Origin of the sequence: Pseudoduganella dura (genome assembly GCF_009727155.1) — a bacterium.
In the GTDB taxonomy this organism is placed as follows: domain Bacteria; phylum Pseudomonadota; class Gammaproteobacteria; order Burkholderiales; family Burkholderiaceae_D; genus Rugamonas; species Rugamonas dura.
In genome coordinates, this window is record NZ_WNWM01000002.1 from 6,374,585 (window position 1) to 6,432,255 (window position 57,671).

A 57,671-nucleotide genomic window follows, 5' to 3' on the forward strand; every position below is an offset into this window, starting at 1 on the left:
CGAGCAGCTTGCGGTAGATGGTGACGTGATTCTTGTCGGGTACGCCGTTGCCCAGCTCTTCCAGGTAGATGCGGATCAGCGGCTGGTAGTCCGGGTCCTGCCAGCGACCAAGCACGCCATACAGCCAGGCGCCATCGACCAGCTTGGTGGGAGCGACCGCCTTCAGGAAGAACAACGCCTGCGAACGGGTGCGGAAATAGCGCCGCGGCGCGCCGTTCTTGCGGGCTGCCAGGTAGGCGCGGTATTCGCTGCCGACATCGTCCGTATGGCGTGCAATCCACGCCGCCATCTCGTCGACGGTGGCTGGCAGGTCGCATGGCAGTGCGGCTGCTTCGTCCAGGCAGGCTTCCAGGTAGGTGGCGGCGAGGGCGGGGTCGGCACCGTTGTACAGTGCCTGGTAGACGGCCTTGGCATCGCTGCTGTCGACGGCGGTTTCAGGGCGTTGGGCGAGGGCGGTATTGGGCATTCGTGTCTCGTGATGTTTGGCGGGACGGCATCCGTCGGGCGTTGACTTTGGCTAATACCGTTGTCATCTGTATAACGAGTATGCTGTGCCGTCGGCGTGCTGAGTAGCAGCAGGCATCCCGTGCCCTTGTAAGAGAGGGATTACAGAGGTGGGAATCTTGCTCAGGCCGCTTCCGTCAGGAATGGAAAAGTTGGTTACCGGCCTTATGGACCGTTGCCTGCTTGCAACGCTGCGCCCTGGCCGGCTCGGGCGGGCGACTCTACTTCGGTCGCGGCTTGCGCAGCCGGGCATCCGGCGGCACCAGCTTGCCGGCACGGATCTGCCGCACGGCCTCGGCCACCGCCCGCGCGCTGTTCCGCACTTCTTCCTGCACGGGCTGGTCCTTGTCGAGCGTGGCATGGCTGCCGGCATACGATTCGTAGTAGCCGATATACCGGTCCAGCACGGCCTGCTGGCCCGCGGCGATCAGGCCCATCCATTCGAGCCAGTCGGACAGGTTGCGCCGCTGGCTTTCGATGCCCGCCACGTCGCCGTGCACGAACACGCCGTACGCCCGCCCGGCCAGGTGCTTCGGGTAATCCCAGCCTTCCAGTTCGATTTCCTTGGCTTTATCCGCATCCTTGCCGTGCGTGCTGGACGGGTCGGGATTGCCGCCATCGGCGCAGACCAGCCGGTCGATCATCTGCTTCAGCGGGGAAGGCGACTGGTACCAGTAGGTGGGGGCGATGATCAGCACGCCGTGGGCGAGCACCCAGCGTTCGTAGATCTCGTTCATCCAGTCGTTGACCTGGTGCAGGCTGTGATTCGGGTAGCAGCTACACGGCCAGTGGCACAGCGGCATCGCGGTGGACGCGCAACCCTTGCACGGATGGATATGGTGATCGTAGGTCGACGTGATCAGCGACAGGTCGAGGAGGTCGACTTCGATCTCCTCGGTGTCGAGGGCGGTCCGGGCCCACTGCGCCATGCGGAACGACTTGGACATCTCGCCGGGACAGGTGCCGTCGTTGCGCGACGAGGCGCAGATCACCAGCACGCGCGAACGCGTGGCCGGATCCTTCTGGCGCCGCTCGGCGGCCAGCAGCTTGTCATGCGCTTCCTTCCATTCGACGGCGAGGTCGTAGTCCGGGTCGGCAAAGCCGGGGCCCGCCTTCACGGTGACCGGCGCCTTGCGGCTGTCAAGGTAGTTGCGCCAGGCGATTTCCTCGAGCTGCGCGATTTCGCCGCGCATCGGGTCGAACCGCGGATCGACGAACGACTGGATGAACTTGCGATGGAACTGTTCGCGGTCCAGTTTGCCCGGCGCCTGGCCTTTCCTTGCCAGCGTGATCACTTGCGTCATGGTTGCCTCCGTGTAGTGCGGCCACTGTGGCACCGACGAGCTCGCGCATCTGTTCGGTGCCGAACGTCCAGGACAGCCGCGCAGGGGCGCCACCGGTTGCGTAAGCATTTGCAAACAGGTCTTGTCGCAATGGCATGCGGGCCCCCGTGGCAGGGGCAGAGGTTCGTTGCAGGGTATTCCTCATCCATGTACACTCGGCATTAATGTTGCAACAAAAAGCCCACTCGTGTACTCACCAACACACATCGATCCCGTCGTCAGTTTCTACAATACCCAGGGCGAGGCAGTGCGCGCCACGATCGTCAACCTGCAGCGCCGCTCGCTCGTCATGGAGGTATACAATCCATGGTCGATCGTGCAGGTCAGCGAGGTGCTGAGCGAGCTCACCGTGCGGATGGGCACACGCAATGCGTATGTCGGCAAGGCCGTCGTGATCAGCCTGGTCAACACGGGCCTGACCGCGATGGTGTCCGTGAGCCTGACCGACGAATGGCGCGAGCTGACCGAGGTGGCGCTGGCCCCCGGCGTCATGAGGCACAAGGCGCAGGCGTTCGTGCAGGACTGGAGCGAACGCTTCCGCATCCGGCGCGATTACCAGATCGTCGTCAACGAAACCCGGGCGTTCCTGGCCGACGCGTCGCGCTGGCTGGAACAGGTGGACCTGGCCGACGGAACGCCGGGTTCCCAGCCAGCCGCGAAGCTGCCGGCCGAGTACTTCGCCGAACTGGCGCTGCCGCTGATGGGCAAGATGAAGACCTGCTTCGACCAGCTCAACCACGAAGCCTCGCTGGTCGACGAGGAACTGGCGCCGGCGCACCGCGCCTTTGCCCAGGCCGCGCTGCACCCGCTGATCCTGCGGGCACCGTTCGTGTTCCGCACCTATACCAAGCCGCTGGGCTACGCCGGCGACTATCAGATGGTCAACCAGATCCTCGGCGACCCGCGCGAGGGCCCCAGCACCTACTTCCAGGTGGTCAACGCCGCATTCCTGCAGACGGCGGTGGCCACCGCGCACCGGCACCGGATCGAGATCCTGGTGCAGTACCTGAACGGGCTCGCGCAACAGGCGCGCGCGGCGGGGCGGGCATTCCGCGTGCTGAACGTGGGCTGCGGGCCGGCCGAGGAAATCGCCCGCTTCCTGCAGCAGAGCGAGCAGCCGGAGCTGCTGTCGTTCCAGCTGGTGGACTTCTCGGCCGAGACGCTTGACTGGACGCGCGAGCGGCTCGAAGCGGTGCAGCGCGCCACCGGCCGCCGCACCAGTATCGAGTTCGTCCACGACTCGGTGCACCAGCTGCTCAAGCGGCGCGATACCGAGGGCGCCGGCCGGGGCGAGTTCGATGCCGTGTATTGCGCCGGCCTGTTCGACTACCTGTCCGACAAGGTCTGCGCGCGGCTGAACGGTTATTTCGCATCGCGCACGCGGCCGGGCGGGCGCCTGCTGGTCACCAATGTGCACAGCGCGAACCCGGAGCGCTTCAGCATGGAGCACATCCTGGAGTGGTACCTGATCTACCGCGACGAAGCCAAGATGGGGGCGATCCTGCCGGCACGGCGCGGCGACGCGCATGTGTACACCGACCCCACCGGGGTCAACGTGTTCGCCGAAACCACGGTCGCGCCGTGATGGACGCCGCCGCCACGCCGGTGCGCGGCAGCTACGCGAGGGAGCTGTCCGGTTTCCACCTGATGCAGAGCCGGGCGTGCGCGGTCACCGTGATCGTGCTGGTGCTGCTGGGCTTCGTGCTCGATTTCGCCGTGTATCCGGACCAGATGGCGCGCTTCGCGGTGTTCCGTTTCATCACCAGCATCGGCATCCTGGCCGGGCTGGGCGTGCTCTATACGGCGTTCGGCCGGCGTCACGTGCATGCCGTCACGTTCGTGTGGCTGACATTCCCGCAACTGATGATCGCGTGGATGATCCACGTGACGCAGGGCGAGGCGTCGCTGTTCTACGCCGGCCTCATCCTGACGATCTTCGCGGTCGGCACGCTGTTCCCGGTCGGCTACATGTACACGCTGGCGTTCGGCGTGCTGACGCTGCTCGTGTACTGGGGCGCGTGCGTCACGCGCGAAGGCGGCGTGGTCGACCATGGCCAGTTCCTGTTTCATTCGACGATCATCCTGTTCGCCGTGGCCGCCAGTTCCGTGTACACGTTCTACAACGAGCGCGGCCGGCGGCAGATGTTCGAACTGAAGGATGAGCTGGCGCAGAAGAACGAGGAACTGGAACGCACGAACCGCAGCCTGGCCGACATCAAGGGGCAGATGCTGCAGCAGGAAAAAATGGCCGCGCTGGGCACGCTGTCGGCCGGCCTGCTGCACGAGGTGAACAACCCGGTCAACTTCTGCATGATGGCGATCGACGTGGCGCTGGAAGACCCGGCCGCGCAGGCCAGCCCGATGCTGCGCGAATGCCTGGACGATGCCAAGCAGGGCATGCAGCGGGTGCAGTACATCGTTTCGGACCTGAAGACGTTCGCGTACCGTAACGAAAACGTGGACGGCGGGGCGTTCCTGCTCGAGCGGGCGCTCGATGCGGCGGTGCGGCTCGTCGGCCATGAAACCAAGGGTATCCCGATCCGGCGGGTGATCACCGGCGAGACGCTGGTGCGGGGCGACGAGGCGGCGATCATCGGCGTGCTGATCAATCTGTTGAGCAATGCCGCGCTGGCGCTGCGCAAGGGCGCCATGGAGTCGCCGGAAATCGTCATCGGTACCAGCGAGGATGGCGAGCGGGTGCGCATCACCGTGTGCGACAACGGGCCCGGCATCGCCGCCGAGAACCTGCGCCGCGTGTTCGAGCCGTTCTTCACCACCCGCGAAGTCGGCCAGGGCCTGGGGCTCGGGCTGTCGATCTGCTACAGCGTCATCGAACGGCACGGCGGCCACCTGGCCGTCGAGAGCAAGCCGGGGGAATGGACGACATTCACTTTCGACCTGCCCAGGGCAGGCGGGGAGCGTTGATGGAACAAATTGCCGGAGACAGGATGGCGGACAGGATGACGGACAACACGGCGGACAGCATGGGGGACGACATGCCGACCGTGCTGTACGTGGATGACGAAGACATGGCGCGCAAGTATTTCGGGCGCGCCTTCGGCAACGAATACCGGGTGCTGACGGCACCCGGCGTGGATGCGGCGCTGGCCCTGCTCGTCGATCACGACGTGGATGTGCTGGTCACCGACTACCGGATGCCCGGCAAGGTCGGCGGCGAGCTGCTGCGCGAAGTCGAACGGAGCTGGCCGGGGCTGGTGCGCATCCTCGTCACCGCCTATGCCGACAAGGACGTGCTGCTCGATACGGTGAACGGCGGGGACGTGTTCCGCGTGCTCGAAAAGCCGGTGCGGCAGGATGCGCTGCGCGCAGTGCTGCGCCAGGCCAGCACCGAGGCGGTAAGGCGCGCCCGCGACCGGGCGGCGCGCGACCACGGCTTGCTGGCGGTCGAGGAAACGGTGGCGTTCCTGGCGCACGAGCTGGGTGCGCCGCTCGCGTCGATCGCCGATTTCGCGCGCATGCTGTCGCGTCGGGTGCACGAGGACGGCGACGAGCGGGGCATCGAGCCTGGATATTTGCTGTTGCGCGCCCGGATCGGCAATGCGGTGGCGCACATGAGCGACAATGCGCGTTATTGCCAGGCAGTGCTCGATTCGTTCGTCGACTCCGTGAAGCGCGCCTCGCCGGCGCCGGCGGCGCGGGTGGCCGGCGGCGGCGCGCGGCAGATGGTGGCGGCGCTGCTGGCGTCCTACCCGATGAGCGCCGACGAGCGCGCGGCCGTCGTGGTCGATGTCCAGCACGATTTCGCGATTCGCGCGTCGCCCAACTGCGTGGCGCTGGTACTGTCGTCGCTGATCGGCAATGCGCTGCGCGCGCTGCGCGGGCAGCCCGCGCCGTGCCTGCGCATCGCGGTGGGGACGGGCGCGCGGCCCGTGATCGCCGTGGAGGACAACGGCCCCGGCGTCCCGCCGGAGATCCTGCACCGCCTGTTGCTCGACCCCGTGTCGATGCACGGCGGCGCGGGCGGCGGCTGGGACCTGATCTTCTGCAACCGCGTGATGCAGTCGTTCGGCGGCCACCTGCGCGTGCAATCGAAGCAGACCCCGGCGGACGGGCACGGCACGACCGCCACGATGAACTTTCCAGAATCACATAAGGAATCAGCATGATCGACGCTGCCAAACCATTGCCAGCCATCCTCTACGTCGACGATGAGCCGACGGCCCTGAAATATTTCCAGCGCGCGCTGGGCGCGCAAGCCACCGTGCTGACGGCGGAATCGGTCGAGGAAGGCAAGCGCATGCTGGACCAGCACGCCGATTCGATCGCCGTGCTGGTGTCCGACCAGCGCATGCCGGGCGCATACGGCAACGAACTGCTGTTCTATGCGTGGGACCGCTATCCGCACATCGTGCGGATCCTCACCACCGCCTATTCCGAAATCGCCCACACGGTCGAGGCGGTCAACCAGGGCCAGATCCACCGCTACATCCAGAAACCGTGGGATATCGCCAGCCTGCGGATGGAAATGAAACAGGCGGTCGAACTGGCGCGGCTGCGCCGCGAGCATGCGCAGCTGCTGCGCGAAAAGCTGCTGATCCGCCAGAAGCAGGCCGTGGCCAACCGTATTGGCACGCTGTATGCGCTATGTGCCGGCGTGACCGGCAGCGCGGGCACCGTGCCGATCGATGCCTACCTGTCGGCGGCGCTGTGCGCCGGGCTCACGCCGCCGGAGCCGGACTGGCTGATGATGGACTACTCGGACCTGATCAGTTCCGAGGCATTCCGCAGCGCCGCGTTCGGCCGCCTGGTGCGCATCCGGCTCGACGGACTGGCGGCGCGCGGCGCCGCACCGGCCGATGTGTTCGGCTGGCTCGCCGAAGCGTTCGGCGACGGCTTCGACCGCACGGCGGAGGGAGGCACGATCGTGCACACGGCGCGCCTGACCGAGTTCCTCGAAACGCCGACCGCCAGCGCGGTGTCGGACCTTCATGCGTTCTGGCTGGCCGCGCTGCTGTGGCTGGGTCAGAACGGGCACACGCTGCAGATGTCCGGCGGGCCGGACGGCGTGCGCGCGCGGCTGGTGCCGGCGGAGGCCGCGCCCACGCCGGCGCAGCTGGCAGGCTGGATCGAGCAGTTCTGATCGTGCGCCGCGGCGGTCGCGGTTTCGCTACCATCGGCTGAAACATCGACCATGGAGGACCATCATGCCACGAGGTGCCAGCCCGAAACGGGAACATGAATACGAGAAGCTCGAGAAGCAGTTCGAGAAGGAAGGCCGCTACAAGGGCCGCGAAGAGGAAGTAGCGGCGCGCATCGTCAACAAGCAGCGCAAGCAGTTCGGCGAAACGGCCTCCGCGAAAGCGAAGGACCGCGCCGGCGCATCGCCCGACCGCAGCGTGCCGATCGCGAACTACGAACACCTGACGGTGCCGCAGGTGCGCGGCGCGCTGGCCGAGCTGACGGCGGCGCAGCGCCGGAAGGTGCGCACGTATGAGCTCAGGCACAAGAACCGCAAGGGTGTGCTGGAGGCGCTGGACCGGCTCCATTGACGGCGGGCGGCGCGGACAGCGGGTGCCTGGCCGCTGTCCGCGCTGCCGGCTGTCCATTCCCCTTCAACTAAAACGGGCGGTCCGTTAGAATGCGCGTCTCGCATTTTTCCTGATCGCCGCCGCCCAGATGTTCACCCGTTCGCTTTACACCGCCGCACTCGCGGCAGCCCTGCTGGCTCCCGCCGCCGCGCTTTGCACCCCATTCTTCGCCGGCGCCGCCGCGGCCGCCTCCGCGTCCGCCGAAGCCTGCCCGCAGCATTACGTGGCCGGCCAGGCGCCCCGCATCCTCAACGAAAAGATGGCCCGCGCCACGCGCGAGCTGTGCTACAACGTGTTCGGCATCATGCATTCCGGCGTTACCCGCACGCCGCTGTGGTCGGCCGAGCACCTCACCGAGCGCAATATCGAATCCGCCGAAGACCTGTCGCGCGAGAACTCGTTCCACCCCGAGACGCGCCTGCCGAAGGGCCAGCGCGCCGAACTGGCGGACTACGCGCGCAGCGGCTTCGATCGCGGCCACATGGCCCCGAACGGCAACATGCCGGATCGCACCAGCCAGTACCAGAGCTTCACCCTGGCGAACATGGTGCCGCAGGATGCCGACAACAACCGCCATGTGTGGGCCGGCATCGAAGGCGCGGTGCGCAAGATGGTCAAGAAGGAGGGCGACCTGTTCGTGATCACGGGCCCGGCCTTCATCGGAAGCGACCTGCGCAAGGTGGGCAACGTGCTGGTGCCGAGCCATCTCTACAAGGTGGTGTACAGCCCGCGCCAGCGCGCCGGCGGGGCCTGGTTCGTGGCCAACGAGGCCGACGCGAAGCCGCAGACGATGACGATCGCCCAACTGGAAAGCAGGATCGGCATCGACCTGATACCGTCGCTGTCGAAACAGCAGAAGCAGGTGATGCTGCGGCTGCCGAAAACCACCAAACGAAAAGACTGAGAAAGGCTGATCACAGATGAGCAAGAAATTCATCCCGTATGCGAACGAAGCCGATGTGCTGCAGATCGGCGCCCTGACGATCGAGAACCGGCTTGACCGGATCACGATCGACGGCGATATCGACCTGACGCTGGACCAGAAGGGCCTGGCCGATGCGCGCGCGCTGCACGAATTGCTGGGCGCGGTCGTGGGCAAGCTCGAAGGCGAGAAGGACTTGCCGGCAAAGCTGCCGGCGCCCGACGTCAAGAAGGTCGCGAACCCGTTCGACTGATCAGTCCAGCCAGTGTCCTGAATCAGAAGTTCGTTGACCAATAAATTTGACGAAATCGTCTCGAGGCAAGGCGGAAATACCCGGTAAGGCCGGGGCCTTTCCGGGTATTTTCAACGCAGCATCGGGGCGATTCTCGTCGGATTTATTCAACGAATCTCTGATTCGGGATACTACCCACCACGCCATCGGCGACGGTGACGAGGCCGGCAACCCGGCCGTGCCCCAGCGCGCGGCCGATTCGCTCTTCCGCCTCGGCGCTCGCGCGCGCCATGCCCAGCAGCCGGCACACCGCGCGCGCCAGGCCGGCCTGGGTGGTGCCGCCTTGCTGCTCCAGCACGTACAGCGCGATATTGCCCAGCTCTTCCAGCGCCACCTCGTCGATGGCGCGCTTGCCGTCCGGGTCCGCGCCCGGCAGCCGGTACTGGCTCCACGTCGCCGGGTCGAGATGCTCCGGCCAGTAGAACACCCGGCCTTCGGCGCCGTCTTCCGCGCCGTTTTCCCTGCTCGTGCGCACCGGCGACGGCAGCAGGGCCGCAAGGTGCTTTTCGATGCGCGACCCGGTGCGGGCCAGGCCCCACGCCCGGATCACGCGACGGAACAGCGCCGACTGCGCGACCGGGCCTTCCTCGTGGATGATGCGGTTCAGCTGGTGGCGCAGTTCGGGCACCGCGGCCGGTTCGTAGAACCGCTCCGGGTCGCCCTTGGGCAGCACCACCGGCAGGTAGAGCGTGGACACGCCGGGCTGGGCCGGCACCGGATTCTGCTCGGGCACCGCTTCCGGATCCACCTGCGCATCCGCTTCCGGGGTCATTGCCGGCGCGCGGTCCTCCCGCGGCGGCCCGGGCGGCGAGAGGGCTTCCTGCGCCGCCGGTTCCGGTTCGGCCGACTCTTGCTGCTCCTGCTCCGACTGCAGGGCGTCGAGCCGCGCGAGCAGCCGCGTCATCGGTTCTTCCGCATCGAGCCACCAGTCGGTCGACCAGAGCCGGAACAGGTTCCAGCCCAGCCCTTCCAGCACGTGCTGGCGCAGCCGGTCGCGGTCGCGCGCGGTGGCGCCGGAGTGGTAAGACGGGCCGTCGCATTCGATGCCCAGCAGGTAGCGGCCCGGCGCGCGCGGATCCACCACGCCGAGGTCGACGCGGTAGCCCGACACGCCCACGCGCGAATGCACGGTCCAGCCCCGTTCGCGCAGCGCGACGGCGACCTGCCGTTCGAACGCGCTGGCCACGTCGACCCCGGCGGCGGTCGCTCGCCCGGCCAGCGCGCGGGGACCGCGGATCGCGAACTCCAGGTAGTTTTTCAGGTCGCGCACGCCGCTGGCGCGAACGCGCGACAGGTCGATCTGTTCCGGCAGCAGCGTGCTGAAGATGACGACGGCCTGGCGCGCCCGCGAAATCGCCACGTTCAGCCGGCGGTGGCCGCCTTCCAGGTTCAGGGGGCCGAAGTTGAGGCTGGTCCTGCCTTGCGCGTCGGGGCCGTAGGTGATCGAGAACAGGATGATGTCGCGTTCGTCGCCCTGCACGTTTTCCAGGTTCTTGATGAACAGCGCTTCCCGGGCCGGCAGCGCGATGGCCGCGTCGAGCGCCGGACTGGCGCGGCGCCGGTCTTCCAGCAGCCGCTCGATCAGGTTTTGCTGCGCCCCGTTGAACGTGACCACGCCCAGCGTATGGCGGCGCCGCGCCGGATCGAGGTAGTGCTGCTCGATGGCGGCCACGATCGCATCGGCCTCGGCCCGGTTGGTCTTCGAGCCGCCCCGGTCGTAGGCGCCCGGCACGTGCTGGAAGCGCACGGCCGTGTCTTCGGTCACGGGCGAAGGGAACGTGACCAGCGCGTTGCCGTAGTACGTGGTGTTGCTGAACGCGATCAGGCTTTCGTGGCGGCTGCGGTAATGCCAGTTCAGCGTGAGTTGCGGCAGGCCGATGCCGAGGCACTCGTCCAGGATGCTTTCCAGGTCCTCCACCTCGGCGTCGGTATCGCTGTCCTCGCCATCGTCGGCGCGGCTGAAGAAACTTGTCGGCGGCAGCTGCTTCGGATCGCCGACGCACACGAGCTGGCGGCCCCGGGCGATCGCGCCCACGGCGTCCCACACCGGGATCTGCGACGCCTCGTCGAAGATGACGACGTCGAACTGGGCATGGGCCGCATCGAGATACTGGGCCACCGACAGCGGCGACATCAGCAGGCATGGCTTCAGGCGTGGCAGCAGGGTGGGCATGCCGGCGATCAGCTGGCGGATCGGCATGTGCCGGCGCTGCTTCTGCAATTCGCGGCGCAGCCGGCCCAGCTCGGAATCGGAGCCGGTCGCCTGCGCCGCCGCCGCGGGTATGCGTGCGGCCAGCGAGGCGGCCACGTATTGTTGCGTAAGCAGCTGGAAGCGCTCGTCGGCCTGGCGGAACTCGCGGATCCTGCGTTCGTGGTCCGCGCTGGAAAACGCGCACAGCACCGGCTCGCGGTCGATCGCCTTGCGCACCCACCAGTTGCGGTAGCTGTACTCGAAGAAGTCCGGCACCCGGGCCAGCGGCACCGCGCCGGCTTCCAGCGCGGCGACGACGCCTTGCAGGCCGCCGGCGACGGCGCGGGCGCGCACGCCCTGCCACAGGCACCATGGGCGCAGCTGGCGCGCATGCTGCTGCCAGCCCCGCAGGATTTCCGCGATGCGCGCCAGCGCGCCTTCGGCCGCGGGGTCGAGCCCCAGCATGTCGCCGCAGCCGCCCAGGTTCGACGTGGTGCGCAGCTGCGCGCCGAATTCGCGCCACGCATCGCGCCAGGCGACGAGCGCGGCGCCGGCCGGCGCATCGGGCGCCAGCAGCGCGCGGTTGTCGGTGACATACGGCAGCAGGTTGGCGCGCAGCGATGCCGCCAGCGCCGCGTCGCCGCCGGCCAGCCGCATCACGGCGTCCGAATAGTCCCGGGCCCAGCGCTCGGCGCGCGCGACCGCTTCCCAGTCCGTGCGGTGCGCGGCGAATTCGTGCTGCAGCAGCGCGCCGGCCTCGGCGGACATTTCCGCAAGGGAGCGGTCCTCTTCGTTGACTTTGACGAGTGCCTCGAGCAGCACCGGCACGTCGCCCTCGGCCGGCCGCTGCCGGTCCGTGCGATAAGCGGCCAGGCGATTTTGCAGTTCCCGTTTGGCGAACCAGCTCTTCGGCCACCATGCCGTGTGCGCCGCCACCCATTCGCGCCGCAGCGTTGCCGCCGACAGTTGCGCGGCGTCGTCCGCATACACGCCGCCCAGCGCGTTCCATGCCGCATTGCGCGCCGCGCCATGTTCGCGCAGCGTGGCCAGGCGGGCGCGGGTGGCTTCCTCATGCGCGACCCGCGCCACGCCCGCAGGCACCCGTGGCGCCGCAAGCAGCGCTTCGGCAAGCCGGTCGAAGGCCGCCAGATCCCCCAGCGACAGGCCCTCGGGCACCGCGCCGAGCAGTTGCATGGGCGCGGTGCCGGCCTTGCCGAGCGTTTCGGTGCGGGCGGCCAGCGCGCCGGCACTGTCGAGCAGGTCCTGTTCCCATGACGGCGACCAGGCGGCCGTGCCGATGCGGGCCAGCGCATGCCCGGCCAGCGTGGTCAGCTGGCTGGCCAGCGCGCCGACCTGCCGGCTCGTCTCGCGCCAGGCTTCCAGCTCGGTACGCCCGTGCGCATCGGGATCGGGCCATGCGAACGGGGCGGGGCGTTCGCCCGCATGCTCGATGCAGGTACCGATCGCTTCGTAGATGGTCAGGTCGTTCGGGTGCAGCCGGTGCAGCGCCACGGCCACGTCGTTCAGCCCGGCGCGCAGCGTGGCCAGCCGGGTCGCCTCCAGTTCCCATTCCCTGACGGTGCGGGTGCCGGCGGCGTCGAGCGCGATGCCCAGCTGCCGGATCACGTCCGCCTTCCTGCCCTTGGACGAATGCAGTTCCAGGCAGAATGCGCCCAGTCCGATGGATTCCAGGCGGCGGTGCACCACTTCCAGTGCCGCCATCTTCTCGGAAACGAACAGCACCGTCTTGCCGGTGGCCAGCAGGTGGGCGATCAGGTTCGTGATGGTCTGGCTCTTGCCGGTGCCGGGCGGGCCTTCGATGACGAGGTTGGTGCCGCTCTCGGCCACGCAGATGGCGCGCAGCTGCGACGAATCCGACAGCAGCGGCGCGAACAGTTCGTCGGGCCGGTGGCTGCGGTCGAGCGTGCGCGGGTCGAAGCCCAGATCGCCGCGCGCGAACGCTTCGCCGGGATGCTCGACCAGCTGGGCGACCACGGGATTCTCCTGCAGCTGCCGGTGGCGGTCCTGCAGGTCCTTCCACATCAGGTACTTGGTGAACGAGAAGATGCCGAGGTGGACCTGCTCGCGCACTTCCCACCCCTTCAGCTCGCCCACATGCAGCCGGAACGACTGCAGGATGCCGGCCACGTCGATGCCCTTGTCGTCATGCGGCAGCACGTCGAACGCGGGCAGCTTCAGGCTGAAGTCCTGCGCCAGCTTTTGCACCAGCGTGGGATTGATGAGGGCTTCGTCGTCGTGCCGCACCAGCCGGAAGCCGCTGCGCACGGACTGCCGCGTGAGCGTGACGGGCACCAGCAGGATCGGCGCCAGGTACGAGGCCTCGGCATGGGGCTCTTCCTGCCATTGCAGCAGCCCGAACACGAGGTACAGCGTGTTGGCGCCGCCTTCTTCGAGGCTGGTGCCGGCGGCGCGGAAGATTTCCAGCAGGCGCGCATCGAGCGCATCCTCCGCCACGTCGACCACGATTTCATTGCGGCCGAGCGCATCGGCGGCCAGCGCGTCGAGCGGCGTCTGCCCCGTGCGGGCGGCGAAGGCGGCGGCCTCGCGCGGGTCCGCGCCGGCCATCAGCACCGGCGCGGCGCGCAGGCGGAAATCCTTGCCCTCGGCCAGCGTATCCTCGAGGGCGCCGGGGTCCGGGCAGATCACGCGCAGCGTCGTCTTCGACGGCTTGAAGTTGAGCAGCCGGTTGCGCAGCGTGAGGTCGAGCAGCCGGCCTTTCCAGCGCGCCAGGCGGCCTTCCGGGGTTTCCGCGGCCGGCTCGGCGGTCGGCAGCAGCGCCGGGTCGAGCGGCGGCAGCGGCGGCATCGCTTCGATCGCCGGCGCGCCCGTGTCCACGGGCAGGTCCGGCACCGCCGGCGCGGCGTGCGACGGCAGCGGGCGGATATGCAGTTCGCGGGCCCGGCGGATATCGATCGCGCAGAGGAACGCCGCTTCGTCCGCCAGGCGCTCTTCGCCGGCGGCGCAGGCCAGGCGCAGCGAGGGCCTGCCGCCGTGGTTTGCTCCGCCGGTCACGCCGGTGGTCTCGAACACCATCAGTTCGCCGGAGCGTACGCGCTTGCGCACCGATTGCGCATCGTCGACCAGCGCCGTGGAAAAACAGGTATCGACCAGCCAGACGCCGACCCAGGCATGGGCTTCCTTCAGCAGCACCACCGGATGCAGGCCGGCCTGCTCCAGGCACGAGGCGAACAGCATCGCCAGGTCGAGGCAGGTGGCCAGTTTCGTATCGACGATGCGCTCGGGCGTGCGGATCTTCTGGCCGTCCGTGCCGAACGAGGCCGGCGGGTTGGCGTAGTGCAGGTCTTGCGCCAGCACCGCGCCGTGCAGCGCGGACACCTGCTGCCACACTTTTTCGCGGTTGCGCGACTGGTAGCCGTTCATCGACGGCGCGCCCGGCGCCTCGCGCAGCAACGCCGATGCCGCGGCGACAAGGTGGTCGACCACGCGCGAGTTCGGCATGCAGAACGCCGCCAGCAGTTCGGGCAGCGCGCGGGTGCCGGCCCACTGGTCGTAGGCCAGTACCTCGACGCCGTGCGCGGCTTCGATGGCGGCATGTCCGTCGGCGATCGCCGTCAGCGTGACGGCGGCGCGCTCGGCCTCGTCGAGGTTGCCCAGCCAGGCGTGATCCGGCGCCAGGTCGACCGGCGCGATCGTGCGGCGTTCGCCCGGTTCCAGTCGCTCGAAGCGCAGTTGCCGGCCGGTAGCGAAGGCGGGCCGGCAGGCAATCGCGATATCGACATTCGCCAGCGCCGTGTCGCCCGTATTGACGAGCGTGATCGCCCGCACCACCGGCACGTCGTTCTGCATCGCCGCGTAGCCGGTGACGGCGTCGGCGGTGAACTCCACCGCCAGCGGCAAGGGAAGCAATGTGATATCGGGTGCGGCGGCGAGGTCTGGTGTCATTGTCGGGCTTGGGTTGACTGGCTATCCTGCCAATGTTAGCAGGAAGCATGTCCGACCGGAAAGGACGCTCGTGCGCGAGGCAGCCCGGGGTTTCAGGCCATCCGCGTGACGGCGGCCTCGTGCAGCGGCCGCCAGCCCAGCCGGGCCTCGATCAGCCGGCGGTAGCGGGTGTCGATGTGCGCCGGCGTGCGGCGCACGTAGTAGCGGGCGGCCTCGCGCGTTTCCCCTTCCAGCCCGGCCAGGAAGTCGACCGCTTCGGCCGGCGACGGCATGCGCCCTTCGGTGCCGGCGATTTTCGGCGGCAGCGCGGTCCACACGACCGCGTCGAAGCCGCGGGCGCGCAGCCATGCGGCGATTTCAGGCTGTACTGCGGCGCCGTCCACGGCGGGGAAACTGCCGATCCATTCGGGATGGCCGGGATGGATCTTTTCCCGGGCCGCCAGCATGGCGCGCGCCGCGTCGAGGTCCGGCGCGTCCACGTATGCCCAGTAGGTGGGAATGAGCGGCGCGCCGGGGCACAGCACGAGCGCCAGCTCTTCGCTGTCGTCGCTGTCGCGGGCGAACTCGAGGGGAAGCAGCGGGCCGCCGGGATGCCAGCCGGACGCCAGTTTTAACGGCCCGGGCTTCCACAGCAACGAGCCCCAGGCGATGCAAACGATGTTCATATAGACCAATGTCATGGACAGGAATGCATTGTAGGGTGCCGGGATGAAATGCAGAGCACGGCTGAACGTCGTGGCGGCGTCCAGTTGGTCAGTGCTCAAATGCAAGACTTTTAACGCATCGGCTCAGCGGTGGATCACCACCAGCAGCGCTTTCGCTTCGGTCTTGCCGATATTGCGCAACGCATGCTGCTGGTCCGCCGGGTAGCGGGCGGTACCGCCCAGCTTGACCTTCTTCTTGTGCGTCCCCACTTCGATCTCGATGGCACCATGGAGCAGGGTGACGTGTTCCGTGGTGCCGGGATCGTGCGCCTGCGATACCAGTTCGCCGCCGGGGGCCAGCGTGAGTTCGTACCACTCGTATTTGCCGGCCAGTTCCATCGGCCCCAGGATGCGCAGCACATAGCCGGCATGGTTGCCCGGCAGCGTGGGCGTTTCGTGGGCGTCGACGACGCGGATCGTGTCGACCGGCCGCTGCTCGTCCGCCAGCAGCTCGCCGATCGCCACGCCCAGCGCATTGGCCAGGCGCCACGTGATCGCGATGGTCGGATTGGCTTTTTCGCGCTCGATCTGCGACAGCATCGATTTCGAGACGCCGGCGATGCGCGACAGGTCTTCCAGCGTCAGGCCGCGGGCCAGGCGCAGGCGTTGCAGGGCGGCGCCCACCTCGGGCGGGGCGTTGGCGATCGGTGCGGCGGGTGATTTCATCATTGGCGGTTGCAAAGTTCAATATGCTTATGTAGTATTCAGTATATTGAACTGAAGTTCAAGATAGTGGAAGCCGGAGAAAATACAGGAATCGGCGGCAAGTTCGATACCCTGTTCTCCGCGATGCACGGTACAACAGGGGCGAGGTGCCGGTCAAGGCGGGCCGGGCGCCCGGGCGCCATTCAGACAATTCGAGGACTACCATGAGCGAACAAGCGAACTTCTACGCCGGCCTGCGGCACAACCTGGAACAGTTGCGCGAGCAGGGCCTGTACAAGCCGGAGCGCGTGCTCGCCTCCCGCCAGGGCGCGGAAGTGACGGGCGACGACGGACGGACGCTGATCAACATGTGCGCCAACAATTACCTGGGCCTGTCGGGCCAGGAATGGGTGGCCCAGGCGGCGATCGACGCCACCGAACAGTACGGCTACGGCCTGTCGTCGGTGCGCTTCATCTGCGGCACGCAAACGATCCACAAGCAGCTCGAGCGGGCGATCTCCCAATTCCTGGGCACCGAGGACACGATCCTGTACGCGGCCGCGTTCGATGCCAACGGCGGCGTGTTCGAGCCGCTGTTCGACGAGAACGACGCGATCATTTCCGATGCGCTGAACCACGCTTCCATCATCGACGGCATCCGGCTGTGCAAGGCGGCGCGCTTCCGCTATGCCCACAACGACATGGCCGACCTGGAAACGCAACTGAAAGCCGCATCCGATAAACGCCACAAGGTCATCGTGACCGACGGCGTGTTCTCGATGGACGGCACGATCGCCCAGCTCGACAAGATCGTGGCGCTGGCCGAACAGTACGGCGCGCTGGTGCTGATCGACGAATGCCATGCCTCCGGCTTCATGGGCCCGACGGGCCGCGGCACGCACGAGCACCATGGCGTGCTGGGCAAGATCGACATCATCACCGGCACGCTGGGCAAGGCGCTGGGCGGCGCGATGGGCGGTTTCACCTCCGGCCGGAAGGAAGTGATCGACACGTTGCGCCAGAAGTCGCGGCCCTACCTGTTCTCGAACACGCTGGCGCCAGGCATTGCCGGCGCTTCTCTGGCGGTGCTGAGGAAACTGTCGGAATCGACCGAACTGCGCGACCGCCTGCACGAGAACACCGCCTACTTCCGCCGCGAGATCGAGCGTATCGGCTTCACCATCAAGCCGGGCACGCACCCGGTGGTGCCGGTGATGCTGTTCGAGGCGCCGGTGGCGCAGAAATTCGCGGCCCGCATGTACGAGCTGGGCGTGCTGCTTTCCGGCTTCTTCTACCCGGTGGTGCCCATGGGGCAGGCGCGGGTGCGCGTGCAGCTATCGGCCGCGCACACCCGCGAACAGCTCGACACGGTATTGGCCGCGTTCGAGCGGGCCGGCACGGAGCTGGGCATCCTGAAGGTGTAACCGGATACCGCAATGCGTTGACATGACGGGGGCCGCGATCCGGCGCACCGTCGTTTAGCCGAATTAGTCAGCCGAATTAGTCAGCCGAATTCGGCGAGCCGCGACCCGGCAAGCCGTGAATCAAGAATCGATTGGAAAATAAAAATGGAACGAATCCTCGTTATCGGCGCCAACGGCCAGATCGGCAGCGAACTGGTGGAGGCGCTGTCGCACAAGCACGGCGCGCACAATGTGTTCGCCTCCGACATCTCGCCGAAAAACCTGTACGGCGCCGAGCAATACCAGGTGGTCAACGTGCTCGACGAGGAAGCACTTGCGCAGCTGATCTCGTCGCAGGACATCACGCAGGTCTACCAGCTGGCCGCGATGCTGTCGGCCACCGGCGAGCAGGCGCCGCTGAAGGCGTGGAAGCTGAACATGGATGGCCTGCTGAACATCCTGGAAATCGCGCGCGAGCGCGGCGAAATCGGCAAACCCCTGAAAGTGTTCTGGCCGTCGTCGATCGCCGCGTTCGGGCCGAACACGCCGCAGGACGCCACGCCGCAGATGACGGTGATGGACCCGACGTCGATCTACGGCATCAGCAAGCTGGCCGGCGAGCGGCTGTGCGAGTACTACCACCTGAAGTACGGCGTGGACGTGCGCAGCATCCGCTACCCCGGCATCATCAGCTACAAGTCGCCGCCGGGCGGCGGCACCACCGATTATGCGATCGCGATCTTCCATGCCGCGCTGCGCGGCGAGCGCTACGAGTGCTTCCTGGGTCCGCAAACGACGCTGCCGATGATCTACATGCCCGATGCGATCCGCGCCACGATCGAACTGATGGATGCGCCGGCGGACCAGGTGAAGATCCGTTCGTCGTACAACGTGGCCGGCGTGTCGTTCTCGCCGGAGGAGCTGGCCGCCGCCATCAAGGCGCGCGTGCCGCACTTCGCGGTCTCGTACAGGCCGGACAGCCGGCAGCAGATCGCCGACACGTGGCCGAAGAGCCTTGACGATGCGGCGGCCCGCGCCGACTGGGGCTGGCGGGCGCGCATCGGCGTGGACGAGATCGTCCGCGACATGCTGGCCAATATCGACGTCAAGGTCAGCCAGGCCGCCTGAGCACATTCCCATCTTCACTACTACTATAAAGAGACAAAGATGGACATGAGTGTTTTCGATCTGTTCAAGATCGGCATCGGCCCTTCCAGTTCGCACACGGTGGGGCCGATGGTGGCCGCGCGCCGCTTCCTGCTGGAACAGGCACCGCTGGACGACGTGACCGGCGTGACGGCCGAACTGTATGGTTCGCTGGCGCTGACCGGCGTGGGCCACGGCACCGACAAGGCCGTGATCCTGGGCCTGATGGGCGAGACGCCCCAGGATGTGAATCCGGAGCAGGTGGATCCGATGCTGGCCGCGGCGGACCTGCGCGGCGAACTGGACCTGCTGGGCGAAAAGACGGTACCGTTCGTGCGCGCCCGCCACCTCGTGTTCCACAAGACGGAGAACCTGCCCGGGCACCCGAACGGCATGCGCTTCATCCTGCACCGCGCCGGCGGCACCGACGTGAGCAAGGTGTACTACTCGGTCGGCGGCGGCTTTATCCGCGCCGAGGGCGAGAGTGTCGCGATCGCCGATCCGGCGGGCCCGGTTCCTTACGCCTTCGACACGATGGCCGACCTGCTGGCGCACGGCCAGCGCACGGGCCTGACGATCCCGGGCATGCTGCGCGCGAACGAACTGGCGCGCATGACGGGCGAGGAGCTCGACGCGGGCATCGACCGGATCTGGCAGGTGATGCGTTCCTGTATCGCGCACGGGCTGGAAACGTCCGGCCAGCTGCCCGGCGGCCTGAACGTGAAACGCCGCGCCGCCAAGCTCTGGCAGCAGGCGCAGGGCGCGGACGTGGCCGACGCGCTGCCGCACGATGCGCTCAATGGCGTGTCGCTGTATGCGATGGCCGTCAACGAGGAAAACGCGGCGGGCGGGCGCGTGGTGACGGCGCCGACCAACGGCGCGGCCGGCATCATTCCAGCCGTGCTCAAATACTATGCGGAGGATTGCAGGCCGCTCGACCCGGTGAAGGGCGTGCGCGAATTCCTGCTCACGGCCGCCGCGATCGGCATGCTGTGCAAGCGCAATGCCTCGATCTCGGGGGCGGAGATCGGCTGCCAGGGCGAAGTGGGCGTCGCCTGCGCGATGGCCGCCGCCGGCCTGGTCGCGGCGCTGGGCGGTTCGAACGCGCAGATCGAGAACGCCGCCGAAATCGGCATCGAACACCACCTGGGCATGACGTGCGACCCGATCGGCGGGCTGGTGCAGATTCCCTGCATCGAGCGCAACGGCATGGGCGCCGTGAAGGCGATTACCGCCGCCTCGTTGGCGCTGAAAGGCGACGGCACGCATTTCGTCAGCCTCGACGAGGTGATCGAGACGATGCGGCAGACCGGCGCCGACATGCAGGACAAGTACAAGGAAACCTCGCTGGGCGGGCTGGCGATCCACGTGGTGACGGTGAATCACGCGGCGTGCTGACGACAGCATAAAATTCGAAAACCTGGCAAATTTCACAAAGAAACTGCGGTCGCACTATAATAGGAATCCCTCTTCTGTGCACAACCGGATCTCCAGAATCATGCAATATGTGTCCACCCGCGCCGACGCGTCGGCCGCAGTAGCGTCTTCCCAGCAAACTCCCGCTCTGTTCTCCGATATCCTGCTGGGCGGACTGGCCCCCGACGGCGGCCTGTATCTGCCATCCGAATACCCGCAGGTAACGGGCGCCGAACTCGATGCGTGGCGCAAGCTGTCGTATGCCGATCTCGCATTCGAGATCCTGAGCAAGTTCGCCACCGACATTCCGCAGGCGGACCTGCGCGCGTTGGTGCACAAGACCTACACGGCCGACGTCTACCGCAACGCCCGCGAGGGCGAGAACGCGGCCGACATCACCCCGCTGCGCGTGCTGGAAGAAGAGGGCGGCAGGAAGCTGATCCTGCAGGCGCTGTCGAACGGCCCCACGCTGGCGTTCAAGGACATGGCGATGCAGTTGCTGGGCAACCTGTTCGAATACGCGCTGGCCAGGCAGGATGCGGAGCTGAACATCTTCGGCGCCACGTCCGGCGACACGGGCAGCGCGGCCGAATACGCGATGCGCGGCAAGCGCGGCATCCGGGTGTTCATGCTGTCGCCGCACAAGAAGATGAGCGCGTTCCAGACGGCGCAGATGTTCAGCCTGCAGGATCCGAACATCCTGAACATCGCCGTGGAAGGCGTGTTCGACGACTGCCAGGATATCGTCAAGGCCGTGTCGAACGACCTGGAATTCAAGGCGCGCCACAAGATCGGCACCGTCAACTCGATCAACTGGGCACGCGTGGTGGCGCAAGTCGTGTACTACTTCCGCGGCTACCTGGCGGCGACCACGTCGAACGAGCAGAAGGTATCGTTCACGGTACCGTCCGGGAACTTCGGCAATATCTGCGCCGGCCACATCGCCCGCATGATGGGACTGCCGATCGACAAGCTGGTGGCGGCCACCAACGAGAACGACGTGCTGGACGAATTCTTCCGCACCGGCGTCTACCGCGTGCGCAAGTCGGCCGAGACGTACCACACCAGCAGCCCGTCGATGGACATCAGCAAGGCCTCGAACTTCGAGCGCTTCATCTATGACCTGGTGGGCCGCGACGCCGCGCGCGTGAAGGCGCTGTTCACGAAAGTGGAGAGCGACGGCGGCTTCGACCTGTCCGGCGGCCCGGGCAGCGATGGCGACGAGTTCGCCAAGGTGGCGCAATACGGCTTCAAGTCGGGCAAGTCGACGCACGCCGACCGCCTGGAGACGATCCGCGACGTGGCCGACGATTACGGCATCGTCATCGACACGCACACGGCCGACGGCATCAAGGTGGCCAAGCAACACATCGAACAGGGCGTGCCGATGATCGTGCTGGAGACGGCGCTGGCGGCGAAGTTCAACGAAACGATCCTGGAAGCGCTGGGCGAGGATGCCGAGCGCCCGGCCGGCTTCGAGGATATCGAATCGCTGCCGCAGAAGTACACGGTGATGCCGCCCGACGTCGACAAGATGAAGGCGCTGATCGCGGCCAACACCAGCGCCGCCGAAGCGGGCCTGTAGGCATGGCGGGCGAGCGCAAGCCGATGCTGTCGCGGCAGGAGGCGCTGGACTTCCTGCTGGCGGCATGCCGCCCGGTGACGGATGTCGAAACGGTGCCCACGCTGGATGCGAACGGCCGCGTGCTGGCCGCCGACTGCGTGTCCGGCCTCGACGTGCCGGCGCAGGACAATACGCAGATGGATGGCTACGCGGTGCGCGCCGCCGATTGCGCAGGCGGCGATGCCGTGCTGCCGGTCGTGCAGCGCATCCCCGCCGGCCATGTCGGCACGCCGCTGCAGCCCGGCACGGCCGCCCGCATCTTCACCGGCGCGTTCATTCCGGCAGGTGCCGATGCCGTGGTGATGCAGGAGCAGTGCGAAACCAGTGGCGATACCGTCACGATCCGCCATGCCCCCCAGTCGGGCGAATGGATCCGCCGCGCCGGCGAGGACATCACGCGCGGCAGCGTGATCCTGCCGGCCGGCACGCGGCTGCGCAGCCAGGAACTGGGGCTGGCCGCCTCGGTGGGCCTCGCCAGCGTGCCGGTACTGCGCCGCGCGCGCGTTGCCGTGTTCTTCACCGGCGACGAGCTGACGATGCCCGGCGAGCCTTTGGTGCCGGGCGGCGTCTACAACTCGAACCGTTTTACCCTGCGCGCGCTGCTGGAAAACCTGGGTTGCGAAGTGACCGACTTCGGCATCGTGCCGGACAGCCTCGATGCGACCCGCGCCGTGCTGCGCCGGGCGGCGCAGCACAGCGACCTGATCATCACGTCCGGCGGGGTGTCCGTCGGCGAGGAAGACCATGTCAAGCCGGCGGTCGAAGCCGAGGGCAGGCTGGACATGTGGCAGATCGCGATCAAGCCGGGCAAGCCGCTGGCGTTCGGCGAAGCGGGCAATGCCTTCTTCATCGGCCTGCCGGGCAATCCGGTATCGAGCTTCGTCACGTTCCTGCTGTTCGTGCGGCCGTTCCTGCTCAAGCTCCAGGGTGCCGCCGCCGCGCGTCCAGCGCTGGCCTTTTCCGTGCGCGCCGACTTCGACTGGAAAGGCGACCGCCGCAACGAGTTCCTGCGCGCGCGGATGAACGCCAACGGCGGGCTGGACCTGTTCGCCAACCAGGGTTCGGGCGTGCTCACGTCCACCGTGTGGGGCGACGGGCTGGTGGACAACCCGGCCAATCAGCCGATCCGCGCCGGCGATGTCGTGCGCTTCATCCCGTTCACCGAATTGCTGTATTGACCAACGTATGCGAATCAACCTGAAATTCTTTGCCAGCGTGCGTGAAAAGCTGGGCAGCGGCGGCGAAACCATCGGCGTGCCGGCCGATGTGGCCACGGTGGGCGCGCTGCGCGATCTGCTCGTCGCCCGCGGCGGCGCGTGGGCCGAGGCGCTGGGGGAGGGCCGCGCGTTGCGGATGGCCTGCAACCAGCGGATGTGCGACGCAGGCGAAGCGTTGACCGAGAACGCCGAGGTGGCGTTCTTCCCGCCCGTGACGGGCGGCTGAGCCTTACTTCTTCTTCGCGTGCGCGGTTTGCTCGGGAGCGGCCGCGTCGCACATCGCGCAATGCACGGCCTTGCGGTAGCGGTTCCACGCCACGCCCGTGAAAATCGCCGCGGCCACCGCGGCCCAGATGGCGGCGCTGGCGATGTCCTGCAGGGTGGTGGTGCCTTTCGCCCATTCCACAACCGCGAGGATGGCGAACAGCGGCACGGCCGCGAGCAGGTAGCGTGTGATCCAGAAGAGCGGGCCCATCGGGTTCCTCCAGCGGTGATTTTGCCTCCAGTATGCCGGGGCCGGGCGCGTTTTGCACTACAATCTCGCTCCTCATGACGAACCTAGCACCCCCTCCTGCGACTCCCCCGGACAATGCCCCCGTTTCCCGCCCGCGCGTGGCGATCGTCGGCGGCGGCCCGGCCGGCCTGATGGCCGCCGAAACGCTGGCCCGCGCCGGCACGTTCGACGTCCACCTGTACGACGCCATGCCTTCCGTCGGCCGCAAGTTCCTGCTGGCCGGCCGCGGCGGCATGAACATCACGCATGCCGAGCCGTATGAACAGTTCGTGACGCGCTACGGCGCTCGCGCCGCCGCGCTGCGGCCGATGCTCGACGCGTTCGGCCCGGAAGCCGTGCGCGCCTGGGTGCATGGCCTGGGCATCGAGACCTTCGTCGGCACGTCCGGCCGCGTGTTCCCCACCGAAATGAAAGCCGCGCCGCTGCTGCGCGCGTGGCTGCACCGGCTGCGCGAAGCCGGCGTGCAATTCCACCAGCGCCACCGCTGGATCGGCTGGACCGAAGGCGCGCTGCGTTTCGATACGCCGGCCGGCGAACTGCTCGCGCACACCGACGCCACGGTGCTCGCCCTCGGCGGTGCCAGCTGGGCGCGTCTGGGTTCGGATGGCGCCTGGCTGCCGGTGCTGGCGCAGCGCGGCATCGGCGTGGCGCCGCTGCGGCCGTCCAACTGCGGCTTCGATGTGGCATGGAGCGCCGTGTTCTCGGAACGCTACGCGGGACAGCCGCTGACGACGGTCGCCGCGACCTGGACCGATGGCGCCGGGCAGCGCGTACGCAGGCAGGGGCAGTTCGTCGTGACGGCGACCGGTGTCGAGGGCAGCCTGATCTACGCGATGTCCGCGCCGGTGCGCGACCAGGTGGAGGCGCACGGCGGCGCCGTGGTCGAGCTGGACCTGCTGCCCGATCTATCCATCGAACGCGTGCTCGGGGAAGTCGCGCGGCCACGCGGGTCGCGCTCGATGTCGAGCCACCTGCAGGGCCGGCTCGGCATCAAGGGCGTCAAGGCCGGATTGCTGCATGAATGCCTGAGCAAGGATCAGTATGCCGATCCCGTTACGCTGGCGCGCGCCCTGAAGGCATTGCCGCTGACGCTGGGCGCGCCGCGGCCGATCGACGAAGCCATCAGCAGTGCCGGCGGGGTGGCGTTCGAGGCGCTCGAAGGCACGATGCTGCGCGCCATGCCGGGGGTGTTCGTTGCCGGGGAGATGGTGGACTGGGAGGCGCCGACCGGGGGGTATTTGTTGACGGCTTGCCTGGCGGGAGGCGTGGCGGCGGGGCGGGATGTGGCCGACTGGCTTCACGTCTGCCGGTAACGCAGGCCGCGAAGGCTTGCTCCGCAAACCGTGCCGACATTGCTGTTCACACGGGTGGCGACGCAGTAAAGTCTCACGTTGATTCTATTTCGGGTCCGCCGTTCCTGATGTCGTCGATCGTCTCCATGCTTCCCTTGCTGCTCCCCTATACTGCACTGTTCGTGATCGCATGGACGATGCCGGGGCGCTTGCCGCTCGTGCTCCTTGCCGTTATCGCCGGTTTACCGCTCGGGTGGCTTGTATTCGAGGGTTTCCGATCAGCAGGAGATGCCCCCGGCGGCGCAGGTCTGGGCATTCTCCTCGTGACAGTATTGCTGTGCGCAGCGGTCGCTGGCCTGCTTTCAGGCGTGGTGACCAGGACAATTTCATTATGGGTTCCGGTCGTCGCCGGCGTGAACATCCGGTGCGTGGTACTCGTGCTGTCAGGATTCCTGAGCATCCCTTCTGTCCTGGCCGCATCGTTTTGGTGGTCGCAATGGAGCGTACGAGTTCCGGACGAATCGTGTTTGAATGCAAACCACCACGTGATGGTCGCGGGAGCGGAACTCTGGCTGCCCTCGGCGCCAATATTTACTGCCTGGACAGGTGACACGGACTTGTATTCGTTTTCGTCGCACAAAAGCATGCGCGCTTTTTGCAGCATCAGTCGTCAGGCAAAGATGCCGATCGACCTCGTAAATCTTCAAATCAATCTGGAAGAGCTAAGGTCCAAAGCCTTTCCGCTGCAAAAAAGATTTTGCGCTTCACGTGACAGCGCCCTGCCAAAGCTGCTTTGCGATATCGACATGTCCACGGCGCAGTCGAGTCACGGTTTTCCTGAAGACATCTCGTTACACTCACCGTCTACGGATTACTACGAGAAAATGCGGACAAACGACCGCGGCGCTTATGCCGCATTTGTCAGGGAAAGAGACGCCGGCATAGCGACCGGGCGACCGCTGCAGCAATCGGTTACCGGCGACTTCAGCCGTTTCTCCAACGGCTATTGGATCGCTCGTGATGAAGCATGGAGAAACGATGCGGGTGAACCTTACACCTTGTATTGTCATGATACACCGCCATCGGGCATGCTTTTATGCAGTACGACGTACCGTCTGATCCTGGGCCCCCAGGTAACGTACGGTTTCCGTGCCAATCAGGATGAGCTCGCATCGGTCGCGAAAACGGTGGATTTGAACCTGCATGTCCTGCTCGATAGCATCACCAGCAAGCAGCATCGCGAATAACCGTCTCGAGACTGGGACTAAAACCTGGCCGCAACCGACCAGTCCTGTTCCGGTTGCTTCAAAGGTTTCCATGTCGCCCGGAATTGCTGGTGAGCGCTCTCTTGTCGCCGAGCCTGGACTCGATCCGATGTTTTCGGCGGCAGCAACGATCCATCACTCGAAACTGACATTCCCCGACCCCGTCCGGCTCACATTCCTCTGATCCGGATTCCCGTACACCGTCACATCCCCGCTGCCGGCCACCGCCACGGTGGCCGATCCCCGCGCGAAGATATCCGTGTTGCCGGAACCCTTGACCGCCACAGAAACCGTATTCGAGGCCATGTGCTGCGCGTCGATGGTGCCCGAGCCGGTCAGCTCCGTGGTCAGCGCGTCGCACGTGCCGGAAACGTTGATCGACCCCGAACCGAACAGCGCCAGGTTCACATCCTCGCTGCTGCCGGACTTCAGGTCCAGGTCGCCGTTGCCGTGCACGGCGGCTTTCACGTGCCGGTAGCGGCCCGAGAACGACAGGCCGCCGGAGCCGTTCACGGTGATCGTCAGCCGCTCGCCGGAAAAACCGGTGATGCTGCTGTCGCCGCTGCCGCGGATCTCCACCGACTGCAGCGACGGCAGCACGGCTTCCACCTGCAGCGGGCGCTTGTGGTGGAACAGCATGCCGGTGGTGGCGATGTGCAGCGTGCCGTTTTCCTCCGACGTTGCGACGTTGCCTAGCAGGCGCTGCTCGCCGCGCACCTTCAGCGAGGGCGTGCTGCCCTGGCGCAGTGTCAGGTCGATCGGGCCCTGCAGGTCGATCGCCGTGATGCCGTAGCCGATCGCGCGCGCCTCGGTGCGGGTGACGCGGCCGGCCGTCGTCGAAGGGTTGGCCACGCCCTGCGCCCGCAGCATGCTGTACGACACGCCGATCAGCCCCAGCGCGAGGACGAACAGCGACAGGCCCACTTTAACAAGAGTGCGGATGCGCATCAGCGGCCCCGCATCAGTGACTGGTTCATCTGCACGTAGCGGCGCAGGCCAATGGCCGTGTAGCGCGTGACCACCAGCGACAGCAGGAACAGTGCGATGCCGCCCAGCACGAGGCCGAAGCCGATCACCGTCTGCGTGGCGCGCGAGGCGCCTTCCGGGTCGACGCTGATGCGCACGCTGCCGTCGGCCATCGCCTCGGCGTTATCCAGCAGGCGGCCGGAGCGGCTCGATTCGTCGTCGAGTTCCTGCTGCAGCCCCGGCGAGCGCTGCTGGCTGACTTCGATGCCGCGGTCGCCGATCGAAACACGGGTCTGCAGGCGCTCGCCGCGCGCTTCGCCGTCATGGTGATTGTCCTCGTTGTCGACCAGGTGGTGCAGCGGGCCGGCGAGGATCATTTCGTTGGCGCCGGCCAGGCCGCTGGCGGCCACGGCGATGCCGCTGACATAGAAGCTGAACGAACACACGTACACGGTCAGCAGCAGGGCCGCGAACACCGCCGCCGGCACCACCATGAACAGGTTGAACACGGCCAGGCCGGCGAACGACACCAGCATGCGGCCGAAGCTGGCCGGGGTCTTGCGCTGTTCGAACGATTGCAGGTGCACGTTGGCGCGCAGGGTCATGGCGATCTTGCGTGGATCGTCCAGTTCGGCCGCGACATCGGTTTCGGTGCGACCGGCGTTGATGCCGTCGACGAAGCGCTGCTCGTAGTACGCCAGCGTTTTCGCCGCCGTTTCGGGCGGCAGGCCGGCCATGGCCCTGGCGAGTGCGTCGAGATAGTCCTGCTTGCCCATCGGGTGTTCCTAGTTCATTGCCAGTTGCAGCGCAACGGGGTGGCCGTTCGCTTCGATCCCGACGATCGCCACTGCGCTTAGCAGCACGATTGCCAGGACGGCAATAGTTGTGAATGCGGTTTTCATGTCCAGTCCTCCGATGTTGCCACTGTACGGTGTTGGCAAGGAGCATGCCAACGCACTGCGACAGGCTGCAGGAATGCGGGGGCAGGCGGCAATGGAGAAGGACAGGGCGTCAGCCCAGCAGTTTCGCCGCGGCCTGGCCGCTGCGCACCGCCATCTCCAGCGTGGCGGGGTAGTCGCCGGCCGTGAAGTCGCCGGCCAGCACGAGGCCGGCCAGCGGCGTGGCGTTCCCCGGCCGCGCCAGCCCGGCCGTGCAGGCATAGGTGGCGCGCTTTTCGGTGACGACTTTCGTCCAGCCGGGGCTGGCCAGTTCCGGGCGGCCGAACGCCTGCGCCAGTTGGGCGGCGATTGCGACGGCCAGTTCCTGCTGGGGCAGGGCGGCCGCCGCGCCCGACGCGCTGACGATGACCGCCAGCAGCCCGGCCTGCGCCGGATCGAGGCGGCCGCGGTCGAACACGAACTGGCCCCAGCGGCCTGCGGACGGCGCGTCTTCCAGTGCGTAGAACGGCAGCGCCAGGCGCACATTTTCCGGATAGTGCAGGTAGCAGGTGGTGATCGGCTCGTACGTGAAAGCGGCCAGCTGGGCGACGACGGGCGCCGCTTCGGGCAGCGGCGCCAGCAGCGCGGCGGTGGCGGCGGGCGATGCGGCCACCACCACCTTGTCGAACGGTTCGCCGTCGAGCAGCCAGCCGCCGTCAAGCGGCGCGACCTCCGCTACTTTTGCACCTGACCGAATCGTGGCGCCGTGCCGTTCCAGCCAGCGCGCGGCGGCATCGGGGAACAGCGCCGACAGGTCGTGCCGGGGCAGCAGCATGTCCGACGCCTTGCGGCGGGCGCCCAGGCTGTCGCGCAGCACGGCCAGGAACACCTGCGCGGACGCGGTTTCGAGCGGCGTGTTCAGCGCGGCCAGGCACAGCGGCCGCCACATCAGGTCGACCAGGCGCGCGGTCTGGTCGAAGCGCACCAGCAGTTCGGCCACGGTGCAGTCGTTGTCGAGCCGCCAGCCCATCCAGCGCGCGGTGGTGGAAAAGCGCGCCATCGCCAGCTTGTCTTCGCGCGCCAGGCCGGTGGCGCGCAGCAGCGCGATGGCCAGGTGCAGCGGCGCCGGCAGGCGCGGCGCGACGAAATCCATGCCGCCCGGCGGGTAGCGCATCTGCAGCGGCAGCGCAAGAAGCGCGCGGTCCAGGTCGACCCCGACCGTGCGCATCAGCTTCAGCGACGCGGCGTAGGCGCCCAGCATGATGTGCTGGCCGTTGTCGAGCGTGCGCCCGCCCGCTTCGATGCGCCGCGCGCGGCCGCCGAGCGTGCGCGCCGCCTCGAACAGCGTTACCGCGGCGCCACGGCGGGCCAGTTCGACGGCCGCCGCGCAGCCGGCCCAGCCACCGCCGACGACGGCAACGCGATCAGCCACGTACGTACGTCTTCCACGCCAGCCACAGTTTGCGGATCGGCGTCAGCGAAATGCGCTGCGTCAGCACGTGGAAGCCATCGCGCTCGATCTCGTCGAGCAGCGTGCGGTAGATGGCGGCCATCATCAGGCCGGGGCGCTGCGCGCGCCGGTCTTCCTTCGGCAGCAGCGCGAACGCTTCGTCGTAGGCCGCCTGCGCGCGGGACGTCTGGAACGCCATCAGCTTCGTGAAATTGTCCGTGTGGCGGGCGTTGAGCAGGTCCGCGGCGGTCACGCCGAACTGCTGCAGTTCGTTGATCGGCAGGTAGATGCGGCCCTTGCGCGCGTCCTCGCCCACGTCGCGGATGATGTTCGTCAGCTGGAACGCGTGGCCCAGCTTCTCCGCGTAGCGCAGCGTTTCCGGCCGGGTGGAACCGAAGATGCTCGCCGACAGCAGGCCCACCACACCGGCCACGTGCCAGCAGTATTTCGACAGGCCGGCGTAATCCAGGTAGCGGGTCTGGTTCAGGTCCATCTCCATGCCGTCGATGACGGCCTGCATGTGTTCCTGCTGCAGGCCGAACGGGGCGACGTGCGGCAGCAGCGCCTGCGTGACGGGGTGCGTGGGCTTGCCGGTGTACATGGTCGCCACTTCGGTGCGCCACCAGGCGAGCTTGATGCGGGCCAGCGATTCGTCGGTGCACTCGTCGACGGTGTCGTCCACTTCGCGGCAGAACGCATACAGCGCCGTGATCGCGCGCCGGCGTTCGGGCGGCAGGAACAGGAAGCTGTAATAGAAACTCGAGCCGCTGGCGGCGGCTTTCTGCTGGCAGTAATCGTCGGGAGACATGTAATTATTTTGCAATATTGCGCTGTTGAAGGCGCTATTCTAGCGGCAAGGGCCGCAGCGCGCGCCAGAAAACTTTCAGCCAGTCGCCGCGGCGCAGCACCGGGCGGCGCCGGAACACGTCATAATCCACTTCCTCGATTGCCTCCAGGATGCGCAGGCCGCCATGCACGACCAGTCGCAGTTCCATGCCGATGCGCCCGGGCAGGCGCCATGCCAGTGGCGCGCCGGACAGCATCAGCGCGCGGGTGCGTTCCACTTCGAAGCGCATCAGCGTGCGCCACTTGCCGTGCGACGTCGCGTCGTGCAGGTGCGCTGGCGAGATGGCGAAGCGGGCCAGGTCTTCCATCGGCACGTAGATGCGCTCCTTCTGCTGGTCGATCGCCACGTCCTGCCAGAAGTTGATCAGCTGGAGCGCCGTGCAGATCGCATCGGAGTCGCGCACGTTGTCCGGCGTGGCCGCGCCATACAGATGCAGCATCAGGATGCCCACCGGGTTGGCCGAGCGCCGGCAGTAGTCGAGCAGCTCGCCGTAGGTCTGGTACCGGGTCACCGTCACGTCCTGCCGAAACGCGGACAGCAGGTCGTGGAACGGCCGGAACGGCAGCTCGTGTTCGGCGATGGCGGCGGCAAGGCGCTCGAAGACAGGGCCGCCCGGCGGCGTACCGAGTTCGATGTGGACCAGCGCCGCCTCGTATTCCTTCAACGCGGCAAGGCGCTCCGCGGGCGTGGCATCGCCTTCGTCGGCCACGTCGTCGGCGCCGCGGGCAAACCCGTAGATGGCCTGCACTGCAGGGACGAGCCGGCGCGGCAACAGCAGCGACGCGACGGGGAAGTTTTCATAATGGTCGACTGCCATGGGGGTCTGCGCGGCTAACTGACGCGAAAGTCATTTGCAAATGGATACGCCACGTCTATAATTTTCTACTCGTTTTGATAATTACTTAACGGAAAGTCATATATTTCAGCCCGCAATCATAGTGGCTAAGCGCCGTTGCCGCAATTGCAGCCGATCCAGAGTGAAGGAAATCACCGTGCAAGTCCCGAAGCCCTACCTGATTGCGGCCGCCGCCGTGCTGCTGGCTGCCTGTTCGAAACCGCCGGAAAAGACGGAAGACGTGCGGCCCGTGCGCGCGATCGTGCTGCACAGCTCCGATGTGGACGTGAACGCCGAGTTTTCCGGCGAGGTGCGGGCACGCTACCAGTCGCAGGTGGGCTTTCGCGTCCCCGGCAAGATCGTCTCGCGCAAGGTCGATGTCGGCACCGCGGTACGCAAGGGCCAGGTGCTGATGCAGCTCGATCCGCAGGATCTGAAGCTGGGGCAGGCGCAGGCGCTGGCCACGTTGCGCGCCAACGAGACGAACCGCGACCTGGCGCAGGCGGACGTGAAGCGCTATCGCGAGCTGCGCACGCAGAATTTCGTGGCCCAGGCGGTGCTGGATGAAAAGGAGTCGGCTTTGCGGGCGGCCGAGGCCCAGGTGGATGCGGCGCGCGCCGCCTACCGCGAACAGTCGAACCAGGCCGGCTATGCCAGCCTGGTGGCGGATGTGGATGGTGTCGTCACGCAGGTGGCGGCCGAAGCGGGGCAGGTGGTGGCGGCCGGGGCGCCCGTCGTCACCGTGGCGCGCACCGATGAAAAGGAAGTGGTGTTCGGCGTGCCGGAAGACCGGGTGGATGTGCTGCGCGATGTGTCCGACGTGCGCGTGCGCCTGTGGGCCGCCCCCGAGAAGGTGGTGGCAGCGAAGATCCGCGAAGTGTCGCCGGTGGCCGATCCGGCCACGCGCACCTATCCGTTCAAGGTCACGCTGCCGGCCACGCTCACGCAGGCCAAGCTGGGCATGACGGCGGTGGTGCGGTTCGCGTCGAAATCGGCGCAGCCGAAGATCAAGGTGCCCCTTACAGCGCTGTACCATGAACGCAATGCCACCTCGGTGTGGGTCGTCGAGAAGGGCGCCGTGCGCCTCGCGCCGGTCACGGTGGTGGCCGCCGACGGCAACGATCTCGTGCTGGGCAGCGGCGTGACGGCCGGCCAGACGGTCGTCACGGCCGGCGTGCACCTGCTCAAGCCGGGCCAGAAAGTGCGCATCCTCGGCGAGGATGCGCTGCAGGCGCCCGTGCCGAAGACCGCCCCCGCCAAGGGGGCATGATGAAGGATTTCAACCTGTCGCGGTGGGCGCTCGAACACATCCCGCTGACGCGCTACCTGATCGCCGTGATGCTGATCGGCGGCATGCTCAGTTACAAGAACCTGGGCCAGGACGAAGACCCGCCGTTCACCTTCCGCATCATGGTCGTGCAGGCGTTCTGGCCCGGTGCCACGGCGCTGCAGATGGCCAACCAGGTCACCGACAAGCTGGAAAAGAAACTGCAGGAAACGCCGTACATCGACGAGATCAGCAGCTATTCGAAGCCGGGGCAGACGCTGATCATGCTCAGCCTGCGCGAATCGACGCCGCCGAAGGAAACCGGCAATGCCTGGTACCAGGTGCGCAAGAAGGTGGGCGATATCGCCGGCACATTGCCGCAGGGCGTGATCGGGCCGACCTTCAACGACGAATTCGGCGACACCTATGGCTCGATCTTCGCGCTGTCCGGCGACGGCTTCACGTATGCGGAGATGAAGGACTACGCCGACTTCGTGCGCCAGCAGCTGCTGCGCGTGGGCAAGGTGTCGAAAGTCGAACTGTTCGGCGTGCAGGACGAGAAGATCGACATCGAATTCTCGCACCAGAAGTTCGCGCAGCTGGGCATTCCGTTCGAGCAGATCGTCAACCAGATCGCCACGCAGAATACGGTGGAAGCCACCGGCACGCTGGTCACGCCCACCGACAACCTGCAAGTGCGGGTGACCGGCGCGCTGGCCACCGTGAAGGACCTGGAAAACCTCGAGCTGCGCGCCGGCAGCACCACGTTCCGGCTGGGCGACTTCGCCACCATCCGGCGCGGCTACCAGGACCCGCCGCGCGACAAGATGCGCTTCAACGGCAAGGACGTGATCGGCCTGGGCGTGTCGATGGAAAAGGGCGGCAACATCATCGAGATGGGCAAGGCGCTCGAAGAGACCGTATCCAACCTGAAGACCAAGCTGCCGGTCGGCATCGAGCTCGATCGCGTATCGGACCAGCCGCAGGCGGTGACGGCGTCGGTCGGCGAATTCGTCCACACGCTGATCGAGGCGGTGCTGATCGTGCTGGCGGTCAGCTTCCTGGCGCTGGGCCTGCACACGAAGCCGAAGCTGCGCCTCGACGTGCGGCCGGGCCTGGTGGTGGCGCTGACGATCCCGCTGGTGCTGGCGGTGACGTTCCTGTTCATGCGTATGCTGAACATCGACCTGCACAAGATCTCGCTGGGCGCGCTGATCATCGCGCTGGGCCTGCTGGTGGACGATGCCATCATCGCGGTCGAAATGATGGTGCGCAAGATGGAGGAGGGCCTGTCCCGGCTCGAGGCGGCCACGTTCGCCTACACGTCGACCGCGCTGCCGATGCTGACCGGCACGCTGATCACGGTGGCCGGCTTCGTGCCGATCGGCCTGGCGCAATCGACGGCGGGCGAGTACACGTTCTCGCTGTTCTCCGTGAACGCGATCGCGCTGATCATGTCATGGGTGGTCGCGGTGGTGTTTACGCCCTATATCGGCTACCTGCTGCTGAAGGTGCAGCCGCATGCGCCGGGCGAGCATGGCCACGAGGTGTTCGACACGCTGGGCTTTCGCAAGTTCCGCGCCGTGGTCACGTGGTGCGTCACGTGGCGCAAGACGACGATCGCCGCCACGCTGGTGATCTTCGCGCTGGGCGTGTACGGCTTCAATTTCATCGAAAAGCAGTTCTTCCCCGATTCGTCGCGGCCGGAGCTGATGGTGGAGATGTGGTCGCCGGAAGGTACCGCCTTCGCCGCCAACGAGGCGCAGGTGAAGAAGTTCGAGGCGTTCATCCGCAAGCAGCCGGGCGTGGTATCGGTCACCAGTTATGTGGGCACCGGCAGTCCGCGCTTCTACCTGCCGCTGGACCAGATCTTCCCGCAGTCGAACGTGTCGCAGATCGTGGTGCTGCCGAAGGACCTGCAGGCGCGCGCCGAGCTGCACAAGAAGATCACGCAGGTGTTCCATGACGATTTTCCCGAGGTGCGCGGCCGGGTGAAGCTGCTGCCGAACGGGCCGCCGGTGCCGTATCCGGTGCAGTTCCGCGTGACCGGCACCGAGGTGGACAAGGTGCGCGCCATCGCCGACCAGGTCAAGGACATCGTGCGTGCGAACGCCGGCGCGATCGGCACGAACGACAACTGGAACGAATCGGTCAAGGTGCTGCGGCTTGACCTGGACCAGGACCGCATGCGCGCGCTGGGCGTGACGACGCAGACCGTGATGCGGGCGGCGAACACGATCCTGTCCGGCACCGTGGTCGGCCAGTTCCGCGAAGGCATCCGGCTGATCGACATCCAGGTGCGCCAGCCGCTGGCGGAGCGCCAGACCATCGAGATCCTGAACAACACCAACGTGCCGACGGCCAGTGGCCGTTCGGTGCCAATCTCGCAGCTGGCGCGCGTGGAATTCGTGTGGGAGCCGGGCGTGGTGTGGCGCCTGGGCCGCGAATGGGCCATTACCGTGCAGGCCGACGTGGTCGAAGGCATCCAGGGGCCGACCGTGTCGGGCCAGATCAACCCGCAACTGGCGGACCTGCGCGCGCGCCTGCCGGCCGGCTACAAGATCGAGGAGAAGGGCGCCGCCGCCGACAGCGGCGAGGCCGAGCAGTCGATCGCGGCCAACCTGCCGCTGGCGCTGTTCCTGATCTTCACGCTGCTGATGCTGCAGCTCCACAGCTTCTCCCGTGCCCTGCTGGTATTCCTGACCGGGCCGCTGGGCGTGGCCGGCGCGGCGTTCGCGCTGCTGCTGCTGGGAAGGCCGCTGGGCTTCGTGGCGAACCTGGGCATCATCGCGCTGTTCGGCATGATCATCCGCAATTCGGTCATCCTGGTCGACCAGATCGAGCAGGACATCAAGGCCGGCGCGGCGCCATGGGATGCAATCGTGGAATCGGCGGTGCGGCGCTGCCGGCCGATCCTGCTGACCGCGGCCGCCGCGGCGCTGGCGATGATTCCGCTGTCGCGCTCGGTATTCTGGGGGCCGATGGCGGTGGCGATCATGGGCGGCCTGGTACTGGCGACGGCATTGACGCTGCTGTTCCTGCCGGCGCTGTATGCCGCGTGGTTCCGTGTGAAAAAGCCGGCCGGATAAGGTGCGCACGCGAATGAGCCGGTGCCGGCGCGGATAATGCGCCGGCAATGGAAATGCCGCTTCGGCCGGCTTATTAATTGATCAGTTGGCGAATGGTCAAAAATCATCCCCATTTTGGGGAAAAACCAGTAAAATGCCGTGTTGAAGTTGAAAGCCCCTGCCGTGCGCAGGGCAGGGCGACCCGTTTTCACTTAATGGTCGCCCTTTGCTTTTGTGCAAAGTAGCAATGGGTAAGCAGGACATCTTCGAAAAGTGCCGCGCCGGTTTCGGGCGGGACACTTTTCGAGGTTCCCTGTCCCCAAAGCGCGAGGATGGCGAAATTGGTAGACGCACCAGGTTTAGGTCCTGACGCCAGCAATGGTGTGGGGGTTCGAGTCCCCCTCCTCGCACCAACAGTATTCACAATTTTTTGGACGATTTTTACATGGCAACTGCTGTCGAAAACTTGGGCAAACTCGAACGCCGAGTCACGATTTCCTTCCCGCTGTCGGACGTACGTTCCGAAGTGGAAAAGCGCCTGAAGGTGCAGGCCAAGTCCGCGCGCGCTCCCGGCTTCCGCCCGGGCAAAGTGCCGATGAAGATGGTCGCTGCACAGTACGGCTACCAGATCGAGACCGAAGTCCTGAACGACAAGGTCGGCCGCGCGTTCAACGACGCCGCCAATGAAAACAATCTGCGCGTTGCCGGTTACCCGAAGATCGAGCCGAAAGAAGGCTCCCCGGAAGGCCAGCTGTCCTTCGACGCGACGTTCGAGGTGTACCCGGAAGTCGAAATCGGCGACCTGTCGCAGGTCGAGGTGGAGACCGTGAAATCGTCCGTCACCGACGCCGAGATCGACAAGACGATCGATATCCTGCGCAAGCAGCGCGTGCACTTCCACACCAAGGGTGAGGCAGGCGAGCATGGCGACGGCGGCGAAGCCGTGGCCGCCAACGGCGACCGCGTGACCGTGGACTTCACGGGCACCATCGACGGCGTGGAATTCGCCGGCGGCAAGGCCGAAGACTACGTGTTCGTGCTGGGCGAAGGCCGCATGCTGCCGGAATTCGAGGCGGCGACCGTGGGCCTGAAGGTGGGCGAGGCGAAGACCTTCCCGCTGGCATTCCCAGAGGACTACCATGGCAAGGACGTGGCCGGCAAGACCGCCGAGTTCACCATCACGCTGAAGAAGCTGGAATGGGCGCACCTGCCGGAAGTGGACGCCGAGTTCGCGAAATCGCTGGGCGTGGCCGACGGCGACCTGGCCAAGATGCGCGACGACATCAAGGTCAACCTGGAACGCGAAGTGAATGGCCGCGTCAAGGCGCGCAACAAGGAAGCCGTCATGGACGCGCTGGTGAAGACCGCCACGCTGGACGTGCCGCAGGCCCTGATCGACCAGGACACCGAGCGCCTGGCCGAGATGACCCGCCAGGACATGGCTTCCCGCGGCATGAACGTAAAAGATGTACCATTCCCTCCAGAGCTGTTCAAGGACAAGGCCGAGCGCCGCGTGCGCCTGGGCCTGATCCTGTCCAAGCTGGTAGGCGACAACGAACTGCAGGCCACGCCCGACCAGGTGAAGGCGCAGATCGAAGACTTCGCGCAGAGCTATGAAGACCCGCGCGAAGTGCTGAAGTACTACTACAGCGACCGTCGCCGCCTGGCCGAGGTGGAAGCCCTTGTATTGGAAGAAAACGTCGTTACTTATGTCCTGGGCCTGTCCAAGACGTCGGCGAAGAAAGTGCCGTTCGACGAATTGATGGGAAGCGCAGCACAGGGCTAACGCAGCAAGGTTAGGTCAACTCTGTACAACATCCGGCACCGGCCGGCTGACTTGATGTGATGGGTCAGCCGGCCGGTGCGCTTCACAAGGAAAAGGAATGATCGGAATGAACCGCAATCCGGCACTGGACACGGAAATGCTCGGCCTGGTGCCGATGGTCATCGAACAGAGCGGCCGTGGCGAGCGCTCGTATGACATCTACTCGCGCCTCTTGAAGGAACGCGTGATCTTCATGGTGGGCCCGGTCAACGACCAGATGGCCAACCTGATCGTGGCGCAGCTGCTGTTCCTGGAAAGCGAAAATCCCGACAAGGATATCTCGCTGTACATCAATTCTCCAGGCGGCTCCGTTTCGGCCGGCCTGGCGATCTTCGACACGATGCAGTTCATCAAGCCGGACGTGTCGACGCTGTGCACGGGCATGGCCGCGTCGATGGGTGCGTTCCTGCTGGCCGCGGGCGCGAAAGGCAAGCGTTTCTCGCTGCCGAACTCGCGCATCATGATTCACCAGCCCTCCGGCGGTTCCCAGGGCCAGGCGTCGGATATCGAAATCCAGGCCAAGGAAATCCTGTACCTGCGCCATCGCCTGAACAGCATCCTGGCCGAGCGCACGGGCCAGACGATCGACCAGATCGCCAAGGATACCGACCGCGACCGCTTCATGTCCGGCGACGAAGCCGCTGAATATGGCTTGATCGACAAGGTGTTGACGACCCGCGCTTGATTCAACACAAGCGGTGGCCAGCGCGTCCCAGCAAATGCGCGAAAAATACGCCCGGACGCCACACCGTTCCGGGCGTTTTATTTTTATTTCGGGTAGCATGTAGTTGTGTGCAGGACTTCTTGCCCCACCACATGCCGTATTGCAGCCGTATTGCAGCCGTATTGCTGCTGTAATGCAGCCGTATTGCAGCGGTATTGCATTCGGCCACATGTCATCTGATACATCGATCAATGCGTTCCATGGTGATGCGTTCCCTGGTGTGCCGGCTGATGCCTCATATGACATGTCGCATGACCTGACGTAATATGACTTATCCTGAACTGCCATCGGCAACACATCGATCGAATCATCCAGCGGCACTACAGCAACTTGTGCAGCACCATTCTTGTAACTAAAGAAAACGTCCCATGTCCGACAAAAAATCTTCCAGCGGCGAAAAACTTCTGTACTGCTCCTTCTGCGGCAAGAGCCAGCACGAGGTCAAGAAGCTGATCGCCGGGCCCTCCGTCTTCATCTGCGACGAGTGCATTGATTTGTGCAATGACATCATCCGCGACGAGACGTCCAGCATCGAATCCGTGACGGGCGCCAAGTCGGACTTGCCGACCCCCCACGAAATCGCAGAACTGCTCAACCAGTATGTGATCGGCCAGCAGACGGCCAAGCGCATCCTGTCCGTGGCAGTCTACAACCACTACAAGCGCCTGAAGCACCTGGGCAAGAAGGATGATGTCGAACTGGCCAAGAGCAATATCCTGCTCGTCGGCCCGACCGGTTCCGGCAAGACGCTGCTGGCGCAAACGCTGGCCCGCATGCTGAACGTGCCGTTCGTGATCGCCGATGCCACCACGCTGACCGAAGCGGGCTATGTGGGCGAAGACGTCGAGAACATCATCCAGAAACTGCTGCAGAGCTGCAACTACGATGTCGAAAAGGCCCAGCGCGGCATCGTCTACATCGACGAGATCGACAAGATCTCGCGCAAGTCCGACAACCCGTCGATCACCCGCGACGTGTCCGGCGAAGGCGTGCAGCAGGCGCTGCTGAAGCTGATCGAAGGCACGATGGCGTCGGTGCCGCCGCAGGGCGGCCGCAAGCACCCGAACCAGGATTTCGTGCAGATCGATACCACGAACATCATGTTCATCTGCGGCGGCGCGTTCGACGGCCTGGCGAAGATCATCTCGAACCGGTCGGAAAAGAGCGGCATCGGCTTCTCCGCCACCGTGAAGAGCCAGGAACAGCGCTCCAACAGCGATATCCTGCTGGAAGCGGAGCCGGAAGACCTGATCAAGTTCGGCCTGATCCCCGAGCTGGTGGGCCGCCTGCCGGTGGTCGCCACGCTCGCCGAGCTGACCGAGGAAGCACTGATCCAGATCCTGGTCGAGCCGAAGAACGCGCTGATCAAGCAGTACGGCAAGCTGCTGGAGATGGAAGGCGCCGAGCTGGAAATCCGCCCGGCCGCCCTGCACGCGATCGCCCGCAAGGCGCTGGCGCGCAAGACCGGCGCGCGCGGCCTGCGTTCGATCCTGGAGCACGCACTGCTGGACATTATGTATGACCTGCCGAATCAGCAAAATGTCACCAAGGTGGTAATCGATGAAAATACCATTACCCAAGGTGCAAAACCGTTGTTGATTTATCAGGAGTCGGCGAAAGCCTCCGGCGAAAACTGATCGATTGGATGGAATGCCGGCCGTGCACCGGTCGAAAAAAGCGTTTTGCATCCGTGGAGCAACGCAGTACAATCGAAACCAATAAGAGAAGCAGGCTTCACTCGAAAAGCCACTCGCGGCGCTCGTCGCGCGTGGCTTTTTTATTTGCTGCTGCTGACTTTTAGAGCATCGCCGCCAATGTTTTCGACAAAGATTATGTGTTGAAGAGAATTATTCCGGCGGCGGGTCTTGTGATTTCGGCTGCGAGTGCCAACATCATAAACATGCTTTTACATAAGGTACGCCATGACAACTTCCAAATTAACTGAGCAGACCCAACTGCCGTTGTTGCCTTTACGGGATGTCGTCGTTTTCCCGCATATGGTGATACCCCTGTTCGTGGGGCGTCCAAAATCGATCAAGGCGCTGGAAGCAGCAATGGAACAGGGCAAGAGCATCATGCTTGCCGCGCAAAAGGCCGCCGCCAAGGACGAGCCATCCCCTTCCGACATTTATGAAATCGGTTGCGTCGCCAACATCCTGCAAATGCTGAAGCTGCCCGACGGTACTGTCAAGGTGCTGGTCGAAGGCGCGCAGCGCGCACGCATCCGCAAGATTACCGATACCCCCACGCACTTCGTGGCCGAGCTGCAGCCCCTGGAATCGGAAATCGGCGACGATTCCGAGATCGAGGCAATGCGCCGCGCGATCGTGCAGCAGTTCGACCAGTACGTCAAACTGAACAAGAAAATTCCACCCGAGATCCTCGCTTCGCTGTCGGGCATCGACGATGCGGGCCGCCTGGCCGACACCGTGGCCGCCCACCTGCCGCTCAAGCTCGAACAGAAGCAGGTGATCCTGGAAATCTTCAATGTCGCCAAGCGCCTGGAGCACCTGCTCGGCCAGCTGGAAGGCGAACTGGACATCCTGCAGGTCGAGAAGCGCATCCGCGGCCGCGTCAAGCGCCAGATGGAAAAGTCGCAGCGCGAGTACTACCTGAACGAACAGGTCAAGGCCATCCAGAAGGAACTGGGCGAGGGCGAAGAGGGCGCCGATTTCGACGAACTCGAGAAGAAGGTGCTGGCCGCCAAGATGCCGAAGGAGGCACTGGACAAGGCCAACGCCGAGCTGAAGAAGCTCAAGCTGATGTCGCCGATGTCCGCCGAGGCCACCGTGGTGCGCAACTACATCGACACGCTGGTGGGCCTGCCGTGGAAGAAGAAATCCAAGGTCAACGGCGACCTGGCCAATGCCGAGAAAGTGCTCGATACGGATCACTACGGCCTCGACAAGGTCAAGGAACGCATCCTGGAATACCTCGCGGTGCAGCAGCGCGTGGACAAGCTGAAAGCGCCGATCCTGTGCTTCGTCGGTCCCCCGGGCGTCGGCAAGACGTCGCTGGGCCAGTCGATCGCCCGCGCGACCAACCGCAAGTACGTGCGGATGGCCCTCGGCGGCGTGCGCGACGAAGCCGAGATCCGCGGCCACCGCCGTACCTACATCGGCTCGATGCCGGGCAAGGTGCTGCAGTCGCTGTCCAAGGTCGGCGTGCGCAATCCGCTGTTCCTGCTCGACGAGATCGACAAGATGGGCGCCGATTTCCGCGGCGATCCGTCGTCGGCCCTGCTCGAGGTGCTGGACCCGGAACAGAACCACACGTTTTCGGACCACTACATCGAGGTGGACTTCGACCTGTCCGACGTGATGTTCGTGGCCACGTCGAACTCGTACAACATCCCGCCGGCGCTGCTGGACCGGATGGAAGTGATCCGCCTGTCGGGCTACACCGAGGATGAAAAGACCAGCATCGCGCTGCGCTACCTGCTGCCGAAGCAGATCAAGAACAACGGCCTGAACGAAGGTGAAATCACGGTCAGCGAAGCGGCCATCCGCGACGTGATCCGCTATTACACCCGCGAAGCCGGCGTGCGTTCGCTGGAACGCGAAGTGTCGAAGATGTGCCGCAAGGTCGTCAAGCTGCTGTTGCTGAAGAAGACCGAGAAGAAGGTCGCCATCACGCCGAAGAACCTGGACAAGTTCCTGGGCGTGCGCCGCTACGACTTTGGCGTGGCCGAGAAGGAAAACCAGGTCGGCCAGGTGGTCGGCCTGGCATGGACCGAGGTGGGCGGCGACCTGCTGACGATCGAATCGGTCATCATGCCGGGCAAGGGCGGCGTGATCCGCACCGGCACGCTGGGCGACGTGATGAAGGAGTCGATCGAGGCGGCCCGCACCGTGGTGCGCAGCCGTGCGCAGCGCCTGGGCATCAAGGCCGAGATGTTCGAGAAGCAGGACATCCACATCCACGTGCCGGAAGGCGCGACGCCGAAGGACGGTCCGTCCGCCGGTATCGCGATGACCACGGCGATGGTGTCGGTGTTCACCGGCATCCCCGTCCGTGCAGACGTGGCGATGACGGGCGAGATCACGCTGCGCGGCGAAGTGCTGCCGATCGGCGGCCTGAAGGAGAAGCTGCTGGCGGCCCACCGCGGCGGCATCAAGACGGTGCTGATCCCCGAGCAGAACGTGAAGGACCTGGCCGAGATTCCGGACAACGTCAAGAACAAGCTCGAGATCGTGCCGGTGCGCTGGATCGACAAGGTGCTGGAAATCGCCCTGGAGCGGCAGCCGCAACCGCTGGTGGAAGTGCCTGCCGTGGAACCGGTGGCGGCCGCCACGCAGAAGACCGATGGCCCGGCGGAGGTCGTCAAGCACTGACGCGTTCCCGCGTCGTGATCAAACGGGCACCTTCGGGTGCCCGTTTTGCGTTTGAGTGGCCGTTTTTTACAAATTGACGTCTTGACACAATGCAAGTGTGGCTTGTCTAATACGGCCTGAGATTTTTCTCTGCCTTGACATGTACCGTGGCGCAGTCGTTGAGAAACAATGCATACGGTATAAACGATTTAAACCTTTGTGACGGGGAACAAGCTGTGAACAAGACTGAACTGATCGACCATATCGCCACCACCGCTGACATCTCCAAAGCGGCCGCGGCACGCGCGCTGGATGCGATGATCGATGGCGTTACCACCACTCTGGCCAAGAACGACAGCGTTACCCTGGTCGGCTTCGGCACCTTCATGGTGAGCGAGCGCGCTGCCCGTACCGGCCGCAACCCGCGCACGAAAGAAGAGATCACGATCGACGCAGCGAAGGTACCGAAATTTAAGGCTGGTAAAGCGCTGAAAGATGCAGTAAACTAATTGCCTTCGGTGAGCAGCCCAGCTGTTCACCGGCGAAGCAAACTCGGGCGCTTAGCTCAGTTGGTAGAGCGGATCCCTTACAAGGATTAGGTCGGGAGTTCGAGCCTCTCAGCGCCCACCAGCCTGCCTTCGACGAGGCAGGGATTGCAGCAGTAACGATGTAAACAGTATTGTGCGTTTGCTGGAGCGGTAGTTCAGTTGGTTAGAATACCGGCCTGTCACGCCGGGGGTCGCGGGTTCGAGCCCCGTCCGCTCCGCCAGCTACAATGCGCAGTACACACTACCGGGAGCGGTAGTTCAGTTGGTTAGAATACCGGCCTGTCACGCCGGGGGTCGCGGGTTCGAGCCCCGTCCGCTCCGCCAGAATTAGCAAAAAAAGCCCGCGAAAGCGGGCTTTTTTTATGCTAATTCGTTTGCGGGCGGAGTGCTTCCCCTGCGGGAAGCACGGCGGGGCTCGAAGGGGTGAGGCAGGGGTTTCGCGAAGCACCGCTTCGCGCCTGCCGAACGATGCAGCCATGCAGGGCTGCAGCTTCGCTTGCAAGCGAAGCCGCGGCCGGCAGGATGTCGGCGAGCCCGTTCGCTCCGCCGCCAGTTGCAAAGAGAAGAACGCGGCGCGCCGGGTTCTTCTCTTTGCAACTCACTTCCCATCCAGCGCCAGCTCATGCTGGTCATCTGGAATCATTGCCGATTTTTCAAATGCTTGCCTTGCTATGCCCGTATGCGCACCCTATAATCGCGAGAGCAGCGAAAGGGGCGAACGCTATTGTTCGCCTTTTTTTTGTAATGCATAACTCATATTAATTGGCCATGTTTGAATTCATACGTACGCATCAAAAGCTGATGCAGATTTTGCTGGCGATCGTGATCATTCCGTCGTTCGTGTTCGTCGGCGTGAGCGGTTACGAGAGCATGGGCGACAGCGCCACGACGCTCGCCAAGGTCGACGGCAAGCCGGTGACCCAGCAGGAGTTCGATAACGCGCTGCGGCGCCAGCTGGACCAGTACCGCCAGCGCTTCGGCGAACAGTTCGACCAGAAGATGTTCGATACGCCGGAATTCCGCCAGAGCGTGCTGGACAGCCTGATCGCGCAGCGCGCGGTCACGTCCGAAGTCGTGCGCGGCCACTTCACGGTGAGCGACGCGGCCTTGCAAAAGGCGATCCTCGACAACATCAAGGATATCCCCGGCATGATCACGCCGGAAGGCAAGGTCGACATCGAGCGTTACCGCGCCACGCTGGCCAACAACAGCGGCCTGACGCCGGAAGGCTTCGAGCAGACGATGCGCCACGACATGGCGGTGCAGCAGCTGGTCAGCGGCGTGCAAGGCACCGCCTTCGCACCGCGCACCGTGTCCAAACTGGTGACGGACCTGACCGAGCAGGAGCGCGACGTACAGGAACTGGCGCTGCCGCTGCAGCAGTTCATTGCGAACGTCAAGGTCACCGACGACATGGTCAAGGCGTACTACGACAAGAACGCCAAGCAATACGCCGTGCCCGAGCAGGCCCGCATCGAATACGTGGTGCTCGATGCGAAAGCGATCGAGAGCCAGGTCAGCGTGACCGACGATGAAGTCGCCGCCTACTACAAGGGCAACGCGGCGCGCTTCACGGCGCCGGAAGAACGCCGCGCCAGCCATATCCTGGTGGCCGTCAACAAGGATGCGAAAGCGGCCGACAAGGCGGCCGCCAAGGCGAAGGCCGAAGCGATCCTGGCGGACCTGAAGAAGGCCCCGGCCAGCTTCGCGCAGGTGGCCAAGGCGAAGTCGGAAGACCCGGGTTCGGCCGAGCAGGGCGGCGACCTGGGCACGATCGAGAAGGGCTCGCTGGTGCCATCCGTCGAGCAGGCGATCTTCGCGCTGAAGCAGGGCGAGATCAGCAACGTGGTCGAGTCCGAATTCGGTTACCACCTGATCACCGTCACGTCGCTGAAGCCGGCGGCCGTCAAGGCGCTGGACGACGTGAAGGCCGACATCGCGGCCGACCTGAAGAAACAGAAAGCCGGCAAGAAGTATTCGGAAGTGGTGGAAACCTTCACCAACACCGTGTATGAGCAGGCCGACAGCCTGAAGCCGGTGGCCGACAAGCTGGGGCTGAAGATCGAAACGGCCGACAACGTGACGCGCACGCCGGCGCCGAACGCCGCGCCGGCACCGTACAGCAATGCCAAGTTCCTGACCGCGCTGTTCTCCGCCGAGTCGGTGAAGAACAAGCGCAACACGGAAGCCGTCGAAGTGGCGCCGAGTACGCTCGTTTCCGGCCGCATCGTCGAGTTCAAGCCGGCGTCGCAGAAGCCGCTGGCCGACGTGGCCGCCGAAATCCGCCAGCGCGTCACGGCCGAGGAAGCCATGAAGGCCGCCAAGGCCGCCGGCGAAGCGAAGCTGGCCGCGTTGAAGAAAGCCGACGATGCCACCGGCTTCAGCCCGGTGCGGACGATTTCCCGCGCCAAGGCTGAAGGCATGCCGCCGCCGGTGGCACGCGCCGTGCTGAAGGCCGATGTGTCGAAGCTGCCGGCGTACGTGGGCGTCGAACTGCCGGGGATGGGCTATGGAGTCTACCGCATCGGCAAGGTGCACCAGCCGGCCGCCGCCGACGAGGCGCGCCTGGCGTCGGCCCGCGAACAGATCGGCAACATCGTCGCCCAGCAGGATATGCTGAACTATGTCGAACTGCTGAAGGACAAGGCCAAGGTCAAGATCCTGCATCCAGCGACCCCCGCCAAGGCGGCCCAGGAGTAAGTGACGCAAGCAGGTCCACCGGCAGGCCCGCAGCATGGGGCCGCGCCGCCAACGAAAAAGCCACCCTCGGGTGGCTTTTTCGTTGTGGCATGCGCCCGCTCAGCCTTCGTGCAACGCACGCGCGGCGGCCAGGAAGGATGCCGGCGCGATGTCCGGCAATGCGATCTCGCGCGCGCTTTCGTACTGCGTGAAATTGCGGTGGATCGAGCGCGTGTACGCAGGATCGTAATGCGCCACCAGCAGTTCGTCGACCAGCGCGGGCATCCGGCCATCGCTGGCCATCTGCTGCCATTGCCCGATCTTCTCCTTGCCGTGCAGGTCCGTCAGGTAGGCCAGCTGCGCGTTCAATGCCGGGGCATTGCATGCGAAGTGCTGGTAGTCCTCGATCAGCAGTTGCACGCGGTGCTCGCGTGCCACCTGCAGCGCGATGCACCGCGATGCGCGCATGCGCTCCATCAGCGCGGCCGGCACGCGCAGCGCGCCCACCTTCTTGCTCTCCGACTCCACGAACACCGGCAGCGCCGGATCGAAGCGGCGCAGGCGATCCCAGATCGACGTCTCGAAGGCCTTCTGCGACGGCTGCGGCTGGCAAGGCATGTTGCCCAGCACGGAGCCGCGGTGCACGGCCAGCTGTTCCAGGTCCAGCACCTGCGCGCCGATCGCCTCGAGCGTGTCGAGCAGCCGCGTCTTGCCGCTGCCGGTGGTGCCGCAGATCACGCGAAAGTCCAGTTCCGGCGCCTGTTCCAGGTCCGCGTTGACGCGGTTGCGGAATGCCTTGTAGCCGCCTTCGAGCTGCACCGCGGGCCAGCCGATCCTGGCCAGGATATGCGCCATCGAGCCGCTGCGGTTGCCGCCGCGCCAGCAATAGACCAGCGGCTTCCATTCGCGCGGCTTGTCGTGCCAGAGCGTGTCGATGTGGCGGGCGATGTTCGCGGCCACCATCGGCGCGCCCAGCTTCTTGGCCTCGAACGCGCCGGTCTGGCGATACAGCGTGCCCACGGCGATGCGCTGCTCGTCGTCCAGCACGGGGCAGTTGATCGCGTTCGGCAGGTGGTCGAGCGCGAATTCGGCCGGCGTGCGGACATCGACGATCGTATCGAATTCATCGAGGCGGGACAGCACATCGTCGATGTGCAGAACTTCTGGATACTTCATTTCAACCTCAGGATGGGCAGCAGGTGCGGCCAGATATTGTTCAGGATGATCGGGTGGGCGCTGGCGAGCGGATGGATGCGGTCGGGCTGGAACATGTCCATCTTTTCCGCCACGCCGTCGAGCATGAACGGCGCCAGGCCCACCTGTTCATCGCGGCTGATGGCGCCGTACATGGCGAAGAATTTTTCGGAGTAATCGCGGCCGTAGTTCGGTGGAATGCGGATGCCGACCAGCAGCACGCGCGCACCGGCGGCGCGCACGGCCTTCACCATCGCGCGCAGGTTGCCGTCCGTGGCCGCGACGGGAAGACCGCGCAGGGCGTCGTTGGCGCCCAGTTCGATCACCACGATGTCCGGCTTGTGCCTGGACAGCAGCGCGGGCATGCGCGTGCGGCCGCCGCTGGATGTTTCGCCGCTGACGCTGGCATTGACGATCCGCATGTCGAATTTCTGCGCCTGCAGCTTGCGTTCGAGCAGGGCCACCCAGCCGGTGCCGCGCGCCAGCCCGTATTCGGCCGACAGGCTGTCGCCCACCACGAGCAGCGTTTTTGGGGCAGAATAAGCGCTCGCCGGGCTGCCCCATAGCAGCAGCGTGGCGCACAGCACCGTAATGAACCGACCAACCAAGCCAAGCAGACCTTCGACCATGCCAGATTTTCCTCACGCGACCGCCAATTTCATTCCAGCCTCGCCGTCATCGCATGCCGGAGGTGCACATGCCGCCAGCGAAGGATCGGGCACCGCCGCGATCGCGGTTACGGGCCTGACCAAGCGCGTGGCCGATGCAAGCGGCGAGCTGACCATTTTGCACAGCGTGGATTTTACCGTGCAAAAGGCCGAGACGCTGGCAATCGTGGGTGCATCGGGGTCGGGCAAGTCCACATTGCTCGGCCTGCTGGCCGGTCTCGACACGCCGAGCGGCGGCACGGTGCTGATCGACGGCACCGATATCTTCGCGCTGGACGAGGATGGCCGCGCTGCGTTGCGCAAGGCCAAGCTCGGCTTTGTGTTCCAGTCGTTCCAGTTGCTGCCGCACCTCACGGCGGTCGAAAACGTGATGCTGCCGCTGGAACTGGCGGGCGACGGCGATGCGCGCGCGAAGGCGCAGGCCATGCTGGGCCGCGTGGGCCTGGAAAGCCGGCTGAAGCATTACCCGAAGTACCTGTCCGGCGGCGAGCAGCAGCGCGTGGCGCTGGCCCGCGCCTTCGTCACGCAGCCGCCGCTGCTGCTGGCCGACGAACCGACCGGCAGTCTCGACGCGGCGACGGGCGAGGCGGTCATCGGGCTGATGTTCGAACTGAACCGTGAGCATGGCTCCACGCTGGTGCTCGTGACGCATGATCCGGCAATGGCGGCGCGCTGCGGCCGCACGATCACGATCGCCGCCGGCCGGCTGGTGTAAGCCGTAGCGTTCAGCGCGGGCGGGCCGGTGCCGCATGGCTGGCCTGCTGCGCCACCAGCTGATTGAGCGCCGTCCGGATCGTGGCCACCAGCTCGCCCGCGGTGAGGCCGATCGGCCCCGCCCCCTCGGCCACCAGCACATCGGCCGCGATACCATGCAGCCAGACGGCCGCCAGGGCGGTTTCCCAGCCGGGCCAGCCCTGTGCCAGCAGCGCTCCCGCCAGGCCGGCCAGCACGTCGCCGGTGCCCGCCGTGGCCAGGCCGGCATTGCCGGTGGGGTTGACGGCGAGGCGGCCGTCCGGCGCGGCGATCACCGTGCCGGAACCTTTCAGTACGACGAACGCATTCAGGCGCGCGGCCAGTGTGCGCGCGGCCGCCAGGCGGTCGGCCTGCACGATGCCGACCGTGGTGTCGAGCAGGCGGGCCGCTTCGAGCGGGTGGGGCGTGGCCAGCGTGGCGGCGGTGCGCCGTGCCGCCGCCTCGCATAGCGACGCGTCGCCGGCCAGCAGGTTCAACGCATCCGCATCGAGCACCAGCGGCTGCGCCGATGCCACGGCGGCGGCCAGCAGGCCGGCGGCCTCGGCACTTGTGCCCAGCCCGGGGCCGGCCACCGTCACGGCGCCACCAAAATCGACATCGCGCGCCGCGCGGCACATCAGTTCCGGCTGGCCCGCATCGGCCGCCAGCGGTTCGCCGGCAAAGCACAGGACCACGCGGCCGGCGCCCGCGTGCAGCGCGGCGCGGCCGGCCAGCACGGGCGCGCCCGCCATGCCCGGCGCGCCGCCCAGCACGAACACGCTGCCGTAGCTGCCCTTGTGGCTGTTGTGCCGCCGCGGCCGCGCTGCGCGCCCGAAGAAGGCCGGGTCGTTCAGGTGCATCGACGGCGGCGGATACAGCGCGGCATCCACTTCCAGTCCGGCGATGATGACGCTGCCCGCGTGATCGCGGCCGTCTCCCGTGTGCAGGCCGGGCTTGTCACCGATGAACGTGATCGTGTGCGTGGCATGCACCGCGCGGCCGCCGGTGCCGACCACGCGGCCGGTATCGGCGTCCAGGCCGCTCGGCACGTCCAGCGCCAGCACCGGGCAGCGCAGCGCGTTGACGGCGTCCACCAGCACGCCCGGCCCTTCCGGCGTGTCGTCCAGCGGCCGTTGCAGGCCGATGCCGAACAGGCCGTCAACGACGAGGTGCCAGCCGCCTTCCTCGATTTCCCGGGCGGATAGTTCAACGAAACGCGCCGGGCTGGCGCGCGCCCGTTCGAAGGCGCGGTCACGCTCGGGCGCGGCGGTTCGCGTGGCGGCAACATGGATGATCGATACCTGCGCGCCTTCCCGGGCGAGATGCACGGCGACCTCGAACGCGTCGCCGCCGTTGTTGCCGGGACCGGCAAGCACCAGCACGTGCGCGCTCGCGGTCGCGCACGGCAGCAGGTCGAGCGCCACGACGGCCGCGGCCCGGCCGGCGCGCCCCATCAGCGTGCCTTCGGGCAGGCCGGCGGCCGCCAGGCGTTCGATGTCGCGGATCTGGGCAACGCTGTACAGTGGATTCATGGCAGCTACTCCTCGATGAACGGTTCATTATAGTGGCTCGCTTTCGCCGGCGGCGACCCGCTACAATGGGGCCTTTGTCGACAGGCGGGGGCGGGCATGGACTGGCAATTCTGGATCGATCGCGGCGGCACGTTCACGGACATCGTCGCGCGCCGCCCCGACGGCGCGCTGCTCACGCACAAGCTGCTGTCCGAGAACCCGGGGCGGTACAGCGATGCGGCGCTGGCCGGCATCCGCCACCTGCTCGGCATGGCGGCGGACGATGCGATACCCGCGGGCCTGGTCGGCGCCGTCAAGATGGGCACCACGGTGGCCACCAATGCGCTTTTGGAACGCAAGGGCGAACCGACCGTGCTGGCCATCACGCGCGGCTTCGGCGATGCGCTGCGGATCGCCTACCAGAACCGGCCGCGGCTGTTCGACCGCCACATCGTGCTGCCCGAACTGCTGTATGGCGAGGTGGTGGAGATCGACGAGCGTATCGGCGCGCACGGCGACGTGGTGTCGCCGCTGGACGAAGCCGCGGCACGCGCCGCGCTGCAGGGGGCATACGACCGCGGGTTCCGGTCGCTGGCGATCGTGTTCATGCACGGTTACCGCTTTACGGAGCATGAGCGGACCGTGGCGCGCATCGCCCGCGAGACCGGGTTTGCGCAGGTCTCGGTGTCGCACGAGGCCAGCCCGCTGATGAAGCTCGTCGCGCGCGGCGATACCACCGTGGTCGATGCCTACCTGTCGCCGATCCTGCGTCGCTATGTCGACCGGGTGGCGGCCGAACTGCCCGGGGTGAACCTGCAGTTCATGCAGTCGAATGGCGGCCTGACGGACGCGCGCGCCTTCCAGGGCAAGGACAGCATCCTGTCCGGCCCGGCCGGCGGCATCGTCGGCATGGTGCGCGCCAGCCGGCTGGCCGGCTTCGACGAGGTGATCGGCTTCGACATGGGCGGCACTTCCACCGACGTGTCGCATTACGCCGGCGAGTTCGAGCGCGCGTTCGAAACCCAGGTGGCGGGCGTGCGCATGCGCGCGCCGATGATGCGCATCCACACCGTGGCGGCGGGAGGCGGCTCGATCCTGCATTTCGACGGCAGCCGGCTGCGCGTGGGGCCGGACAGCGCCGGCGCCGATCCGGGACCGGCCAGCTACCGGCGCGGCGGCCCGCTGGCCGTCACCGACTGCAACGTCATGCTGGGCAAGATCCAGCCGGCCGAATTCCCGCACGTGTTCGGTCATGACGGCGCCCAGCCGCTCGACGCGGAGAACGTGCGCACGCGCTTCGCCGCGCTGGCGGACGACATCGCGCAGGCCACCGGCGCCGCCACGACGCCCGAAGCGGTGGCCGCCGGCTTCATCGACATCGCGGTCGGCAACATGGCCAACGCGATCAAGCAGATCTCTGTGCAGCGCGGCCACGACGTGACCGGCTACGCGCTGACCAGTTTCGGTGGCGCCGGCGGCCAGCATGCGTGCCTGGTGGCCGATGCGCTGGGCATGAAGACCGTGTTCATCCACTCGCTGGCGGGTGTGCTGTCCGCCTACGGCATGGGGCTGGCCGACCAGGTCGCGATGCGCGAGCAGGCCGTGGAAGCCAGGCTGACGAACGAAGCCATGGCGGCGCTGGACGAAACGCTCGACGCGCTGGCCGGTGAAGCCCGCGCGGTCTTGCTGGCGCAGGGGGTGGCGGACGATCGCATCGATCTCGTGCGTCGTGCGCACGTGCGCTATGAAGGGACCGATTCGGCGCTGAGCGTGCTGTTCGACGCCGAAGATGCGATGCGGGCGCAGTTCGACGAAGCCTATAAAAAGCGCTTCTCGTTCCTGATGCCGGAACGACAGCTCATCGTGGAAGCGGTGTCCGTGGAAGCGATCGGCAAATCCGACGCGCCCGCCGAAGCCGTGCCGGAACAGTCGCCGCGCGGCGGTCCGGCACGGCCGCACGAGGTCGTGCAGATGCACAGTGCGGGCCGGTGGCGCGACACGGCGCTGTACCGGCGCGCCGGGCTGCGCACCGGCGACGTGCTGCGTGGCCCGGCCATCATTGCCGAGGCCAACGCCACCACGGTGGTCGAAGCGGGCTGGCAGGCCACGGTGACGCCGCAGGACCACCTGGTGCTCACGCGCGTGGAAGCGCTGCCGGAACGCCGGGCGATCGGCACCACGGCCGACCCGGTGATGCTGGAAATCTTCAACAACCTGTTCATGTCGATCGCCGAGCAGATGGGCTTGCGGCTGCAGAATACGGCGCACTCGGTGAACATCAAGGAGCGGCTGGATTTCTCGTGCGCGCTGTTCGATGCCGCCGGCAACCTGATCGCCAATGCGCCGCACATGCCGGTGCACCTGGGCTCGATGGGCGAGAGCATCAAGCGCGTGATGCATGCCAATGCGGGCGCGATGCGCCCCGGCGACGTCTACATGCTCAACGATCCGTACAACGGCGGCACGCACCTGCCGGACGTTACCGTCATCACGCCGGTGTTCGACGAGCAGGGCAGCGAGATCCTGTTCTACGTCGGCTCGCGCGGCCACCATGCGGACATCGGCGGCACCACGCCGGGCTCGATGCCGCCCGATTCGCGCACGATCGTCGAGGAGGGCGTGCTGATCGACAATTTCAAACTGGTCGATGGCGGCGTGCTGCGCGAGGCCGCGGCGCGCGCGCTGCTGACCGGCGCGCGGTACCCGGCCCGCAACCCGGACCAGAACCTGGCCGACCTGCGGGCGCAGGTCGCCGCCAACCAGAAGGGCGTCGACGAGCTGCGCCGGATGGTGGCGCACTTCGGACTGGACGTGGTGCGCGCCTACATGGGCCACGTGCAGGACAACGCCGAGGAAGCGGTGCGGCGGGTCATCGGTGCGCTGCGCGACGGCGCCTTTACCGTCGACCTGGACAATGGCGCGCGCATCCGCGTGGCGGTCACCGTGGATGCGGCGGCGCGCGGCGCGACGATCGATTTCACCGGCACCTCGCCGCAGCTGGACAACAATTTCAATGCGCCGTCGGCGGTCTGCATGGCGGCGGTGCTGTACGTGTTCCGCACGCTGGTCGACGACGACATCCCGCTCAATGCCGGCTGCCTGAAACCCCTGACCGTGGTGATCCCGCCCGGCTCGATGCTCAACCCCCGCTACCCGGCATCGGTGGTGTCGGGCAACGTCGAGACCTCCACCTGCATCACCAACGCGCTGTACGGCGCGCTGGGCGTGATGGCGGCGTCGCAGGGCACGATGAACAATTTCACGTTCGGCGGCAGCCGCCACCAGTACTACGAGACGATCAGCGGCGGCTCCGGGGCCGGCGACGGTTTCGACGGGACCGACGTGGTGCAGACCAACATGACCAATTCGCGGCTGACCGATCCGGAGATCCTCGAGTTCCGCTTCCCGGTCCGGCTGGACAGCTACACGATCCGGCACGGGTCCGGCGGGGCGGGGCGCTGGCACGGCGGCAACGGCGGCGTGCGGCGCATCCGCTTCCTGGAACCGATGACGGCGGCGATCCTGTCGAACAACCGCCTCCACGCACCGTTCGGCATGGCCGGCGGCGGGCCGGGCGCGGTGGGGAGGAACGGCGTGGAGCGGGCCGATGGCAGCGTCGAGGAACTCGGCCACATCGGCAAGACGGCGATGGCGCCGGGCGATGTCTTCGTCATCGAGACGCCGGGCGGCGGCGGCTACGGCCGGCCGGACTGACCGTCAGGTTTCGCCGCTGTCGTCGCGCGACGGCGGCTGCACCTTGATGCCCCGCCGCGCCAGCGCCTCGCGCAGCAGGAACTCGATTTCCGCGTTCACGCTGCGCAGGTCGTTCGCGGCGAGCCGTTGCAGCTCGTCCCATAACGCAGGGTCGATCCGCAGCGGATAGGCTTTTTTACCGGGACTTGCCATGACTTGATGCTTCAGTTCTTGACGTCAGTCAGTTATACAGCGTGCCGGCGTTGATGATCGGCTGCGCATTCTGGTCCGAACACAGCACCACCAGCAGGTTGCTGACCATCGCGGCCTTGCGTTCCGGGTCGAGTTCCACGATGTCGCGCGCGGCCAGCGCCTTCAGCGCTTCGTCCACCATGGTCACGGCGCCGTGCACGATCTTGGCGCGGGCACTGATGATGGCCTCGGCCTGCTGGCGGCGCAGCATCACCTGGGCGATTTCCGGCGCGTAGGCAAGATGGGTCAGTTTCGCATCCACCGTTTCCACGCCGGCCGCTTCGAAGCGGGCCCCCAGTTCGTCGCGCAGCGCCTGCGCCACCACGTTGGCGCCGGCGCGCAGCGTGGTTTCGCCGGCCGCCAGGTCATCCGCCTCGTCGTAGGCGTATTGCGAAGCCAGGTGGCGCAGCGCCGCTTCGGCCTGGATCGACACGTAACGCTCGAAATCGTCCACTTCGAACACGGCCTGCGCCGTGTCGCGCACGCGCCAGACCACGGCGGCGCCGATCTCGATCGGGTTGCCGCGCTTGTCGTTGACTTTGAGCGTGGAAACGTTCAGGTTGCGCGCGCGTACGGCGAGCTTGCGCTTGCGGTACAGGGGAAACGCCCAGCGCAGGCCTTCGCTGCGGTCGGTGCCCACGTATTTGCCGAACAGCGTCAGGATCGCGGTTTCGTTCGGCTGCAGCATGTACAGGCCGGCGCCGAGGAAGATGCCGGTCGCGACCATCAAAATGCCCGGCAGGAGCAGGAAACCGCGCAGCGCCAGCAGGCCGGCGATCACCAGCAGCACGCCGCCGGCCGCGGCCAGGTAACCGTTGACCGATGCGAAGCGCGCTTCCTGCCGCGCTTCCTGCCGCCCCTGCTGCCGACTGTCTGCTGCCATGACGATCTCCCTGGAGTTATATTAAAGTGATATCACTTTACGATCACTCCCGGCCCGTTGTCAAGCTGCTCAGGCGATTGACCATTCGGCCGGCCGTGAGATTCGGAGAGAAATTTTCCTGTGTCCCTGCACTAGAATGTGCGGCCGGCACGACCGGCCCACGACCACCACCAGGGAGACCCATGTCCGTCACCGTCGCCGATCCCCGTCCCATCCTGTTCGAGCCCGGTCCCGCCGGGATACAAAAGGTGCCGCTGCAGGCGCTCCCGGCGCCGGGCGGGGCAACGATGTCGATGGTTTTCTGCTGAGGCGCCATGCGACGCAAACTCATCGTGGCGCTTGGCATTGCGGCCTGCGTGGCGGTCCCGGTCGCCATCGGCCTGTTGAAGCAGCCGGCGGGGCGCGAGGCGGAACTGGCCAGGGTCGAACAGCGGGAAATCCATGCCACGATCCTGGCGACGGGCCAGCTCGTGTTTCGCCAGGAAGTGCAGCTGTCGGCCGAAGTGATCGGCAAGGTGGCCGCCGTGCTCGTCAAGGAGGGCGACAGCGTGCGCAAGGGCCAGAGCCTGCTGCGGCTCGACCCGACCGTGTACCAGGCCGAGGTGGCCCAGCAGGAAGCAAGCCGGCGCAGCGCGTCGATCGCGATCGAGCGGGCGCAGATCAGCCTTGCCAACCAGCAGCGCGGTCTGGACCGCGCCCAGCGCCTGTATCAGGCCAGGTTCATCGACGTGTCGAAATATGACGATGCCGTGCACCAGGTCGAGCTGGCACAGGTGGAGCTGCGGGCCAGCCGCGAAGCGTTGGGGCAAGCCGATGCGCTGCTGTCCCAGGCCCGCGAGCGCCTGGCGAAAACCGAGGTGCGCGCACCGATCGACGGCACCGTGACCGAGCTGCCGATCAAGGTAGGCGAGACGGCCGTGGCCAGCACGACCGGTATTGCCGGCTCATCGCTGATGACGATCGCCGACATGGCCGCGATCGTGGCCGAAGTCAATGTCGACGAGGCCGATATCGCCCAGGTGGCGGTGGGCCAGGGCGCCAAGGTATTCCCGGCGGCCTATCCCGAACAGCCGATCGGCGGCCGGGTCGAGCGGATCGCGATGGCGCCGCGGCCGGCGCAACCGGGAGCCGCCGCCGAGGGGCGCAGCTACGTGGTCAGGCTCCGGCTCGACGATACCCGGCCGGCACTGCGCTCGGGCATGACCTCGCGCGTGGAAATCGCCGCCGGCGCCACCGTGAAGCGTCCGGCGATTCCGCTGCAGGCGCTGCTGAGCGAAGCGGACGGCGGCAGCCACGAGGCGGCCGGTCAATACGTGTTCGCGGTGGTCGACGGCCGTGCGGCGAAAAGGGCCGTGCAGGTCGGGCTGTCGGACGATACCAGCCAGGAAGTGCTCGAGGGCGTGGGTGTCGGCGACACCGTGGCGGTCGGTCCGGCCCGGCTGTTGCGCGAACTGCGCGATGGCGATCTCGTCATTCCGTTGAAGGCGGTGTTGCAGCCGGGAGCGGCCCGGTGATCCGCCTGCGCGGGCTCGGCAAGCATTACCGGATGGGCGATCAGACCGTGCACGCGTTGCAGGGCGTCGACCTGGAGATCGGCAGCAACGAGCTGGTGGCCTTCATCGGCGCTTCCGGCTCGGGCAAGTCGACGATGATGAGCATCATCGGCTGCCTCGACCGTCCCAGCAATGGCGAGGTCTGGCTGAACGGGAGCGAGGTGGCAAGGATGAGTGACGACGAACTGGCGCGCGTGCGCAACCGCGACATCGGTTTTGTCTTCCAGAGTTTCCACCTGTTGCCGCGCATGACGGCACTGGACAATGTTGCACAGCCGCTGGTCTACCGGGGCATCGCGCCCGGCGCGCGCCGCGCGATGGCGCTGCGCGCGCTGGAGCGCGTGGGTCTGGAAGCGCGCATGCACCACCGGCCCAATGAACTGTCCGGCGGCCAGCGGCAGCGGGTGGCAATCGCGCGGGCGCTGGTGGGCGCGCCGGCGCTGCTGCTGGCCGACGAACCGACCGGCAACCTGGACTCGGCCACCGCGCGCGACATTCTCGCGCTGATCCGCGAAGTGCATGCCGCCGGCCAGACGGTGGTGCTGGTCACCCACGAGCCGGAAATTGCCGCCCAATGCCAGCGCGTGGTGCGGCTGCAGGACGGGCGCATCGTCTCCGATACGGGGGCGAAAGCCGCGGCAGGAGCGGGAGCGCGATGATCCTGCTTCGCGAAAGCGTGCGCTCGGCACTCGCGTCGATCCGCGCGCACCGCCTGCGCAGCTTCCTGACGGCACTCGGCATCATCATCGGCGTGGCGTCGGTGATCACCGTGATTTCGCTGATCCAGGGGCTGTCGAAAAGCGTGTCCGAGAAGTTCGCCGGCCTGGGCGGTACCAGCGTGACGATCCGGCCCCACAACGACATGAAGGACCGGATGCGCGGCAAGACCAGCCACCTGCGGCTGGAGGATGTGGAACAGATCCGGCTGCGCGCCGACGGCGTGCGCCACGTGAGCCCGGTGTTCTCCCCGGGCTTTGCCGAAGTGCGCTACATGGGGGCGGCGGCGACGGCGCGGGTGCTCGCCACGTCCGCAAGCTACCAGGATGTGAACCGCAGTTATCCGCGGCTGGGGCGGTTCATCAGCGCGCCGGACGACGCCCGGGCCCGGCGCGTGGCGGTGATCGGCGAGGACCTGGTCGCCGAACTGCACCTGCCGGCGGACCCGCTGGGCACGTTCATTTCGTACGGCGGCGAATGGTTCAAGGTCGTCGGCGTGCTGGAAAAGCAGGGAACGCTGTTCGGCATGTCGCAGGACAACCAGCTGATCATTCCGTTCAATACGGGCCACAGCCTGCTCGGCAATCATCGCCGGCCGGACCTGTCGATCACGGTGGCGGTGGGCGAGCTGGCCGACCTGGAGCAGACGATGGGACAGCTGCGCGCGGTGATGCGGGCCGCCCACCGGCTCAGGCCCGGCCAGCGCGACGACTTCGAGATCCAGTCCGCCGAGCAGGTGGCGGATACCTTTGAAAAGATCAGCACGACGGTGACGCTGATCATGGGCGGCGTGGTCGGCATCGCGCTGCTGGTCGGCGGCATCGGCATCATGAACATCATGCTGGTGTCGGTGAAGGAGCGCACCCGCGAGATCGGCATCTGCAAGGCGATCGGCGCGCGCAGCCGCGACATCATGGCGCAGTTCCTCGTCGAGGCCGTGATCCTTGCCACGCTGGGCGGACTGATCGGGCTGGCGTTCGGCTACGTGCTGGGCGCCGCGATCGCCGCCCTGATCCCGGATTTCCCGCCTGCCGTGGTGCCGTGGTGGGCGGTGGTGCTGGCGCTGCTGTTTTCCGGCGGCGTGGGCATCGTGTTCGGCGTGGTGCCGGCGCGGCAG

Annotated in this window: 45 protein-coding genes and 4 tRNA genes (2 of these 49 running past the window's edge); 33 read left to right on the forward strand and 16 right to left on the reverse strand. The window is 66.3% G+C overall.

Annotated elements, in window-relative coordinates; genetic code table 11:
• A protein-coding gene (locus tag GJV26_RS27555; RefSeq protein WP_155711779.1) for an iron-containing redox enzyme family protein crosses the window boundary here: on the reverse strand, positions 1-466 show its start. The gene continues 971 nt to the left of window position 1, outside the view; 466 of the gene's 1,437 nt are visible here — the first part of the coding sequence; its start codon is at positions 464-466; its stop codon lies off the left edge, out of view.
• Between the two features lie 259 nt (positions 467-725).
• Complete coding sequence (locus GJV26_RS27560; protein ID WP_155711780.1) at positions 726-1,808, reverse strand: flavodoxin family protein; 1,083 nt, start codon at positions 1,806-1,808, stop codon at positions 726-728.
• A 226-nt stretch (positions 1,809-2,034) separates the two neighbouring features.
• Here GJV26_RS27560 and GJV26_RS27565 point away from each other — a divergent pair, with 226 nt between their 5' ends.
• The 7 genes from GJV26_RS27565 to GJV26_RS27595 all read left to right on the forward strand — a co-directional run bounded on the left by GJV26_RS27565 (position 2,035) and on the right by GJV26_RS27595 (position 8,571).
• Entirely contained in the window at positions 2,035-3,432 is a 1,398-nt protein-coding gene (locus tag GJV26_RS27565; protein ID WP_189442344.1) for a class I SAM-dependent methyltransferase, read from the forward strand.
• Positions 3,432-4,772, forward strand: coding sequence for a sensor histidine kinase (locus GJV26_RS27570; RefSeq protein WP_155712769.1), 1,341 nt, complete (start codon positions 3,432-3,434; stop codon positions 4,770-4,772). The genes GJV26_RS27565 and GJV26_RS27570 overlap by 1 nt, the downstream gene beginning before the upstream one ends.
• Positions 4,772-5,974 carry a hybrid sensor histidine kinase/response regulator gene (locus GJV26_RS27575; RefSeq protein WP_308807643.1) on the forward strand — a complete coding sequence of 401 codons (1,203 nt, stop codon included), beginning with the start codon at positions 4,772-4,774 and terminating at the stop codon, positions 5,972-5,974. Before GJV26_RS27570 ends, GJV26_RS27575 begins: the two co-directional genes overlap by 1 nt.
• Positions 5,971-6,948, forward strand: coding sequence for a response regulator (locus GJV26_RS27580; RefSeq protein WP_155711782.1), 978 nt, complete (start codon positions 5,971-5,973; stop codon positions 6,946-6,948). The genes GJV26_RS27575 and GJV26_RS27580 overlap by 4 nt, the downstream gene beginning before the upstream one ends.
• Positions 6,949-7,012: 64 nt before the next feature.
• Positions 7,013-7,357: a hypothetical protein gene (locus GJV26_RS27585; protein ID WP_155711783.1), complete on the forward strand. Its 345-nt coding sequence runs from the start codon at positions 7,013-7,015 to the stop codon at positions 7,355-7,357.
• Positions 7,358-7,484: 127 nt separating this feature from the next.
• Positions 7,485-8,300 carry a DNA/RNA non-specific endonuclease gene (locus tag GJV26_RS27590; protein WP_155711784.1) on the forward strand — a complete coding sequence of 272 codons (816 nt, stop codon included), beginning with the start codon at positions 7,485-7,487 and terminating at the stop codon, positions 8,298-8,300.
• A 16-nt stretch (positions 8,301-8,316) separates the two neighbouring features.
• Positions 8,317-8,571 carry a hypothetical protein gene (locus tag GJV26_RS27595; protein ID WP_155711785.1) on the forward strand — a complete coding sequence of 85 codons (255 nt, stop codon included), beginning with the start codon at positions 8,317-8,319 and terminating at the stop codon, positions 8,569-8,571.
• Between the two features lie 142 nt (positions 8,572-8,713).
• On the opposite strand, the gene proA is transcribed toward GJV26_RS27595, so the two are convergent.
• The 3 genes from proA to GJV26_RS27610 all read right to left on the reverse strand — a co-directional run bounded on the left by proA (position 8,714) and on the right by GJV26_RS27610 (position 16,095).
• Positions 8,714-14,725, reverse strand: coding sequence for an anti-phage protein ProA (gene proA / locus GJV26_RS27600; RefSeq protein ID WP_155711786.1), 6,012 nt, complete (start codon positions 14,723-14,725; stop codon positions 8,714-8,716).
• A gap of 92 nt (positions 14,726-14,817) precedes the next feature.
• Complete coding sequence (locus tag GJV26_RS27605; RefSeq protein ID WP_216643178.1) at positions 14,818-15,405, reverse strand: hypothetical protein; 588 nt, start codon at positions 15,403-15,405, stop codon at positions 14,818-14,820.
• A gap of 108 nt (positions 15,406-15,513) precedes the next feature.
• A complete protein-coding gene (locus GJV26_RS27610) occupies positions 15,514-16,095 on the reverse strand; it encodes a helix-turn-helix domain-containing protein (protein ID WP_155712772.1) in 582 nt (193 codons plus the stop codon).
• A 203-nt stretch (positions 16,096-16,298) separates the two neighbouring features.
• Between GJV26_RS27610 and kbl the strand changes: the two genes are divergently transcribed.
• The 6 genes from kbl (at position 16,299) to moaD (ending at position 23,106) form a co-directional block, all read left to right on the forward strand.
• A complete protein-coding gene (gene kbl, locus GJV26_RS27615) occupies positions 16,299-17,498 on the forward strand; it encodes a glycine C-acetyltransferase (RefSeq protein WP_155711787.1) in 1,200 nt (399 codons plus the stop codon).
• Positions 17,499-17,642: 144 nt separating this feature from the next.
• The gene (locus GJV26_RS27620) at positions 17,643-18,605 is read left to right on the forward strand and encodes an NAD-dependent epimerase/dehydratase family protein (RefSeq protein WP_155711788.1); all 963 of its coding nucleotides are present in this window, start codon (positions 17,643-17,645) and stop codon (positions 18,603-18,605) included.
• Between the two features lie 39 nt (positions 18,606-18,644).
• Positions 18,645-20,021 carry an L-serine ammonia-lyase gene (locus GJV26_RS27625; RefSeq protein ID WP_155711789.1) on the forward strand — a complete coding sequence of 459 codons (1,377 nt, stop codon included), beginning with the start codon at positions 18,645-18,647 and terminating at the stop codon, positions 20,019-20,021.
• Between the two features lie 100 nt (positions 20,022-20,121).
• On the forward strand, positions 20,122-21,624 hold the full coding sequence (gene thrC, locus GJV26_RS27630) for a threonine synthase (protein ID WP_155711790.1): 1,503 nt from the start codon (positions 20,122-20,124) through the stop codon (positions 21,622-21,624).
• Positions 21,625-21,626: 2 nt separating this feature from the next.
• On the forward strand, positions 21,627-22,841 hold the full coding sequence (locus GJV26_RS27635) for a molybdopterin molybdotransferase MoeA (protein WP_155711791.1): 1,215 nt from the start codon (positions 21,627-21,629) through the stop codon (positions 22,839-22,841).
• Positions 22,842-22,848: 7 nt separating this feature from the next.
• Positions 22,849-23,106 (forward strand): molybdopterin converting factor subunit 1, encoded by a 258-nt coding sequence (gene moaD, locus GJV26_RS27640; protein WP_155711792.1) that lies wholly within the window; start codon positions 22,849-22,851, stop codon positions 23,104-23,106.
• A 3-nt stretch (positions 23,107-23,109) separates the two neighbouring features.
• On the opposite strand, the gene GJV26_RS27645 is transcribed toward moaD, so the two are convergent.
• Complete coding sequence (locus tag GJV26_RS27645; RefSeq protein WP_155711793.1) at positions 23,110-23,355, reverse strand: hypothetical protein; 246 nt, start codon at positions 23,353-23,355, stop codon at positions 23,110-23,112.
• A gap of 74 nt (positions 23,356-23,429) precedes the next feature.
• Here GJV26_RS27645 and GJV26_RS27650 point away from each other — a divergent pair, with 74 nt between their 5' ends.
• Both GJV26_RS27650 and GJV26_RS27655 read left to right on the forward strand, forming a co-directional pair.
• Entirely contained in the window at positions 23,430-24,707 is a 1,278-nt protein-coding gene (locus GJV26_RS27650) for a TIGR03862 family flavoprotein (RefSeq protein ID WP_155711794.1), read from the forward strand.
• Between the two features lie 107 nt (positions 24,708-24,814).
• A complete protein-coding gene (locus GJV26_RS27655) occupies positions 24,815-25,933 on the forward strand; it encodes a hypothetical protein (RefSeq protein WP_155711795.1) in 1,119 nt (372 codons plus the stop codon).
• 153 nt (positions 25,934-26,086) lie between these two features.
• Here the strand turns inward: GJV26_RS27655 and GJV26_RS27660 are convergent, their stop codons facing one another.
• From GJV26_RS27660 to hpnC, 5 genes are all read right to left on the reverse strand, one after another.
• Positions 26,087-26,899 carry a head GIN domain-containing protein gene (locus GJV26_RS27660; RefSeq protein WP_155711796.1) on the reverse strand — a complete coding sequence of 271 codons (813 nt, stop codon included), beginning with the start codon at positions 26,897-26,899 and terminating at the stop codon, positions 26,087-26,089.
• Positions 26,899-27,693, reverse strand: a complete 795-nt coding sequence (locus tag GJV26_RS27665) for a DUF1700 domain-containing protein (protein ID WP_155711797.1) — start codon at positions 27,691-27,693, stop codon at positions 26,899-26,901. Before GJV26_RS27665 ends, GJV26_RS27660 begins: the two co-directional genes overlap by 1 nt.
• 235 nt (positions 27,694-27,928) lie before the next feature.
• Positions 27,929-29,227 (reverse strand): hydroxysqualene dehydroxylase HpnE, encoded by a 1,299-nt coding sequence (gene hpnE, locus GJV26_RS27670; protein WP_189442244.1) that lies wholly within the window; start codon positions 29,225-29,227, stop codon positions 27,929-27,931.
• Entirely contained in the window at positions 29,220-30,053 is an 834-nt protein-coding gene (hpnD, locus tag GJV26_RS27675; protein WP_155711798.1) for a presqualene diphosphate synthase HpnD, read from the reverse strand. Before hpnD ends, hpnE begins: the two co-directional genes overlap by 8 nt.
• A 34-nt stretch (positions 30,054-30,087) precedes the next feature.
• Complete coding sequence (gene hpnC, locus GJV26_RS27680) at positions 30,088-30,909, reverse strand: squalene synthase HpnC (protein WP_155711799.1); 822 nt, start codon at positions 30,907-30,909, stop codon at positions 30,088-30,090.
• A 175-nt stretch (positions 30,910-31,084) separates the two neighbouring features.
• Here hpnC and GJV26_RS27685 point away from each other — a divergent pair, with 175 nt between their 5' ends.
• The 12 genes from GJV26_RS27685 to GJV26_RS27740 all read left to right on the forward strand — a co-directional run bounded on the left by GJV26_RS27685 (position 31,085) and on the right by GJV26_RS27740 (position 45,372).
• On the forward strand, positions 31,085-32,197 hold the full coding sequence (locus tag GJV26_RS27685) for an efflux RND transporter periplasmic adaptor subunit (protein WP_229427994.1): 1,113 nt from the start codon (positions 31,085-31,087) through the stop codon (positions 32,195-32,197).
• Positions 32,194-35,283, forward strand: coding sequence for an efflux RND transporter permease subunit (locus GJV26_RS27690; protein WP_155711800.1), 3,090 nt, complete (start codon positions 32,194-32,196; stop codon positions 35,281-35,283). The genes GJV26_RS27685 and GJV26_RS27690 overlap by 4 nt, the downstream gene beginning before the upstream one ends.
• A gap of 305 nt (positions 35,284-35,588) precedes the next feature.
• Positions 35,589-35,675 (forward strand) — tRNA-Leu (locus GJV26_RS27695).
• A 32-nt stretch (positions 35,676-35,707) separates the two neighbouring features.
• Positions 35,708-37,048, forward strand: coding sequence for a trigger factor (tig, locus tag GJV26_RS27700; RefSeq protein ID WP_155711801.1), 1,341 nt, complete (start codon positions 35,708-35,710; stop codon positions 37,046-37,048).
• Positions 37,049-37,154: 106 nt separating this feature from the next.
• Complete coding sequence (gene clpP, locus GJV26_RS27705; protein ID WP_371861255.1) at positions 37,155-37,772, forward strand: ATP-dependent Clp endopeptidase proteolytic subunit ClpP; 618 nt, start codon at positions 37,155-37,157, stop codon at positions 37,770-37,772.
• A 407-nt stretch (positions 37,773-38,179) separates the two neighbouring features.
• A complete protein-coding gene (gene clpX, locus GJV26_RS27710; protein WP_155711802.1) occupies positions 38,180-39,448 on the forward strand; it encodes an ATP-dependent Clp protease ATP-binding subunit ClpX in 1,269 nt (422 codons plus the stop codon).
• A gap of 285 nt (positions 39,449-39,733) precedes the next feature.
• Positions 39,734-42,145 (forward strand): endopeptidase La, encoded by a 2,412-nt coding sequence (gene lon / locus GJV26_RS27715; RefSeq protein WP_155711803.1) that lies wholly within the window; start codon positions 39,734-39,736, stop codon positions 42,143-42,145.
• 215 nt (positions 42,146-42,360) lie between these two features.
• Complete coding sequence (locus tag GJV26_RS27720; RefSeq protein ID WP_189442241.1) at positions 42,361-42,633, forward strand: HU family DNA-binding protein; 273 nt, start codon at positions 42,361-42,363, stop codon at positions 42,631-42,633.
• Between the two features lie 45 nt (positions 42,634-42,678).
• Positions 42,679-42,754 (forward strand) — tRNA-Val (locus GJV26_RS27725).
• A 62-nt stretch (positions 42,755-42,816) separates the two neighbouring features.
• Positions 42,817-42,893: transfer RNA gene (locus tag GJV26_RS27730), tRNA-Asp, on the forward strand.
• Between the two features lie 26 nt (positions 42,894-42,919).
• Positions 42,920-42,996: transfer RNA gene (locus GJV26_RS27735), tRNA-Asp, on the forward strand.
• Positions 42,997-43,440: 444 nt separating this feature from the next.
• On the forward strand, positions 43,441-45,372 hold the full coding sequence (locus tag GJV26_RS27740; protein ID WP_155711804.1) for a SurA N-terminal domain-containing protein: 1,932 nt from the start codon (positions 43,441-43,443) through the stop codon (positions 45,370-45,372).
• A gap of 99 nt (positions 45,373-45,471) precedes the next feature.
• Here the strand turns inward: GJV26_RS27740 and mnmH are convergent, their stop codons facing one another.
• A complete protein-coding gene (gene mnmH / locus GJV26_RS27745; RefSeq protein ID WP_155711805.1) occupies positions 45,472-46,527 on the reverse strand; it encodes a tRNA 2-selenouridine(34) synthase MnmH in 1,056 nt (351 codons plus the stop codon).
• Positions 46,524-47,174: an arylesterase gene (locus GJV26_RS27750; RefSeq protein WP_155711806.1), complete on the reverse strand. Its 651-nt coding sequence runs from the start codon at positions 47,172-47,174 to the stop codon at positions 46,524-46,526. Before GJV26_RS27750 ends, mnmH begins: the two co-directional genes overlap by 4 nt.
• Here GJV26_RS27750 and GJV26_RS27755 point away from each other — a divergent pair.
• Complete coding sequence (locus tag GJV26_RS27755; RefSeq protein WP_155711807.1) at positions 47,173-47,928, forward strand: ABC transporter ATP-binding protein; 756 nt, start codon at positions 47,173-47,175, stop codon at positions 47,926-47,928. The genes GJV26_RS27750 and GJV26_RS27755 overlap by 2 nt on opposite strands.
• A gap of 10 nt (positions 47,929-47,938) precedes the next feature.
• Here the strand turns inward: GJV26_RS27755 and GJV26_RS27760 are convergent, their stop codons facing one another.
• Complete coding sequence (locus GJV26_RS27760; RefSeq protein WP_155711808.1) at positions 47,939-49,477, reverse strand: NAD(P)H-hydrate dehydratase; 1,539 nt, start codon at positions 49,475-49,477, stop codon at positions 47,939-47,941.
• A 96-nt stretch (positions 49,478-49,573) separates the two neighbouring features.
• On the opposite strand from GJV26_RS27760, the gene GJV26_RS27765 reads away from it, so the two are divergent.
• The gene (locus GJV26_RS27765) at positions 49,574-53,170 is read left to right on the forward strand and encodes a hydantoinase B/oxoprolinase family protein (protein WP_155711809.1); all 3,597 of its coding nucleotides are present in this window, start codon (positions 49,574-49,576) and stop codon (positions 53,168-53,170) included.
• 3 nt (positions 53,171-53,173) lie between these two features.
• Here GJV26_RS27765 and GJV26_RS27770 read toward each other — a convergent pair whose 3' ends face one another.
• Together GJV26_RS27770 and GJV26_RS27775 are read right to left on the reverse strand one after the other, a co-directional pair.
• Positions 53,174-53,362 carry a type II toxin-antitoxin system antitoxin gene (locus GJV26_RS27770; RefSeq protein WP_155711810.1) on the reverse strand — a complete coding sequence of 63 codons (189 nt, stop codon included), beginning with the start codon at positions 53,360-53,362 and terminating at the stop codon, positions 53,174-53,176.
• A gap of 28 nt (positions 53,363-53,390) precedes the next feature.
• Positions 53,391-54,284 carry an SPFH domain-containing protein gene (locus GJV26_RS27775; RefSeq protein ID WP_155711811.1) on the reverse strand — a complete coding sequence of 298 codons (894 nt, stop codon included), beginning with the start codon at positions 54,282-54,284 and terminating at the stop codon, positions 53,391-53,393.
• A gap of 182 nt (positions 54,285-54,466) precedes the next feature.
• Here GJV26_RS27775 and GJV26_RS30510 point away from each other — a divergent pair, with 182 nt between their 5' ends.
• The 4 genes in view from GJV26_RS30510 to GJV26_RS27790 are tightly spaced (at most 6 nt apart) and all read left to right on the forward strand, a layout consistent with a single transcriptional unit that may run on beyond the window.
• The gene (locus GJV26_RS30510; RefSeq protein ID WP_260114812.1) at positions 54,467-54,592 is read left to right on the forward strand and encodes a hypothetical protein; all 126 of its coding nucleotides are present in this window, start codon (positions 54,467-54,469) and stop codon (positions 54,590-54,592) included.
• Positions 54,593-54,598: 6 nt separating this feature from the next.
• Complete coding sequence (locus GJV26_RS27780; RefSeq protein WP_155711812.1) at positions 54,599-55,798, forward strand: efflux RND transporter periplasmic adaptor subunit; 1,200 nt, start codon at positions 54,599-54,601, stop codon at positions 55,796-55,798.
• On the forward strand, positions 55,795-56,496 hold the full coding sequence (locus tag GJV26_RS27785; protein WP_189442036.1) for an ABC transporter ATP-binding protein: 702 nt from the start codon (positions 55,795-55,797) through the stop codon (positions 56,494-56,496). Before GJV26_RS27780 ends, GJV26_RS27785 begins: the two co-directional genes overlap by 4 nt.
• Positions 56,493-57,671 carry the 5' portion of an ABC transporter permease gene (locus tag GJV26_RS27790; RefSeq protein ID WP_173346296.1) on the forward strand. It continues 42 nt past the right edge of the window, so only the first 1,179 of its 1,221 coding nucleotides appear in the window; it begins with the start codon at positions 56,493-56,495; its stop codon lies off the right edge, out of view. The genes GJV26_RS27785 and GJV26_RS27790 overlap by 4 nt, the downstream gene beginning before the upstream one ends.

Bases quoted from the DNA above. Each gene is read 5' to 3' on its own strand.
- GJV26_RS27560 (WP_155711780.1), bottom strand. From the start codon at position 1,808: ATGACGCAAGTGATCACGCTGGCAAGGAAAGGCCAGGCGCCGGGCAAA.
- GJV26_RS27570 (WP_155712769.1), top strand. From the start codon at position 3,432: ATGGACGCCGCCGCCACGCCGGTGCGCGGCAGCTACGCGAGGGAGCTG.
- GJV26_RS27575 (WP_308807643.1), top strand. From the start codon at position 4,772: ATGGAACAAATTGCCGGAGACAGGATGGCGGACAGGATGACGGACAAC.
- GJV26_RS27580 (WP_155711782.1), top strand. From the start codon at position 5,971: ATGATCGACGCTGCCAAACCATTGCCAGCCATCCTCTACGTCGACGAT.
- GJV26_RS27585 (WP_155711783.1), top strand. From the start codon at position 7,013: ATGCCACGAGGTGCCAGCCCGAAACGGGAACATGAATACGAGAAGCTC.
- GJV26_RS27590 (WP_155711784.1), top strand. From the start codon at position 7,485: ATGTTCACCCGTTCGCTTTACACCGCCGCACTCGCGGCAGCCCTGCTG.
- GJV26_RS27595 (WP_155711785.1), top strand. From the start codon at position 8,317: ATGAGCAAGAAATTCATCCCGTATGCGAACGAAGCCGATGTGCTGCAG.
- proA (WP_155711786.1), bottom strand. From the start codon at position 14,725: ATGACACCAGACCTCGCCGCCGCACCCGATATCACATTGCTTCCCTTG.
- GJV26_RS27605 (WP_216643178.1), bottom strand. From the start codon at position 15,405: ATGACATTGGTCTATATGAACATCGTTTGCATCGCCTGGGGCTCGTTG.
- GJV26_RS27610 (WP_155712772.1), bottom strand. From the start codon at position 16,095: ATGAAATCACCCGCCGCACCGATCGCCAACGCCCCGCCCGAGGTGGGC.
- kbl (WP_155711787.1), top strand. From the start codon at position 16,299: ATGAGCGAACAAGCGAACTTCTACGCCGGCCTGCGGCACAACCTGGAA.
- GJV26_RS27620 (WP_155711788.1), top strand. From the start codon at position 17,643: ATGGAACGAATCCTCGTTATCGGCGCCAACGGCCAGATCGGCAGCGAA.
- GJV26_RS27625 (WP_155711789.1), top strand. From the start codon at position 18,645: ATGGACATGAGTGTTTTCGATCTGTTCAAGATCGGCATCGGCCCTTCC.
- thrC (WP_155711790.1), top strand. From the start codon at position 20,122: ATGCAATATGTGTCCACCCGCGCCGACGCGTCGGCCGCAGTAGCGTCT.
- GJV26_RS27635 (WP_155711791.1), top strand. From the start codon at position 21,627: ATGGCGGGCGAGCGCAAGCCGATGCTGTCGCGGCAGGAGGCGCTGGAC.
- moaD (WP_155711792.1), top strand. From the start codon at position 22,849: ATGCGAATCAACCTGAAATTCTTTGCCAGCGTGCGTGAAAAGCTGGGC.
- GJV26_RS27645 (WP_155711793.1), bottom strand. From the start codon at position 23,355: ATGGGCCCGCTCTTCTGGATCACACGCTACCTGCTCGCGGCCGTGCCG.
- GJV26_RS27650 (WP_155711794.1), top strand. From the start codon at position 23,430: ATGACGAACCTAGCACCCCCTCCTGCGACTCCCCCGGACAATGCCCCC.
- GJV26_RS27655 (WP_155711795.1), top strand. From the start codon at position 24,815: ATGTCGTCGATCGTCTCCATGCTTCCCTTGCTGCTCCCCTATACTGCA.
- GJV26_RS27660 (WP_155711796.1), bottom strand. From the start codon at position 26,899: ATGCGCATCCGCACTCTTGTTAAAGTGGGCCTGTCGCTGTTCGTCCTC.
- GJV26_RS27665 (WP_155711797.1), bottom strand. From the start codon at position 27,693: ATGGGCAAGCAGGACTATCTCGACGCACTCGCCAGGGCCATGGCCGGC.
- hpnD (WP_155711798.1), bottom strand. From the start codon at position 30,053: ATGTCTCCCGACGATTACTGCCAGCAGAAAGCCGCCGCCAGCGGCTCG.
- hpnC (WP_155711799.1), bottom strand. From the start codon at position 30,909: ATGGCAGTCGACCATTATGAAAACTTCCCCGTCGCGTCGCTGCTGTTG.
- GJV26_RS27690 (WP_155711800.1), top strand. From the start codon at position 32,194: ATGATGAAGGATTTCAACCTGTCGCGGTGGGCGCTCGAACACATCCCG.
- tig (WP_155711801.1), top strand. From the start codon at position 35,708: ATGGCAACTGCTGTCGAAAACTTGGGCAAACTCGAACGCCGAGTCACG.
- clpP (WP_371861255.1), top strand. From the start codon at position 37,155: ATGAACCGCAATCCGGCACTGGACACGGAAATGCTCGGCCTGGTGCCG.
- clpX (WP_155711802.1), top strand. From the start codon at position 38,180: ATGTCCGACAAAAAATCTTCCAGCGGCGAAAAACTTCTGTACTGCTCC.
- lon (WP_155711803.1), top strand. From the start codon at position 39,734: ATGACAACTTCCAAATTAACTGAGCAGACCCAACTGCCGTTGTTGCCT.
- GJV26_RS27740 (WP_155711804.1), top strand. From the start codon at position 43,441: ATGTTTGAATTCATACGTACGCATCAAAAGCTGATGCAGATTTTGCTG.
- mnmH (WP_155711805.1), bottom strand. From the start codon at position 46,527: ATGAAGTATCCAGAAGTTCTGCACATCGACGATGTGCTGTCCCGCCTC.
- GJV26_RS27755 (WP_155711807.1), top strand. From the start codon at position 47,173: ATGCCAGATTTTCCTCACGCGACCGCCAATTTCATTCCAGCCTCGCCG.
- GJV26_RS27750 (WP_155711806.1), bottom strand. From the start codon at position 47,174: ATGGTCGAAGGTCTGCTTGGCTTGGTTGGTCGGTTCATTACGGTGCTG.
- GJV26_RS27760 (WP_155711808.1), bottom strand. From the start codon at position 49,477: ATGAATCCACTGTACAGCGTTGCCCAGATCCGCGACATCGAACGCCTG.
- GJV26_RS27765 (WP_155711809.1), top strand. From the start codon at position 49,574: ATGGACTGGCAATTCTGGATCGATCGCGGCGGCACGTTCACGGACATC.
- GJV26_RS27770 (WP_155711810.1), bottom strand. From the start codon at position 53,362: ATGGCAAGTCCCGGTAAAAAAGCCTATCCGCTGCGGATCGACCCTGCG.
- GJV26_RS27775 (WP_155711811.1), bottom strand. From the start codon at position 54,284: ATGGCAGCAGACAGTCGGCAGCAGGGGCGGCAGGAAGCGCGGCAGGAA.
- GJV26_RS30510 (WP_260114812.1), top strand. From the start codon at position 54,467: ATGTCCGTCACCGTCGCCGATCCCCGTCCCATCCTGTTCGAGCCCGGT.
- GJV26_RS27780 (WP_155711812.1), top strand. From the start codon at position 54,599: ATGCGACGCAAACTCATCGTGGCGCTTGGCATTGCGGCCTGCGTGGCG.